Consider the following 57,671-nt stretch of genomic DNA (forward strand, 5'->3'; position numbering starts at 1 on the left):
GTATATCACCTGATCAAAAAGCTAGCTTTTAAACTGATCATCTTGTGTTTTTTTAAACGTTTTTTGATAGTATTTGTCAATTGAAAGAGTATTTTCAATAGATTTTATTACAACTATATAGCATTCTAAAAAATTAAGTAAGGATTTGAAATGAGCTGGAAATTGTTAACATTTTCTGTTTTTTTTACTGATATTTTTTTATTATTTTTAATGTTTTACCTTGGTTACGATTTTGAAACGTTTAGGAAAGTGGCTTTAGTTGAAACCTTACTTGTTATTGTGGCCATTATATTTGATGCAATGGAACAGAAAAAGAAACCTATTTTCCCCGGTTGTATCGTTTACCCTTTGCTAGGCATTTTATTTATTTTAGGTTTTACTCCCATTCTTGATTTTTTCGCAGAACGTCCTAAGGGGTTCCATACTTGGGATATCAAGAATATGTGGATGGTTAATGTGAGTGACGGAAATTATCAATTAGATCGGCTTGCTTGGTATGGCAAAGCATATGTTCAACTGGGCTTTGCGATGGTAGGTGGAATTTTAGGTTTCATTTTTCATTTAGTCTTTAGAAATACTTAAGCGACGTATTTTTCTTCTTTGCTGAAGGTAAGTCACTCTTACTATATAAAATTTAAGAAAAACTGTTCAATTTAAAGCTAACCACTTAGAATTCTTATTCATAGAATATTGCTTTCTTATTCATTTAAAATATATAGAACAAACAAAAGCTTAAATTTTGTTCTTCTAGTGGAAGCGAAATTTTAATAAATGATAAACTATAAAAAATGATGGTAAAATTTAACTAATGAAATTTTATCATTTTTTATTAAATCTAATAAAAAAGTGATTAAAATTACCGGAAATTTCTATAAAAAGTGGTATAGACCATACAAAAACACATAATTGAGAAATCCATCGAATTTTGAATTGTTAATAGATATTTAAAATGAAATTAATATCAGTATTTTTGTTGTTTTTTTGTATGATGCGCGGACAGTAGAGTAAAAAAATGACGCTTTGAAAAAACAGTCGAAAAAGCTAGTGATTGGATTGGGGAAGGCTAGTTTTTACATCTATTAATTCTTATTGGCGTAATGTAAAAAGGTTTTCAATCATGAAAAAATCTCTCATCGGTTTATCAGCAATTGCTATGGGTTTAATGTCTATCAATGCCGCAAATGCTGCAACGGCTACTGGTACATTAACTGTTAAGGCTACAATTACAAATAGTTGTGTACTCAATACTTCAGCTACAGGTACAACTGCTAATGCAGTTTTAGATTTTGGTACTTTAAGTTCTCTTGCTAGCAACGTAGATGCAGACACGACTACTACAGGTGGTACTGCAATTAAAGTTCTATGTAACAACACTGTGCCATGGACTTTGGCTTTTGATGCAGGCAAAAATGCTCAAACTACTCAACGCCGTATGATTGGCGGTGCAACAAGTAACGAATATATTCCTTATAACCTTTTCTCTGATACTAACCGTGCAACAGCAATCGGTATTTCAACAACAGCATATAGCGGTACAGGTACTGGTAATGTTCAAACAGTGAACGTGTATGGTCGTATTCCTGCTGGTTCAACTTTGCCGAGCGCGGGTAGTTATGTTGACACAGTAACTGTGACTGTAACTTATTAATTTAAAAATAAGTTCAATTCGCTGTTGTCGCTAGCTCTTGTTTGAAAGAGCTAGCTTAATTTGAGAAAAGTTGTTCTGGGCAAGTTATGAGAAAAAATATCTTTGTTGTTACAAGTTTATTATTATTTTTGCCTAGTATGCTAAATGCTGCCTCAATACGTCTTTCTCCCGTAAATGTGGAAATATTGAGTGATCAAACAGCATCCTCAATTAGTTTATATAATCAGTCAAATGAAAGTGCTGATTTACAAGTACGTATATTTGAATGGACCCAAAATGCTGGGCAAGATCAATTAATACCTACAGATGATATTGCAATTAGCCCACCTTTTTTAAAATTACAACCGAATGACTCTTATAATTTACGGGTAGTGAGAATTAAACCAGAGCCTATTTCTGGTGAAAAAACCTATCGTATTATTATTGATGAATTACCAAAGCCTATTGATAGCCGCAAAGCGTCTCAAGGTGTAAATGTATTGCTTCGCTCATCATTGCCTGTGTTTGTAGTCAATAAAGATGCAATTACGAAACTGAATTGGTCTATACAACAAGAACAAGATAATGCTTACCTTACGATAAGTAATGTTGGCAATCGCCATGCACTTTTAAATAATTTAATACTTGTCGATACGACTGCAAATAAAAGTTATCCGATTAAAGTAAATACTGTAAATGGTTATATTCTTTCCGGAAAATCAAGAAACTATAACATTAGCCCGGATTTTAAATTCCAAGCTAGTCATAAATATAATATTTCACTGAATATTAACGGTAAGCAAGCATCTCTATAAAGAGGCACGTATGAAATATCTCGTAAGTGCTTTATGTATTATGTACTTGCCGGTTCATGCTTTTGCTGAATCATTGCAAGATAGCACCAATGCCGCTTTACCAAGCATTCCGGAAGTTGCAAATTCTTCTTATCAGGGTTCTAGTTCTGATAAAGGATATGTACAGCTATTTTTAAATATTTCTGTTAACTCAAATACTTCTACGGACTTAATCTCGGTACGTCAAAATCAAGATAAAAAGTTATATGTTCGCGCCCGTGATTTAAAGGTTTTAAGGCTAAAAATGGATGAGCATGTTCCTGATAGCCAATGGGTGTGTATTAATGAACTTAAAGGAATCCAGTTTAAGTATCTGGAAAATGAACAGTCTCTAAACTTACAAGTTCCGTCAAACATGTTAATGGGTTACTCAGTTGACTTAACGGGTCAACAGACCACTAACTCCAGTCTGCTAAAAATGAAACCCTTAAATGCGGCACTCCTGAATTACAGCCTGTATCACACCATAACCAATGATGAGAGTATTTTCTCGGGTTCGGCTGAAGGGATTTTTAACAGCGCACTCGGTAACTTTTTATCAGGCGTTTTATACAACGGTAGTAATGAAAATAGTTATAGCCATGAAAAGTGGGTACGTCTGGAAAGTAAATGGCAATATGTAGACCCTGAAAAAGTCAGGATATATACCCTAGGTGACTTTATTTCTAATAGTTCTGACTGGGGTAGCAGTGTACGCCTTGCTGGTTTGCAGTGGTCGAGTGCCTATACTCAGCGTGGGGATATTGTTACCTCGGCATTACCGCAGTTTTCAGGTTCAGCGGCACTGCCTTCAACACTGGACTTATATGTTAACCAGCAAAAGATTTATTCAGGTCTCGTGCCTTCAGGCCCGTTTGACATTAAGCAGCTGCCGTTTATTTCTGGCAATGAAGTCACACTGGTGACTACCGATGCCACAGGTCAGCAAACTATTACTAAAAAGCCTTACTATTTTTCATCGAAGATTCTGGCAAAGGGCATCAATGAATTTTCAGTAGATGTTGGGGTTCCACGCTATAACTATGGGCTGTATTCAAACGATTATGATGATGCCACCTTTGCTTCGGGCGCGATTCGATACGGCTACAGTAACTCACTGACTTTAAGCGGTGGCGTAGAAGCCTCAACCGATGGTCTTTCCAACTTCGGAACAGGCTTTGCCAAGAATGTTTTTGGTGTTGGGGTGATTAATGCCGACATTGCAGCAAGCCAGTATAAGGATGAAAATGGTTATTCGGCTCTGGTCGGTTTAGAAGGGCGTGTTAGTAAGAGTATTTCGTTTAATACCAGTTACCGCAAAGTATTCGATAACTATTTTGACTTGGCCCGTGTGTCTCAAATTCGATATTTAAAAGAAAACCAGATTACTTCGGAGCCACAAAATTATTTGAGCTACAGTGCACTGGCGGATGAAGTATTTAGGGCAGGGATTAACTATAACTTTTATACAGGCTATGGTGTTTATGTCGGCTATAACCAGATCAAGTACAGTGATAACTCGTATAAGTTGCTATCTGCTAACTTAAGTGGAAGTCTGAACAAGAACTGGGGCTTTTATAGTTCAGCTTATAAAGATTATGAAAACCATAAGGACTATGGCATTTACTTTGCGCTTCGCTATACACCATCTACCAGAGTGAATGCGATTACAAGTTTCACTAATGACAGCGGTAAAACTACCTACAGACAAGAAATAAATGGATTTACCGATCCACAAATTGGTTCATTTGGATGGGGTGGATATGTTGAGCGAGATCAGGATGCACATAACAATAATGCATCGATCTATGGCTCTTATCGCGCCCGAGCTGCGTACCTAACAGGTCGTTATAACCGAATTGGAGACAATGACCAAGTTGCACTTTCAGCGACAGGATCATTGGTTGCGGCAGCAGGACGTATATTTGCAGCGAATGAAATTGGAGACGGCTATGCTGTTGTTACCAATGCCGGACCGCAAAGCCAGATTATCAATGGTGGAGTAAATTTAGGAGAGACTGATAAGTCTGGAAGATTCTTAATCGCGAATTTAAGACCGTATCAATCCCATCATATCTATCTAGATCCATCTTATTTACCATTGGAATGGGATGTGACAACGACCAACCGAACAGCACTTGTGGGCTATCGCCAAGGTACTCTTGTTGACTTTGGTGCTCATCGGGTTGTTTCAGGATTAGTCAAAGTTGTTGATAAAAATAACTCGCCATTATTACCGGGTTATACTGTTCGAATTAATGGGCAACAAGATGCTGTGGTGGGCTACGATGGCGAAGTATTTGTTCCCAACTTATTACAACAAAACAAACTTGAAGTAGATCTTCTCGATCATGGCACCTGTCAAGTTAATTTCACTTATGAAAGTCAGCAATACAGTGCTAAAAAATTGGGGCCTTATGTATGTCAATAAGTGTAGCAAGTCATAGATCTTGGATGGTAGCTAACAAGTTTTTATCAGCAATAAAGTATAGTTTAGCTGCCTTAACGTTATTTGTACTTTATGCATTTTTTAGTTCGGCACATGCTGCCTGCACGGTAACTGGAACTACAAATAGTACTTATAACTATACGGCGGCAAATATTAATAGCGATGCAACTATTAATTTCTCGGGAACGATTAGTTGTATTGGTGGGAAGACTACCCCAGAAATATCACCCTATTTGTGCATGAAAACAGTATTTACAGGGGCTACTACCGCGAATAGTAGTGTATCGTTACCTTATACGGTCACTGCAACTGTAGGCGGAGCAGGTTCGACTACCACTAGTCAAACGTCAAATGTTTGGTATGGGCCCGTGAGAACAGTCGCTACAAATAATATTGTTAGCTACTCTGTAAATATAAAAGTACCAGCCCGATCGGGAACGCTAGTCGCCTATCCTAAAGGAACATATACGGGTACAGTTCAGCTTTATTGGGATATGCAAGCAAGTTCAAGCACTGTATGTGAAGGTAATAGCGGTGGTGGTTGGGACTCAGGTAATACGTCTATCACGGCTAACTATGTTGTACCGAGTTTCTGTCAGTTAGATTCCACATCAAATGTTGATTTTGGCAATATTGACGATGTGAGTACGGCTAGTCGTGACTACACCGCTCAAGGTGCGATTAATGCAACTTGCAACAATGGAACACCTTATAGCATTTATTTGGGGGACGGCAATAATCGTATAAGCGGTGGATTTAGACGTATGACCAATGGAAGCAGCCAATACATTCCTTATCAGTTATACAAAGATGCTGCTTATAGCACAGTGTGGGATACTACAGGTGGCATAACAACGGTGGGTGGTTCTGGAGGAGTATCAAAGACAGGATCTGGTACTAGTCAAATTTCAAATGTATATGGAAAAATTCCGCAAGGAACCGCTATTTCAAGTACGCCTGGTAACTATTCAGATAGCATAGTTGTTACAGTGACTTATTAATTATTTGCCAACTCACTATTTACTTAAAGTAAGAGTGAGTTGGCAAGTATCATGGGTTTTTAGTTGGTTTGTAGAGAGCTTTGTTTTCGTATTAGCAATATAAATAGTGTGATCAATAAGCTAAATCCAAAGATGGGCAAACTAATTCCTAAAATAATAAGTGTAAGTGCTGTGATTATTTTTTGTTGATTGCTTGCACGCTTCCAGACCAATAAAGTTTGGCTAACAAAATGGCTAGTCGTAAGTTTTAAATTAGATGTTTTAAACCAAGCTTTATATGCATAAATAATCATGACGCATAGTCCAAGTGCATATAAAGCCAGTATAAGCTGATTGACCCAACCGAATAACACGCCAATATGAGCATCGACTCCCCAGCGTGTAAGCTTTGCAAATAATGAATAATCTTTAAAAGCTAATTTATCGATGACTTTTTGTTGGTGTATATCAATAGCCACACTATCTGCTTGTGTTGGCCATCTGCGCTGTAGTTCAGTAACAGTCCAAGCCTGATTTGCATCAACTGGTGGTTTGATTTGTATTTGTGCTGAATGAATTCCATTTGCTCTAGCAATTGCTAATGCAGAGTCAAATTCAGTTGGCATGATTTCTATATTCGAAGTTTCCATGACCATGCCATGATGTTCTTTATGCTCATCATGAGACATTTTTGGTAATGGCGCATTATTTAAAGTTGTGGCTAATGTTGGCGTTTGCCAATCTAACCATTGACGAGCAATACGAATATTATCACCGGCCCATTGGGACCATGTAAGACCCGTAATCGCAATGAACAATAAAAGTGGTAATAAGGTCAAGCCGATAGAACTATGCCACTTTAATAAACTATTTTTGTTTGATTGTCTGATTTTGAAGTTTTGACGACGCTTCCACCAACTATATAGGCCCGTTAGGGTTAAAATGCCCAGCCAGCTTGCAGCAAGTTCACTATAAAAACGTCCCCATTTTCCAAGTAATAAATTACTATGCAATTGATCTAAGAAGGTACGAAACGGTAGCACACCACTGGTTCCATATACAGCAAGTTGACCTTTTATAGAGAGTGTATAAGGGTCTACAAAAACAGCTTCATTATTTAAATGATGAGTTTTATCAGAAAAAATAACTCGTGTTGTTTGTATAGAACTTGGTGCTGGCCTAACTTCTGTAATTTGTGCAGACGCAGGCATAGCTTTTTTTGCTACTTCAACCTGTTGGCTTAGTGGGTAGGTATCTTTATTTAAAGGCTGAACATACAACGTATCTTTATAGATAGATTGTTCTATCTGAGGAGTAATTGCATATAGAAGGCCTGTAAACGCTGCAATAAATATAAATGGGGCAATAAAAATACCAGCATAAATATGTACAAGACGGAAAAGACTACGCCAAAAGCTAGGGGTACGAGGCATTTTGATGAGTATCAAACAAACTTTGGTGTGAAGTATATCTACTTTATTCTTAAATTTTAAAATAATTAAGGAATGAGGGTGTTTTGTATATCTAAGCAATTGTAAGAAAGGCTTTTTTAAATAAATAGATTAGAAGATAGAAGTAGGCTATTTTGACTACATTGAATTAGTGTCGAAAAATATATTCATTTATGGTTATGGGGCAAACTTAAGCCTTTGTTTGGGTGAGTATGAGAAATAATTTATAGATGATTAAATTTCTATTAAATTCATAGTTTATAATTGCATTTTATATAATTAAATAATTTATATAGCTATGAAAATTCATCATTTGCGAAGTGCAACTTTTATTATTGAAACTGGCCCTTATTTTATTTTAATTGATCCGATGTTGGGTGATAAAAGTTCGCTTCCTGCTTTTTCATACATCCGCTTTAAGGCTGAAAAGAATCCTTTAGTCGATTTACCTTTGAATGCCCAAGAATTATTAAACAAAGTTACCCATTGTTTAATTACCCATAGCCAAACTTTTGGAATAAAAGCATTTCAACATACTGATCATTTAGACCAAAAGGGTGAGGACTTTCTTGTTCAAAAGCAAATTCCTGTTTATTCCTTTCAAAATGATGTGTCGTATTTATCTAAATATGGGATAAATGTTCAGGGTGGTGTTGATTACTGGGAAGAAATCGAGTTTTTGGGAGGAAGATTAGTTGCCATACCAGCGCGTCATGGTCATGGCTGGATTAGTAAATTGATGGCGAATGGTTGTGGGTTTTATTTAGAATTGCCAAATGAACCTTCTTTATATATTAGTGGTGATACCGTACTGACCAATGATGTTAAAAATGCCTTGCTTAACTTTCAGCCTGATATTGCTGTAGTTGCTGCAGGACAAGCGCAAATGGATGCAGGGCAACCAATTCTTATGTCGACAGAAGAAGTGCGTGAATTTATAAAGCTTTCACCTAAACATGTGATTGCTAATCATCTTGAAGCCTTAAACCATTGTCCAGTAAAGCGGGAGGAGATAAAGCAAATTTCTATTGAAATGAATGCTATTCATCGTGTACAGATCCCTGAAGATGGACAAACACTTATTTATGAAAATTAAGACAAGATTTAATCAATATTTATTAAATGAAAATCTTGTATTTTCATATTTTCTATTATGAGTAGCGAATAACGCTATGAGTTTTTTATGTAAATGATAGAATTGCGACGGCCAGTAAGTAGTATCTATTTTGTCTAACTAATGAGCAGTCTACAAAATGTTTGAAATTAAATTTGTAGACTGTTGAACTACAAGTGAGGGTAAACGTAGATATACCTATGCAACCATTTAGAATTTCAGCCTATTGAAAATACAAAGGTTTATCACTTGTTCCCATCACTTACAATCCAAACCAGACTAGGTGGATTTTACTTTTTCTACTATTCCATCGTTGGCACATTCATGCCGTACTGGAATTTATATCTTCAAGACCAAGGGTTTAACTATCAGCAGATAGGTGTTTTATCATCTATTGCTATTGTGACACGTTTCTTTGCGCCTTTAGTTTGGGGTTGGATCGCAGATAAATCTGGTAAAAGAATGCTTCTGGTGCGGCTCGCAACTTGGATGGAAGCTTGCATATGGTTGGCTATATTTATAGTTCCTAATACCTTCCAATCTGTCGCTTTACTCATGCTTATTTTTAGCTTTTTCCAAAATGCAATTTTAGCTCAGTTTGAAGGGGTAACCTTATTTTGGTTGGGTGACCAAAGAGCAAAACTGTATGGCAAAATTCGAAAATGGGGATCGGTTGGGTTTATTGTAGGTGTGTTTACCATAGGTGCAATTTTAGAAATTATTCCAATTTCTATGTTGCCTATTTTATTGCTTATTATTGCTTCACTTGCATTTATTTGGGCTTTTACGATTCGTGAACCCGAGGAAGCTCCCACTTCGCAAAAGCATTTAGAGCCTTTATTACCCGTGTTGAAGCGTCCAGAAGTTGCTGCTTTTTTTACTATTGAATTTATTCTTCTTTTTTCACATGCACCTTTTTATAGCTTTTATAGCAATTTTTTAAAATCTTTAAATTACAGTACGACTGAAATTGGCTTTTTATGGGCAATGGGAGTGATGGCTGAAATTGTAATGTTTGCATTTGCTGCCACATTTTTTAAATATTTTTCTTGGCGAAGTCTTGTTGCCATATGTTTAGTTTTAACAAGTATGCGCTGGTTATTGGTTGCCGTTTTTTCTCATTATTTTATAGGCCAGCTATTTGCACAGTGCTTACATGCTTTTAGTTTTGGCTTGTTTCACCTTATTGCAATGCGGCTTATTTTCCAAAACTTTTCAATCGGGCAACAAGGGCGTGGTCAAGCTTTCTACAGTACCATGTGGGGGCTTGGAGTGGCATCTGGAAGTATTTTGGCTGGACATTATTGGAAAATTCTTACTGGTGAACATATTTTTATGATCGCTGCTTTAGTCGTGCTTTTAGGGTTGTGCTTTGTATTTTGGCTCCCTAAACAAATTGAAAAACCTGCTTCTTAATTGAGAACATTACTAAAATTGTTAGCTATAGGTAGTTAAAGATAAAATTGTTTGAAGAGAGGTATTGGTTCGTTACTGTTGAAAAATATTGTTTTTATATGGTTATGAAACAATGTTTTTCTAAAAAAATGTGCTAACTTAAACCCATGCGTTTAATGATTAATAAATCTATGAAAAATATTTATATTATGGGATTATTATTGGCTTTTTCTGGTTTTGCTATGGCTGAGACAGTGACTCAACAGCCAACAGAACAACCTGTTCGCACTGCAAGTAATCCTAACGCTATACGTATTGTTACTCGTCCTGAAATTATGGGATTGTGGGGAATGGAGATTCCAAATAATAAGAAATGTGTAGAGTACTATAACTTCCGTAGTAGTAATGATGTGGTGATTAAAAGCGGTGAAGAATGGTCATATGGTATTTATGAATACCAGCCATCGGATGACCCTAAAGAGCAGCTATCAGCTTTAGTGATGCAAATTAAATTTGATAATAATAAAGTCGATTGCTCTGGTCAGCAGCAAGATCAGACTGGTGATGTTTCCCAATATTTTGTGCAATGGAAAAATGACCATACCATCAATTTCTGTTCAACTGCTAAAGGTGAGCAATGTTTTGCAACACTACGTCGCATGTTGCCATAATTTGAAATGGATATAAAAAAGCCTCTTATGTAAGAGGCTTTTTTATTATGCATATTATGCAGTTTCAGCTTTCTTTTCTTCTTCCACTTTTTTCAACAAGTGTTTTTCAAGGTAATGGATGTCCATTGCTTGTTCACAGAAGTTTTTGTCTTGCAAGATAAGATCTTTATGTAAAGGAATATTAGTTTTAATTCCTGTAAGGATCATTTCGTCTAACGCTTGACGCATACGAGCAAGCGAAGTTTCACGATCTTTACCATGAGAGATCAATTTTGCAATCATTGAATCGTAATAAGGTGGAATGCTGTATCCAGGATAGATATGAGAATCTAAACGAATACCAGCACCGCCTGGTGCATAGAAACTTTCAATTTTACCTGGTGAAGGTAAGAATGTTGTTGGATCTTCAGCATTGATACGACATTCAATAGCATGGCCACGCACTTCAATATCTTCTTGTTGAAGTTCTAAGCCTAAACCAGCTGCAATACGTAATTGCTGCTCAATGATGTCAACACCAGTCACCATTTCAGTTACAGGGTGCTCAACCTGAACACGGGTGTTCATTTCGATGAAGAAGAATTCACCGTCTTCGAACAAGAATTCAAATGTACCAGCACCACGGTATTGCATGAGCTGACATGCGTGAACACAAGCTTCTAAAATATCAGCACGTGCTTGTTCTGGTAGATTTGGAGCAGGAGCTTCTTCTAACACTTTTTGGTGACGACGTTGTAATGAGCAGTCGCGATCATATAAATGAATCGCATGACCATTACCATCACCTAAAACTTGAACTTCGACATGGCGAGGTTTTTGTAAAAAGCGCTCCATGTATACGGTATCATCGCCGAACCACATTTCTGCATCACGTTGAGCTGCTTGAACTGACTCAAGTAATGTATCTACGCGTTCAACAATACGCATACCACGACCACCACCACCAGCTGCCGCTTTAACAATAAGCGGGAAGCCGATTTCTTTAGCTTCAGCTAAAGCGTTGTGGATGGTTACTGCATGGTCACAACCAGGTACTGTAGGTACACCAGCTTTTTTCATTGCAACAATTGCAGAAACTTTGTTACCCATTAAACGAATATGTTCTGGGCGAGGGCCAATAAATGTGAAGCCTGAGCTTTCTACAATTTCAGCAAACTCGGCATTTTCCGAAAGGAAGCCATAGCCTGGGTGAATTGCATCAGCACCAGTAATTTCTGCAGCAGTAATAATTGCTGGGATGTTTAAATAGCTGTCACTACTTGCACCCGGACCAATACATACTGCTTCATCAACGAAACGTAAATGCATCAAATCTTTATCAGCATCTGAATAGATACCGACAGTTTTGATTCCTAATGTTTTGCAAGCCCGGGTAATTCGTAAAGCGATTTCACCACGGTTTGCAATTAAAACTTTTTGCAACATAGTTGTCCCCGAGGTATTACGCGCGATAACGGAATAAAGGTTGACCGAATTGGATCACATCACCGTTTTTCACTAAAATTTCTTCAATCACGCCGCTTTGAGTTGCTTCAATCGGGTTCATGATTTTCATTGCTTCGATAATACCCAAAGTCTCACCAGCAGATACAGTTTGACCTACTTTAACAAATGGTGCTTCGCCTGGGCTTGGAGCAGCATAGAACACACCAACCATAGGAGAAGTTTCAACTGCTCCACGTGGAGTTTTTGCAGCAGGTGCTTCAGCAACAGGAGCTGCTGGAAGTGCTACACCAGCCGCAGCAACGACAGGATTGCGACGAGTTAAAGCGATCGATTGATCACCTTCTTTAACTTCAATCGCTTGCAAGTCAGACTCAATCATTAAATCGATGAGTTTTTTAATTTTGCGGATATCCATGGGCGACTATTCCTGAACTAGTTTGGGTTAGATGGTTGAATTTTTTCAATGGCGTAATCGAGTGCAAAGCTATAACCTTTTGCACCTAGACCACAAATCACGCCAATTGCTTTGTCTGATAAATAAGAGTGGTGTCTAAACGCTTCACGTGCGTGAACATTTGATAAATGTACTTCAATAAACGGAATGGCAACGCCAAGTAGGGCATCACGTAAAGCAACTGAAGTATGGGTAAGAGCAGCAGGGTTAATAATAATAAGTTTTACGCCTTCTGTTTGTGCCTGATGAATACGGTCAACAATGGCACCTTCCCAGTTGCTTTGAAAAGTATCTAGTGTAATAGAGGCTTGTTTAGCTTGAGCAATAAGTTGTTGGTTGATATTGTCTAGGGTAAGATGACCATATACTTCTGGTTCGCGTTTTCCCAGCAAATTCAAATTCGGTCCATGAATTACCAAAATGGTCGAACTCATTCAGATTGCTCCAGCTCTAAAGTTGCAAATAATCTTTGCAAGATGTCTGCAAAGTTTGCTTATTATGGCATATGTTTCTACAAGTTTTTTATAATTTCTTTTAATTGTCGCAGAAAGGGTACACCAAATTCGGCTTATATATTGTAAATTTTGCGACGAATTAGCAATGTTAAAAAATGACAAAATTTCAAGTAATTTAACGGAGCTTATTTTAAACCGAATTGACAAAAACAGTTCATGTATTTTGTGTAACGACGGTATGGGCATCTTCAATTGTTAACATTTCATTCCAGCGAGTTAGATAGTTTTTTGAGCGATGGCATTGTTTCATTTGCCAAGATGGATTACGCGAGTGATACCCCACTTGTAAATAATGACTACCAAAACGCTTACGGACCGTCCCCAAAGTTTCCATCAATTGTTGTCTTTGATGAATAAGTTCCAGAGGCTGCCATAAATCATCAATGTGTTGTTGACGCGCGTGTAGACCACAAAATAATACTCCAATTTTTATATAACTTTTATTTTCTTTATATAAAACATCAATTTGCTGCATTGCTGCTTTTGTTAGTATGCATAAATCATCTGTTGCATAGTGAAGACCAATGGCCTGAGAAGTGGCTTTTTTATAAGGAGGTCTATCTGTTTTCTCATAAAGCATGACCTGAATGCAGGCACAAAGTTGTTCTTGTTTCATTAAACGGCGATGCGCCCGATTAAGATGAAAAATAAGTGCTTGTTTAATAATCTCAATGCTGGATAAAGCTTGAGCAAAACTTCGTGATGCTAAAATCCGTTTAGTTGGAATGGCAGGATCGTCAAGTTCAATACATGATTGGCCTTTTAGCTCACGAATAGTGCGTGCCATGACCACAGAAAATGCCTTTGCCATATGATGTTCATTGGCAAAAGTTAAGTCTAGGCAAGAGTACACTTCATAACTTTGTAGCTGTTTGACCAATTGATAGCCAATTCCCCAGACTTCTTTGACCGATGTCTGTTGCATGAGGTCTTCCATAATTAATGGATCTAAGGTGATGAAATTACAGATTCCCTTAAAACTTTTAATTTTCTTAGCATAATGATTGGCTAGTTTTGCTTGTGTTTTTGAATATCCAATTCCAATACAACAAGGTAAACCTAACCATTGGAGGAGAGTCTTTCTCACCTCACTGCAGTAATCTGAGGTATCGATAGATTGAAGGTAAGGGGTGAGATGAATAAAGCATTCATCTATAGAGTAAGCTTCTATATCATCTGGAGAAAAAAATTGACCGAGGACAGCAAAAAAACGACGGGACATCTCGGCATATAAAGTGTAATTGCTTGAATAAACTTCAACACCAGCTTCTAAAGCATCTTTCTCAATTTGAAACCACGGTACTCCCATCTTAATACCTAAAATTTTTGCTTCTTCGCTACGTGAAACCACACAGCCATCGTTGTTAGATAAAACAACTACAGGTTTATCAATGAGTTTAGGGTTGAAAAGTCGTTCGCAGCTGACATAGCAATTATTGATATCAACCAGTGCATAAACTTCGCGGTGTGAGATTTCTCTCATTCTTTCATCCCCCAAATTCATCAGCTCAAAATACATATTTTGAATTTGTAACGTAATCAAGTTAACAAAATTATGGATAGATATCTAGGGGAGTTCTGGTTGTTCGTCGAAATTATGAAAAGGATGCAAAGGGAATGAATTGTCAGTTATTGATATGGAAATGTCTGAAAATGATAAGTTTTAGTTAGTTATGATCGAAACCATAAGAGCTATATTTAATGGATGGGTTGAGTCCTTTAAGTATAGTAATGCGTATAACGCATTTGTCTTATGGGTCTTTCAAGCTGTCTTTGTTATAAAAGACAGCTTTTTTTTTATGATGATTTAAGTATTTCTTAGCTTGGCTTGATTGTAGCAATCGAGATTAATGCATTGATCACTCAGCTCTATGATTTGAGCAGGGGGTAAATGAAGTTTCTCCCATTTTTGCATTTGTTCAAATAGCCAGTGGAAATCTTCAGGTTGTGGGGCAGCATTTTCTTTAACCAAGTGCTTTACAATATTTTGAATCATATAGTATTTATCGACATGTACTTCTTCAGAACAGTGAAAGCGGACAATTCCAAAATCGACCAACAACTTTAAGACAGGTACAAAATCTTTTAAATCACTCAATTCCTTTTGAGCTTTCATAATTGCTGTGGTGAGTGCGATTAAAGTTTGAGGATGTTGTTCAGCCCACTCTTGAGTTACCGCGAGAACTTTATCTGCCACATTGGGAATAATGTTCTGACTTGAGCATACGAGTTTACTTAAGCCTAAAAGTTCGCCTTGAGTATTCCACGGTTCTCCTACACAAAAACCATCAATGACATGGTTATCTAAAGCTTCGACCATATACGGTGGTGGAAGGGCTTTGAGCTTGAGTGTTTGAGCTATTTTTGAGTCTGCCAAAGCAAGCCATTCCCGTAAACAATAATGATGAATTGAATGTTTAAATACATGGGCTAATGACAGAGCATTATCTTCTTTAATGTAGCTCGTCACTTTTTGGGCTGTAGTTTGTGCATCCTCATTCTCATTAATAGCCAGTTGATGAACTAATTTCTGGCTTAAGCTTATAAAGGCACGGTTTTTACTTAAAATGAGAGGGGTTTGTAGTGCAATACCAATTTGGTCTGCACCCACGGCTGCTGCAGGCAGCATGGCTGATAAACAATGTGCGGCATCTAATAGCCCAAAAGCCAAACGGTCGCGTAGACTTGCCCATGATGCTTCTTTAACTAAAGTAACATCTAAACCGACTTCTTCGAAAAAACCTTGTTGTTTTGCCCAAAGCAATGCAAGACAATCAAGTAAAGGAATATAGCCGAGTTGCAATTGAGTCTTTTCTAATGTGCCCATTTATTCGTCCTTTAGTTGATCATTTAGTAGTTTTTGAGCGTCAAGTAAACGCCGTGCCATTTCCCCAATGGTTATACGGTGGCTCATGGCATTTTTTCTGAGAAGTTGAAAAGCTGTGTCTTCAGGTAAGCCATGCAGTTGCATGAGTAGTACTTTAGCCTTTTCAACATCTTTACGGTCTGCCAGTTTGGTTTGGGCTTCTTTTAAGTCACCTTCGAGCTTTTTATGTTTTTTATATTGCTCAATTGAAATTTCTAAAATGGTATGTAAGCGGGCAGGGTCTATGCCATCTACAATATAAGCGGTCACGCCTGCATCGATAGCTTGTTTGATGGTGTCTTTATCTGAATTTTTAGTGAACAGGACAGTCGGTAGATCATAGCTACTGACACAACTTTCAATAATGTCACGATGGGGATGATCCATATCGAGCAAGATTACATCGGCTTGTAAATCTTCAAGACGAAAGATATTCAAGTGATCCAAAGTAAGGCAAGCGACCACTTCAAAGTCATTTTCAAGCAGACTGTTTTTTATATAGTCGGCTCGCGCATGATCATCATCAATAAGGGCTATTTTGAGTTTTGGCATAAGTTCAGAAAATCAGGCTAAGAAAATGCGCCAATTCGACGCGTTTTTTGTTATTGAGTTTTAAGCAAGATTAGTGCCATCCAAAATTAAACCCAAAATTAGGATTAATTGACATTCTAGGAGGCCAAAAAGTTAGTTTGATCGATCTTGGTGCAGAAATACGATTCATTTTGTGGCAAAGCGTATTTTTATTTAAACCATTTAAGTGTAGAGCTTTGGTGCAAAGAGAATAGGTTATTATTTGGGGAAGAAAGATAGGAAAATCCTATCTTATTGAAAATAATTATAAAAAAATTGATTTTCGAATTTTATAACAATTGGCATGCAAAATGCTTAGTTAATTGCAGGTCGAAGACGACCATAAGTTTTAAAGACGGCCAACGATGTCCGTTCTGATCGATTTTGTGAGTGCAACCGTACACACAAAGAAGTTACGTTCAGTCGGAGTGAAGGCCATGTCTTTATTTTTATTGCATAAAAAAGTTACATCTGAATTAACTAATTTTTCAGTTTCAGCGATGCGAGCCTTCTCTATGAGGGGGCTCGCTTTTTTTATTTCTTTTTATGATTTTGCTGTGCATTGGGTGTCATTAACGAGTGGAAAAAATGGATTCCAAGCAGCTACATGCTTTGTGAGATTGATTCGCTTCTCGGTAGAACACAAAGCAAAAAAACAATGTCTATTTGAGAATGCAATAACACAGCTTAAAAGCAACGTGATTTGAGGAGAAACACTATGAAATTGGTAATGATTGGTCATGGTATGGTGGGCCACAAATTCATCGAAGCCATTTTGGAAAAAGCAGATGATGAACTGGAAATCACGATTCTCGCGGAAGAACCTCGTATCGCATATGACCGTGTACATTTAACAGAATACTTCTCAGGGAAATCAGCAAAAGATTTATCTTTAGCACGTTTTGACTTTGCCGATGCTCATGGCATTGACTTACGTCTTAATACAAAAGCAACTGCAATTGATACAACGGCACAAACAGTCACAACCAATCATGGTGATATCATCAGCTATGACAAATTGGTGTTGGCAACTGGTTCGTATGCATTTGTTCCGCCAATTCCGGGTAATGACCGCGAGAACTGTTTTGTTTACCGTACCATTGAAGATCTAGATGCCATTCGTGCAGCAAGTTTAAAGGCTAAAACAGGCGTAGTAATTGGCGGTGGTTTACTTGGACTTGAGGCAGCCAAAGCATTATGTGATTTAGATTTAGAAACACACGTTGTTGAGTTTGCACCACGTTTGATGGCAGTTCAAATTGATGACTTAGGGGGCAAGGTTTTACGCCGTAAAATTGAAGATTTAGGTGTAAAAGTCCATACACAAAAAGCGACTCAGTCTATTGAGTCTGGTGTAAATACCACTCATGTGATGAAGTTTGCCGACGGTAGTGAACTCGAAACAGATGTGATTTTATTCTCTGCGGGAATCCGCCCACGTGATGAGCTTGCGCGCAACAGTGGGCTTACGATTGGTGAGCGTGGCGGTATTGTGATTAATGATTATTGCCAAACGTCAGATCAAAACATTTATGCCATTGGTGAATGTGCGCTTTGGCAAAATAAAATTTATGGCTTGGTTGCACCGGGCTATGACATGGCGCGCATTGCAGCAAAACACATTTTAGATGAAGAGTGTCATTGCTTCGCTGGCGCAGACATGAGCACCAAGTTGAAGTTGATGGGCGTTGATGTTGCTTCTGTCGGTGATGCACATGCCATGACCCCAGGTGCATTAAGCTATTTCTATGCAGATGAACATGCACTGGTTTATAAAAAGATTGTTGTAAATGCTGACAAAACTAAATTGCTTGGCGCGGTTTTAGTGGGTGATGCCAAAGAATATAACGATCTTTTACAAATGATGTTGAATGGTTTGGCTTTACCGGAAGTGCCTGAAAGTTTAATCATGCCGGGCTTTGAGCAATCAGCAGCAAAATCTGGTGGTAGCGGAGTCGATTTGCTGCCAGACGGCGCGACCATTTGTTCATGTAACAACGTATCAAAAGCAGACATCTGCCAAGCAATTAGCGATGGTTCGACCTCTTTAGGTGCATTAAAGAAATGCACCAAAGCAGCAACAGCATGTGGTGGTTGTGCACCATTAGTGACTCAAGTATTGAAGTCAGAGTTACAGCGTCAAGGCGTGACTGTTAACAATCACATTTGCGAACACTTCCCGTACTCGCGTCAAGAGTTGTATCACTTGGTCCGTGTCAATGAAATCAAGACATTTGATGATTTGATTCATCAACATGGGCACGGTTTAGGTTGTGATATTTGTAAACCAGCCGCAGCAAATATTTTGGCATCTTGCTGGAATGATTTCGTACTTAAGCCAAGTCATGCAGGTCTGCAAGACAGTAACGACTACTACCTAGGTAACATTCAAAAAGATGGCTCTTACTCCATTGTACCGCGTATGGCAGGTGGGGAAGTCACTCCGGATGGCTTAATTGCGATTGGTCAAATTGCAAAGAAATATAACTTGTACACCAAAATTACTGGTGGTCAACGTGTTGATATGTTTGGTGCGCAAGTTCATGAGCTTCCATTTATTTGGGAAGAGTTAAATGCTGCGGGCTTTGAGTCTGGTCATGCGTATGGTAAGTCGTTACGTACAGTGAAATCTTGTGTGGGTAGCACTTGGTGTCGTTACGGAGTAGACAACTCGGTTGGTTTGGCGATTGAACTTGAAAACCGATACAAAGGTTTGCGTTCACCGCATAAATTGAAAATGGCAGTGTCTGGCTGTACACGTGAGTGTGCGGAAGCGCAAGGTAAAGATGTAGGCGTGATTGCCACTGAAAAGGGTTGGAACCTTTATGTGTGTGGTAACGGTGGTATGAAACCGCGTCATGCAGAATTACTCGCATCTGACCTCGATAAAGAAACACTTATTCGTTATATCGACCGTTTCTTTATGTTCTACATTCAAACGGCAGACCGTTTACAACGTACCAGTGTATGGCGTGACAACATGGAAGGCGGTCTAGACTACCTTAAATCTGTGATCGTTGATGACTCTCTTGGTTTAGCGGCCGAGCTTGAGCGCCGTATGGAACACATTATTGGTACATATCAAGATGAATGGCGTACAGCTGTCGAAAACCCTGAGGTGCGTAAACGCTTCCAGACTTATATCAATGCAGGAGCAAATGAACAGGCCGATCCGCACATTCAATTTACAACTGAACGTGGTCAAATCCGCCCATTAACTGAAGCTGAACGTTCAGAAGACCGTATTCCAATGGTTGAAGCATAAAGGAGAGTTTCTATGAATATTGTACAAGACAAAAATATGCTTCCTGATGATCAGTGGATTGACGTTTGTGCACTCGATGATTTAACCCCAAACACGGGTGCAGGAGCGCTAGTGGGCGGTCAAGCGGTTGCAATCTTCCGTGTGGGGCATGAAAAACGTGTTTATGTACTGAGCAATAAAGATCCGTTTAGCCAAGCGAATGTGATGAGCCGCGGGATTATTGGTGATTTACAAGGCGAACGAGTCGTTGCATCACCAATTTATAAACAACATTTCAGTTTAGCTACGGGCCGTTGTTTAGAAGATAAAGACCAAAAATTGGCAGTTTATCCGAGCAAAATTGTTGATGGCCGTGTTTGGGTCAACGCGGTGCCGCAAAAAACTTATATTACCAATACAGGTGTATCACAAGACAAACTTAGACTGGTGCTGATCGGGAATGGTTTGGCAGGGATGCGTTGTCTGGAAGATTTACTCGATATGGCACCAGATCGTTATGAAGTTACGGTGATTGGTGAAGAACCATGGGGTAACTATAACCGTATTATGTTGTCTCCGGTTTTATCGGGTGAAAAAACCATTGAAGACATTATGTTGCATCCACCGAAGTGGTACGACGATAAAGGCATTAAATTTATTGCTGGTGATAAAGCCGTAAAAATTGATCGTCCGCGTAAAGTGGTTTACACCGAAAAAGGCCAGACAGTTGATTATGACCGTTTGATTCTGGCAACAGGCTCGGCACCATTTATTCCACCAGTTCAAGGTGTTGACCTAAAAGGGGTGTTAACTTTCCGTGATATTTATGACGTTAACACCATGATTGAATACTGTGGTTCAAAAACTAATGCAGTCGTGATTGGTGGCGGTTTGCTGGGTTTAGAAGCTGCCTATGGTTTAAAGCAACGTGGTATGAATGTCACGGTATTGCATTTAATGGACCGTATTATGGAACGCCAACTTGATGGGCGTGCGAGTCAATTACTTCGTCATAGCATTGAGCAAAAAGGCATTCAAATCATTACCGAAGCCAATACCGAAGCGTTAATCGGTGATGAAAACGGTCATGTCAAACAAATCCGTTTGAAAGATGGCACAGTGTTAGATGCTGACCTTGTGGTGTTTGCTGTAGGTATCCGTCCGAATATTGCTTTGGCGCAAAGTGCAGGATTACGTTGTAACCGTGGTGTATTGGTGAATGACACCATGCAAACATTTGACCCAAGTATTTATGCCGTGGGTGAGTGTATCGAACACCGTGGTCAAACTTTCGGTTTGGTTGAACCACTGTGGGGCCAAGCTTTTATTTGCGCGACCCATTTAGCAGAGCACGGCAGCTTAACTTTTAAAGCGCCAACCGTACCGACTCAGTTAAAAGTCAGTGGTGTCGATGTATTCTCTGCGGGCAATTTTGAACCGAAAGATGATTATGAAGACATTATTTTAAACGATGAAAAACGCCAGATTTATAAACGCATTATTATTCAAAACGATCGGGTAATCGGTGCAGTACTGTTCGGTGATACTGAAGATGGCATGTGGTATGCAGAGTTAATTGCAGATCAAACTCCTGTTTCTTCATTTAGAAATAAGCTGCTATTTGGTCGAGATTTTGCATTAAAAAATGCAGGCTAAATAGGGAAAGGAGCAGTTATGAATAGTATTCCAAGCGTTGAAATCGATAGCTCCGACCATGTTGCAAAAACAACTAAAACAACATGTCCATATTGCGGTGTAGGTTGTGGTGTTAGTGTAAACGTTCAACAAAAACCGCAAGGACCTGTGGTGCAAGTTGAGGGGGATGCTGAGCATCCTTCCAACTTCGGGCGCTTATGTATTAAAGGTAGCCGACTTGCGGATACTTTGGGGTTAGAAACACGTCTACTTCAACCGATGTTTGGTCGTAAGCCACATCGGACTGTAACGACATGGGATGCAGCAATCAATAAAATTGCCGATAAATTCCAGTCTTTTATCGATCAATATGGTCGTGACAGCATTGCATTTTATGTTTCAGGTCAGCTTTTGACTGAAGATTATTATGTGGTGAACAAGTTTGTAAAAGGCTATTTGGGCACTGCAAATATCGATACCAACTCACGGCTTTGTATGTCATCTGCGGTGGCAGGTCATAAACGTAGCTTTGGTGAAGACCTTGTGCCAGCAAGTTATGAAGATTTTGAACATTCAGACATGGTGGTTTTGGTTGGTTCCAATACCGCATGGTGCCATCCTGTGCTGTATCAGCGGATTATGCAGGCTAAAAGCCACAATCCAAATATGTTTGTGGTGGTGATTGATCCACGTTTTACCAGTACTTGTGAACAAGCGGATTTACATTTACCGATTTTACCGGGCCAAGATGTCGCATTGTTTAACGGACTATTCCAATATCTATATCAAAATGGTCATGCCGATCAGGCCTTTGTAGAGGCTTATACCGAAGGTTTGCAAGAGGTTTTGGCAAGCAGCGAGCCAGAAGCTAATGTGGAATATGTGGCAAAGCGTACAGGAATTGCACTCGATAAATTACAGCAGTTCTTTGAGAAATTTGCGCAGACTGAAAAAGTAATCACGCTATTTTCAATGGGTGTGAATCAATCAAGTCAGGGCGTGAATAAAGCCAACAGCATTATTAACTGTCACTTACTAACAGGCAAAATTGGAAAGCTCGGCGCTGCACCATTTTCAATGACAGGCCAGCCCAATGCGATGGGTGGTCGAGAAGTGGGTGGCTTAGCCAATATGCTAGCGGCACACATGGACTTAGATAACCCATTACATCAAAAAGTAGTGCAAACCTTTTGGGATAGCCCATTTATTGCAACTCAAGCTGGTTTGAAAGCAGTTGATTTATTTAATGCGGTTGAGGCTGGAAAAATTAAAGCGATCTGGATTATGGCGACCAATCCAGTTGTGAGTCTGCCAGATGCCGATCAAGTTAAACGTGCTTTAGAGAAGTGCGAGTTAGTCATCGTGTCAGATATCTGTGCCGATACCGATACTACTGCCTATGCCGATGTTTTGCTTCCAGCTTTAGGTTGGGGTGAAAAAGATGGAACCGTTACTAACTCTGAGCGTCGTATTTCACGTCAACGTGCTTTTTTACCTGCGCCGGGTGAAGCAAAAGCGGATTGGTGGGCAATGAGTCAAGTTGCGAAAAAATTAGGCTTTAAAGGTTTTGACTTTAATAGTGCTGTTGATATTTTCAATGAACATGCTGCTTTGTCAGCACAAGATAATGCTGACATCAATACACGTGAGCAAACTGATACGTTCCGTTATTTCAACTTAAAAGGTTTAATGAACCTAAGTACTGCTGAGTACGACGCTCTACAACCAGTGCAATGGCCAGTATGGGATAAAAACCAAGACGCTAAAGCTGTTCAACAACTGTTTGGCAAGGGCCAGTTTAGCCACAAAAATACCAAGGCAAAATTGATTTCGACTGTTGCAATTAATCCGGTACATGCAGTTTCAGAAGATTATCCGCTCATTTTGAACACGGGACGTATTCGTGATCAATGGCACACCATGACGCGTACTGGTTTGTCACCAAATTTGACCAGTCACCGTGCCGAACCATTTTGCGAGATTCATCCGAGTGATGCCTTGAAATTTGGTGTACGTGATCAAGGCTTAGTAGAAGTTCGTTCGAAATGGGGCAGTTGTGTACTGCGTGTGACATTCTCATCAGGTGTCCGTCGTGGGCAAATTTTCGCACCGATTCACTGGACTGAACAGGTCGCATCCGACGCCCGTATTGGTAAAGTCGTTAATCCAGAAGTTGATGCAATTTCAGGTGAGCCCGAGTTCAAACATACGCCTGTAACCATTCAGCCGTTCTATACCACTTGGCAAGGCGTGCTCTATATTCGTGAAGGATACGATTCGCATATTCAAGAATCGCTACATCACTGTGCATGGTGGACCAAAGTCAAAATGGTCAAAACCAATCGTTATGAACTTGCAGACCGCCAAACTTTTCATGATACTCAAAAGAATCTGAAAAGCTTTTTGCCATTTGCCGATGAAACCTTTGAATGGTTAAGCATAGAAGATATTTCTTCACAACTGAGCCATAGTATTATTTTGAAAGATGGCATTGTAATTGCAAGTCTATATATTGCACCGCCAGATTTATTGCCAGACCGTGACTGGGTAGCAAGTCTGTTTAAACGAGAACGTTTGAGCGCCTTGCACCGTAAAGCTTTACTAGCAGGTATGCCAATGTCGGCTACCAATAATGATGGGCCTTTGGTGTGTAGTTGTTTTAAAGTAGGTAAGAATAAAATTATCGAAGCAATAAAAACACAAAACATTACCCATGAAAAACAGGTCACTGCTTGTTTAAAAGCTGGTGGCAATTGTGGATCATGTTTACCTGAAATCCGTGGCTTAATTAAAGCTTGCCAGCAAGAGGTAGAAGTGTGAATAAGGGATATCCCATAACTGATCTGGTCATTCTGGCGGGTGGACAAGCCCGCCGTATGAATGGTTTAAATAAGCTGTTGCAGCAATTCGATGGCGATACGCAACTTCTTAAGATTCACCAAAAGCTAAAATCTTCAGTATCTGAAATTTGGGTGAATAGTCATCGAGACTATTCAATCTATCAAAGTATTGTGCCCGATATTAAATGTTTTCAAGATGATGCTTCCGGTTTTTTCGGCCCGCTTATGGGGATGAAAAGTGCATGGTCACATGTAAAGGCAGATTATGTTTTGTTTACTCCTTGTGATGTGACCTACATACCTACGCAAGTCGTTGCGAAATTACACAGTGCTCTTCGCAAAAATAAACAGGCTCAGGCAGCTTATGTTTCAATTAATGGAGATGCCTTATACCCATTTTGTTTGTTAAAACGTGAGAGTCTAGAAGTTTTGCAGCAGCAAGTTGATAAGCAACAATTGAGTTTAAAAAATTGCTTTAAACTTTTACATGCACAAGTCGCCATTTTTCAAAAGCAAAACTTATTTTTCCATAGCATTAATTCTTTAGATGAACTTCAACAATACAAACAAATTAAAGCATTTAAAGAGATTTTTTCGACAAATTAAAGCACCAGCAATATCGTTTTAAAATTTACATTGATAGCCTGAAATCATTTTTTAAATTTTGAGTTATTGACTGTTTAGAATTTAAGTTCTATTTTGGAACTTGAGGTTTTCATTCTAGCCAGATGTATAAAAATAAACGGAGCCAGAAAAATGATGGACGCAGCTCAGCAAAGTAAAACAGATGTGACCGCATGTATTTTATGTTCAAGAAACTGCGGTTTGAGCGTAGAAATTAAAGATAACCAATTTGTCAAAATTAAAGGTAATCCTGAGCATCCATTTTCTCAAGGTTACATTTGCCAAAAAGCCGCAAGATTACAGCATTACCAGAAACATGCAGACCGTTTGACTACGCCTTTAAAACGCCAGCCAGATGGCTCATTTCAAGAAATTAGTTGGGATGTGGCTATACAAGAAATTGCAGATCAATTAGTTCAGATTAGAGATAAATTTGGAGGTATAGCTTTTGCCTCTGTTGGGGGCGGTGGTCAGGGTAACCACTTGGGTGCAGCGTATGGTCGACAGCTTTTGTTGGCCATGAAAAGTTATTATGCATACAACTCACTTGCCCAAGAAAAAACAGGTGATTTCTGGCTCAATGGTCGCCTATTCGGTAGTCAGGCCTGCCATACTACAGAAGATGTAGAATATGCCGATTATGTTCTTTTTATTGGGACGAATCCGTTTCAGGCACATGGTATTCCCAACGCACGAGACACGCTAAAACATATTAAGAAAGATCCGAATCGAACCATGGTGGTGTTCGATCCGCGTGTTACCGAAACGGCAAAACAAGCAGACATTCACGTGCAGTTAAAACCGGGAACAGATGCTTTTTTAATGTCGGCCATGATTGCGATCATTATTAAAGAAAAGCTTTATGATGCAGCATTTATTGAGCACCATACACATGGGTTTGAAGAAGTAAAAGCTGCATTTAATCATGTCCCGATTGAAGACTATATTGCTAAAGCTGATGTACCTGTCGATTTGATTTATCAGGTTGTTCAAGATTTTTCAAAGGCAAAAAGAGGCTGTGTACGTATCGATTTAGGTATTCAACATACTTTGAATACGACATTAAATGGTTATTTAGAAAAGCTTTTATACTTACTGACAGGGAACTTTGGAAAACAGGGTACCAATAATTTACATACCATGTTTATTCCAATTTTAAGTGATACAGATGAAAGAAAACCAAAATATCGACGTAGCGTTTATCATAAAATGTTCCCGATCTCTGGGTTTTTTCCGCCTAATATTTTACCCGATGAAATCCTAAAAGCAGGGGAAAAGCGAATTCGTGCTGTGTTTGTAGATAGTTGTAATCCACTATTAACTTACCCTGATACACCTGCCTATGAAAAAGCCTTTAAAGCATTAGATTTATTGGTTGTAGTCGATGTTGCGATGACAGAAACCGCGAGACTCGCCGACTATATTTTGCCTGCTCATACTCAGTTTGAAAAATGGGAATTTACTGGTTTTAACTTGGAATTTCCTAAGAATGGTTTTCATCTGCGTCATCCCGTATTGGCTGCTCAAGCAAACACTTTACCGGAAGCCGAAATTTATACTCGATTACTGGAAGCAATGAATGCTATTCCGAAGAATTTTCCAATTCTAGAAAAAATAGCTGCGGTCGACTCGAAAAAAACAGCCTATTTACCCTACTTGTCGGCGCTAGGACTTACCTTGGCACGCCATAAAAAATATATCCCTTTTGCTACCTCTATCATTTATCGAACTCTTGGCAAACGACTTGGCAATTCTGCAGATTCAGTTGCTTTTTTATTGCCGCTCTCTATTCAATATGCTGCTTTACATACCAAAGCAGTACGCCGCGCAGGTTATAAAGGTAATCCGTTAACACAAGGAGTCAAACTATTTGAGCAGATATTAAAGCAACGTTCAGGTATGGTTTTATCGCAACATGAATATGATGAAGTCTGGAAACTGGTAGCTTATAAAGATAAGAAAATACGTCTTGCAATTCCCGAGATGTTAAGTGAACTCGCAAGATTGAAAAGCCATAACGTTAATGTTGAAGAGTTTCCTTTCATCCTTTTGTCTGGTGAACGCCGTAGCTACAACGCTAACCAAATTTACCGTGACCCTGCTTGGCGAAAAGTAGATGCAGAAGGTGCACTGCGTATTCATCCTGAAGATGCAAGACACTTAAATGTAGATGCAGGAGGGCAGCTTAAATGTATCTCAGCGCATGGAGAAATTCAGGTAGTTATTGAGTTGGATGATGGGATGAGAAGAGGTGTCGTATCACTTCCACACGGCTATGGTATGCGATTTCAAAATGGTGAACCAATTGGGCCACAATTAAACTTACTTATTTCTGCTGAACATTGTGATCCATTGTCGAAAACGCCGTACCATAAATATGTACCCATCCGTTTAGAAAAGTGTTAGAAATAGAATCAAGTAAAACATAGATTTTACCGCGCTAACTCGAGATTTATTTTTTAATTGTTCTTAAGGTAGTGCCGTGAAAAGTCTATAAAAAATTTAAATATTATGGAAAATAAGTAGAGCTGGAATAAATTTTGCAATTAAAGATCAAAGCACTATTAAGATGCAATTTTTTGTATTTGATTGTTCATAATCGGTGCTCGCAAGATTTGAAATGTTCTCGATATGAGTGCAAATGATGAAACAATATCACTCTGAAAATGCGCCAAGCCTTCTGCAAGATCAATATGGGCGTATCAAGCGTAAGTTACGAATTTCTGTAACTGATCGCTGTAATTTTAAGTGTGTATATTGCATGCCTGAGCATCCAGAATGGTTAAATAAACAAGACTTGCTTAGTTTTGAAGCGCTCTTTCAATTTTGTCATTTTATGGTGCAGCAAGGTATCGAGAGTATTCGCATTACGGGTGGTGAACCATTAATGCGACAAGGTATTGTTCATTTCATTCGAGATCTACAGTCTTTAAAAAGTTTAGGTTTAAAACGTATATCGATGACTACCAATGGTCATTACCTTGCTAAACATGCCAAGCAGCTAAAAGACGCTGGATTAGATGATTTAAACATTAGTTTAGATAGTTTAGATCCTGTTCAGTTTAAAGAGTTGACCAAGAAAAAATTGGAGCCTGTTTTAGAGGGGATACAAGCTGCAAAAGAAGTAGGATTACCTTTTAAAATTAACTGCGTGTTAATGAAAGATAGAAATGATGATCAAATCTTACCTATGGTGAAATGGTCAATTGCTCATCATATTCCTTTGCGTTTTATCGAGTTTATGCCGCTTGATGGTGATGCACTTTGGGCAAATAAAGATGTGGTAAGTGAGGCTGAAATTTTACAGGTGTTGCAACCGTATTATTCGGTACAAGTCATCGAGCAGCAACATGAGCCAGCGCGTCAATATCTAATTAACGGTAGCTATCATTTAGGAATTATTTCCACAATTACGCATTCATTTTGCCACCAATGTGACCGTATACGGCTTACCGCAAAAGGCGAACTATATAACTGTTTATTTGCGCCGCAAGGCTTAAATATTAAGCCTCAGCTTCAAACGCTGGTAAGCAAACAACATACTCCGGAATATGGTGTGTATATCCAAAATTTAAAGAATTTGGTTGATCCTTATATCTGGCATAAAGCCAAAGGTTTCCATGCCTTACAACATCAACAAACCCGTAAAATCAGCATGCATATGCTTGGGGGATAAATGCAACAATCTATCCAAATTAAAGTCGAAGCATTTGGTGCAATTGAAAAATTGCTTCCTGAAAATCTTTTGCTAGTTTGCCCTAACCATAGTCTGGTTAAAGATGTATTAGATGAAATTGTTTTATTACATCCGGAATCTACAAAAGCCATGGAAAAATGTGCATGTGCGATTGGTGATAATGTCATAACCAGACAAACTGTCTTAAGTGAGCCATGCACTTTGGTTTTATTATCACCCGTTGCCGGAGGATGAGTCATGAAAGAGTTCGCAAGAATACAAGAACAGGCTTTAAGCTTGGATACTTTTGATCCGATTCAGTCTTTTCCTGAATGTGGTGGTATTGATATTTTTATGGGTACGGTTCGTAATCATCACGAAGGTAAAGCGGTAAAGGCGCTGAAATATACGTCGTATAAACCGCTTGCAGAAAAAATGATACGTGAAATTGAACAAGAAATTGAGAAAAAGTATCAGGTATCTTATGTGCGAGTGGTTCATCGGATTGGATATCTAGATGTGGGTGAAACAGCCATTATTGCGATTGCTTATGCAGCCCATCGCCGTGAAGCTTTTCAGGCATGTGAGGAAGCTGTTGAGCGGGTAAAACATGAAGTACCTGTCTTTAAAGAAGAGTTTTTTACAGATGGCACAAGTCATTATGTAGAGGGCTGTTGTATTCGTAAGGATGCACCACACGACCACAAACATCACCATCATCATGCTGGCCATGAGCACTCACACTGAAATAAGTAAGACTAGGATAAATAATGAAAAACGTTGGAATGAAGCCGGAAAGTTATCGTGTTGCCGAAGCACAAGCCATTTTATATGCACCCCCGCACTGTATTGAACTATTAAGACAAGGAAACACGGAAAAAGGTGATGCATTAAAAACAGCACGTGTTGCAGGAATTTTGGCAGCAAAACGAACTGATGAGCTGATTCCATTATGTCATCCGCTACCGATTTATCGGGCAGATGTTGAATATGAATTAGAACATGACTTTGTAAAAATTATTACGGTCGTTGAGACCATTGGACCAACTGGCGTAGAAATGGAAGCTTTAACCGCTGCCAGTCTCGCAGGTTTAACTATTTACGATATGTTAAAGCCTCATTGTGAACCAGAAGAACTCTGGATGGATCAATGTAAACTACTTAAGAAAAAAGGCGGAAAATCCCATTTTAAACGGGTATTGCGTCAGCCTGTTTCGGCTGCGGTTATTGTATTGTCAGATACCGTAGCAGCGGGTAGAAAGCCGGATACGGCCGGAAAATCTGTAGTTGAAACTTTAACTGAAGCTGGGTTTGATCCGATCCATTACCAAATTTTGCCCGATGAAGCAGATGATCTCAAAGAATTGGTTCTAGAACTCACCAAATCGTATGCTTGTATTATGACGGTGGGTGGAACAGGAATTGGTAAGCGTGATATTACGGTTGATACGCTGGAGCCTCTTTTAGAACGTAAATTAGATGGCTTAATGGAAGCTGCTCGCTCATTTGGACAAAAACGCACCCCATATGCTGCTATGTCACGCGGAGTAGCAGGGTTTATTGACCGTTCGTTAGTGGTGACGTTACCGGGAAGCCGTGGTGGAGCAAGCGAATCAATGGCTGCTATTTTACCTGCCTTAGTCCATATTTTTGATGTTTGCCGTGATTTACCGCATCCGGGAGGCTATGAATAATGTCAGGTTGTGGTGCTGAGCGTGGATTAATCAGTATAGATGAAGCGCTAGATTTAGTGATTAATAAGCCTAAAGACTTAAACTCTATTCAAAAGACTCTAACAAATAGCCTAAGTAGCTATCTTGCTAAAGATATTTACTCTGAAATTAATCTACCTAGCTTTTCTCAAAGTGCAGTAGACGGTTATGCACTTTGTAGCCATGCAGAAGACTTAAATAATCAAAAGTTCCAAGTCACAGGTGAGATTCGTGCCGGAAGCGAGAGCCATGACATCCTAAGTGAAGGTCAAGCGATTCGTATATTTACAGGTGGCAAAATTCCTGAAGGAACAACACATGTAGCTCGGCAAGAAATTGTATCGGTTATTTCGGCTCAAGAAATTTGTTTAACGGAGCATATACGCCCTCAAGCCGATATTCGTTTTACTGGTGAAGAAATTCAGCAAGGGCAGTTGCTCGCTCAAGTAGGACAGTTTCTAAATATTGGAAGCTTGGCTGCTTTAAGTATGGCGGGAGTGCAAGAGCTTACTGTTTATCGTAGACCAAAAGTTGCAGTACTAGTCACAGGTGATGAAGTTGCTCAAACGGCAGATGATTTAATCGATGGAAAAGTCTTTGATGCAAATGGTCCATTACTAAAAGCTTGGTTTGAAGATTATGGTTTAGATATCGAACTCATTCATGTTGCAGATAAAGCTGAACAGGTCACCCAATACTTTAACCAGCTAAAAGACAGCCATGATGTAGTTATAACGACTGGCGGAGTATCAGTAGGTGATTATGACTTTGTTCGACCATGTGCTTTCGAAGTTGGGTTTGAACAAATATTTTGGAAAGTTAAACAAAAACCGGGTAAACCTTTATTCTTTGCCGAATATCATAATTCACAAGCTAGCCATTCTTGCTATTTGCTAGGCTTACCGGGCAATCCGGCTGCGGTATATGTGGCAATGCAAGTTTACGGTAAATCTTTGCTTGATGCATTACAGGGTAATAGACACGGACCAGAATGGTTTACCGCAATTTTAGAGCATGATTTAAAAGAAGATGCACGTGAGCGTTTTTTACGAATGTATTCTTATTTTGATGCAGGACAACTTAGAGTAAAAAGTTTGGCTAAGCAGCAGTCTCATATGCTGAGTAACCTTATGCAAGCCAATTGTCTAGTTCGTATTCCTGCGAGTACAAAACTAGAGTCAGGTACTTTATTAAAAGGAATCTTTATTTCAAATTAGCCTATAAATAAATTGAATATGATTAATTTATACTTATAAGTTAATCATATTTTATAAGTATTTCTATTCATGGTTATTTAAAAAATAGGCGTCATAAGTACATTAAAAACTTATTTTTAAGCTGAATATTGCATATAACATATTAAGTGGTTTAGGGTATAAATAATAAGGCAAGTAGGCCAGTTCTATATTGAGGTAAGCATAAAGATGAAATGGGATGACATCGGTGATCAGCCTTGTTCTGTTGCCCGTATGCTATCAGTAATTGGTGATCGGTGGACGATGCTAATATTACGTAATGCTTTTATGGGAATTCGCCGTTTTGATGATTTTCAAAAATCACTAGGTGTCACTCGTCATGTGCTGTCGGATCGTTTAAAGCGTTTGGTTGAATACGAAATTTTAGTCAAAGCTCCTTATTTTGACCGTCAGGAACGTTTTGAATATCGTCTCACTGATAAAGGGTTTGAGCTTTATCCAATTATATTATCTATGGCGAATTGGGCAGATAAATGGATGGATCAAGGTTTAGGTAAACCTTTGGAATATCGTCATAAAGCTTGTGGTCATAAATTTGAACCAGTCATGGTATGTTCAGTCTGCCGTGAACCTTTACATGCAAAACAAGTTCAAGTTTCGGCTGGACCAGGCTACTTTGCTTATATGGAACAAAAGCAAAAACAGGCTTAAAGTTCTTTGTTTAAAGACTCTTGTTGAAGTGCTTCTGTAAGAGTCTTATAAATATAATCATGGTTTGACTGGGTAATATTAAAACGAATAAATTGGCCTGCCAATTTTGATCGGCTAAAGGCATTACCCGGAGCAAGAATCACTTCTCGATTCAGGCAAAACTGAGCAATCTTTGCTGCATCTATTCCTTCGGGTAAACGACACCACACAAAAATTCCAGCCTTTGGTTCAATCCACGGTTCTATTCCAATCGATTTAAGCTTTGCTATTGTTTCTTGCATGGCTTGAGCTAAACGAACTTTTAACACATCTAGATGCTTACGGTATGAACCATCGGTTAAAGCTGTATGTAATATTTTGGCTGAGAGTCCATTGTGAGAAAAGCTGGTAGCAATTTTTAAATCGGTAATTTGATCTATCCATTCTGGTTTCGCAATAATGTAGCCGCAGCGAATAGAGGCAGAGAGCGTTTTAGAGAAACTTCCAATAAAAATCACGCGTGAAAGGTTGTCTAGGGCCGCAAGCCGTGGCGCTGAAGTATGTTCAAAATCTGAAAATATATCGTCTTCAATCACAATCAAATTAGACTGCTCAATGAGTTTTAATAATTGATGAGCGATCGAAAGTGAGAGTGTTGCACCAGTTGGGTTGTGTATTCCAGAGTTTGTAATATAAAGCCGCGGATTATAGGTCTCAATTGCTTCTTTAAATGCCTCTAGGTCTGGTCCGTTTGGTGTATAGGGAATGCCAATAACTTTAACTTGATGAACTTTAAGTAGAGCATGAAAATTAAAGTAGCAGGGGTCATCAATCAGAACTACATCATCTGGTTTAAGTAAGAAACGACAAACCAGATCAATTGCTTGAGTACCAGAATCGGTTAAAAGAACTTGGTTCAAGTTTGCTTCTATACCTTTACTTTGTGCTCGTCTAGCGAGTAAATCTCTTAATGCTGGCAGTCCTAAAGGTGACGAATAGCCCATTAAGTTATCATCTTCGTTACGGATCGCAGATCTTAACGCTTTGCGGATACTTTCAAGCGGCATCCAGTCATTTGGTAACCAGCCACAACCGGGTTTAAAAGCATCAGGTTTTGCTTCCAATGACTGACGTGAAATCCATAATGGATCGATAGAGCGATCTAATTTAGGGCCTAATTCACTCAAAGCTAAAGGGGCAAGCGGCCCCACAACATAAAAACCGGAGCCACTACGAGATTCAATTTTACCTACAGCAATTAACCGTTCATAAGCTTCAACAATAGTAGAAACTGAAAAACCTAAATCGTTTGCTAGCTTGCGTACAGAAGGTAAACGGGAGCCTGGTGTTAAAGAACGATTTTTAATTTGTTGTTCAATCTGTGAAATAACAAACTCGATTTTTGTTTTTGACTGGTTCACGTTAATTATCTCTAACTGTACTGCTTATTTATACATAACAGTTTTTTAAAATTGTACTGCTTTGTATCTGGTTTTAACACCATATCACAGCTTAAATTCTTCGTATAGTTGCGGAGAATAATATGCAAAAGTTTATGAATGGTTGGGTGAACGGTTTTATAGGGGTTGCAATTTTTGCAGGTTCACTGCCTGCTACCCGTGTTGCGGTCACTGGTTTTGATCCTGGTTTTCTAACGGCGGCAAGAGCAGTTATTGCGGGCGTTTTAGGTTTAACTCTTATCTTTTTGCTTAAAGAAAAAAGACCAGCTAAGCAAGATTGGTGGCCACTCGCAATAGTTGCTTTAGGTGTTGTGGTGGGTTTTCCATTATTTACGGCGCTTGCTTTGCAATATATGAATGCAGCACATTCAATTGTCTTTGTGAGTCTTTTGCCGCTCGCTACTGCTATATTCGCTGTTGTAAGAGGTGGAGAAAAGCCAAATCTATTTTTTTGGATATTTGCAATTTTAGGCAGTTTGGTTGTCTTTACCTACATGTTCTTTTTGTCGGGTGAAGCATCTTTTGGCATCGGCGATTTATATATGTTGATTGCAATTATTCTATGTGGATTTGGCTATGCAGAAGGTGGAGTACTTTCGAAAAAAATAGGTGGATGGCAGGTGATCTGTTGGGCGCTTATTTTAGCTTTACCGATTATGCTGTTTGCTACTATTTTTTACATGCCTGTTTCTTTCCAAGATGTATCTATATCAGCAATAGCAGGACTGGTTTACGTATCTTTATTTAGTATGCTTATAGGGTTCTTTTTCTGGTACAAAGGTCTTGCTCAAGGCGGTATTGCTGCAATTAGCCAGCTACAACTTTTACAACCATTAATGGGACTCGCGATCGCCGCACTTTTATTACATGAACATGTAAGTTGGTCGATGTTAATGGTAACGGCAGTAACAATTTTATCTGTCGCTGCCGCTAAAAAGTTCGCATAAAAATTTATAAACAATTTGCTGGTTTAGGAATGCCTGCCAAACGACTGAGATGGCGTGCAACTAAACCAGTATTAAATTTTTGCTGTAAAACAGCATTATTGATATCAGGACTGACGGTTTTCATTAAAAACTTAATCAGAGGGCGTGTTGCAGGAGAGTGCCCAAATTGTTGATAAAATTGGCGAACCGCAGCTAAAACTTCAAAATGCCAATCTGTTAATTCAAGATCGAGAGATTTGGCGAGTTCCTGTGCGACTTCGGGATTCCAAATCGTATAGTCGACTAAATGACCATCTTGATCTAATTCTAAATTCATAAAAATGAGCCTAACACTATTATTTCAAAGAAATGCATCGATTAAATTGTAAAACCAGATCTGCAAACTGGTCATAGTTTAATACCTTAACGTGAGCCAAGGTTTCTGCATCAATTAAATCTTTTTCATGAGCCAAACAAGAAACTGAGCCAAACTGCTGACAAATGTCTACGGAAAGCTGTGCGGTTGAATCGCCCATAAAAACAATCTGATCGTCTTGATGAAAAAGCTTTTCAAGTTCTTCAATAATACGAGGGGTATGGTGATAAGAAGCTTGCACCAGATAAAGTGTTGATTGCGTCATTAAATTTACACCTTTATCTACCAATATAAGACATGATCGAAAGATTGAATGAGTTCAGTATCTAACTGAACAAACTCTAGCTCCTGCTCACTGTTTTGAACAAAAGGATGCTGTTTATTTTTGATCTCAACAAGAATTGGACTTAAGTCATAAAACTCAAAGCTATCCACCATGTTTGAAGCAATTTTAAAAGCATGCTGCAACTGGTCAAAGTTATGTTCATTTTGTAAGAGGCTAAGAGCTGCATCTTTCAATAATACTTTGACTGGTGAGCCAAAGGTTGCTAAAACCATAGTAGCGGCGAGGCTTTCATTGACTTGTAGGCTGGTTAGATTGGCTTGGGTCAAAATAACGAGTACAGTTTTCACACAATATACCTTTTAAAAGCAACAATCTAAGTTAACAAAGTAACTTAGAATTGAAGAAGACGAGAGGCTGACTGTACTGCATCAGCAAGTTCACCTAGTCCAACCAACTCAAAGTTGCTCGCTAGGTTGTGATGACTAAGTTGATGGCGACTCGCATTTTCTGCATCGGTAATCCCGCGTGCAAGAGCAGCGCTAACGCAAACAGGAAGTCGGATCGCGAGCTTTTGCCATTCATGCGTTAAATTACGCTGGTCGTCAGGAACCCACTGAAAGTCATTCGCAACTTGAACGCCATCTTGGTAAAAGAATACACGAAAGTCTTCATTTTTACTTTTGAGTGCCTGAGCAAGGCCCAGTGCATGCCAAGCATCGATTGAAGTAGGAGCAGAGGTTATTAGTAGTAATGTACTCATTGAGAATTCACTATGGTCATACGTCTAAATGGGCGTAGATACATTAAGAGAAAGGTAAGTATACAATGATTTTAGTGACAGGTGGTTTAGGCTTTATCGGTTCACACATTGCATTGAGTCTGTTGGCTCAAGGCCAAGAAGTGGTTATTGTCGATAATTTGGCTAACTCGACCTTGCAAACGCTTGAGCGGTTAGAATACATCTCTGGTATGTACGTTCCGTTTGTTAAACTTGATGTACGTAATACACCTGCATTGAACAAAGTATTTGAACAGTACTCAATCGATGCAGTCATTCACACAGCTGGTTTTAAATCTATTGAAGAGTCTAATTTAAAACCGCTCGAATATTACAACGATAATGTCAGTTGCATTATGAGCCTATTGCGTGCGATGCAACGTACAGGTGTTCGTCATTTCATTCATTTATCTAGCTTGGCAGTCTATGGAAAATCTGGTTTGCAGTTAAGCGAAACAGAAGATTTCAACTACGGTTATCCTAATCCATATATCAAATCTCAACAGATGATTGAAGAAATCATTAGAGATACTCATAAAATTGATCATGAATGGAAAATTGCGATCTTACGCCTATCAAATATTGTAGGTGCCTTTGAGCATGGTGTATTAGGTGAGTATGTTGCGCAGCTCCCTAAAAATATTGTACCGCTTGCACTGCAAGTGGCAGCGATGCAGCGTGATTTAATTGAATTACAAGATCAGGTTTCGACCGAAGACCATACCGTGGAACGTAGCTTTCTACATGTGTTAGATGTATGTGACGCGGTAAGTGCAACTCTACTATGGCTACGTGATCAAACCCATTGCTGTGAAGCATTTAATATTGCACATGACCAAGTACATTCAATTCGTCAGTTATTGGATGAAATTTCACAAGTGACCCAAGCTGAAATTCCGACACAATCGGCAATTTATAAGCATGAAGAGTTGGCTCAACTTGGTGCAAATATAGGAAAAGCAAAAACTTTATTACAGTGGGATCCAAAACGAACTTTAAAGCAAATGATTGAAGATGAGTGGAGATTCTATCAAAATACATTAAATGGAAGATGAGATAATGATTCTTATTTACAATAATGGAATGCTTGAGTACGATACTAAAATTAACTAGCCAAAGCAAAAATTGCTTCAGCCCGTGAGTTCTTTAACCAGATAACCGAGGTTTCTATGCAAACACGAATTGAACATGACACTATGGGTGAAATTGAAGTTCCAAATGAAGCACTGTGGGGAGCACAAACCCAACGTAGCTTACAGAACTTCAAAATCGGGCAGGAGCGTTTACCCCGTGCCATGATTCGAGCGATGGGATTGGTAAAAAAAGCAGCAGCAATGACCAATGCCGAGTTAGGACAGTTACCACAAGATTTAAGTCAATACATTGTGGGAGCTGCCGAAGAAGTGATTGCAGGAAAATGGGATTCACAGTTCCCACTCGTAGTTTGGCAAACAGGTTCTGGTACGCAAAGCAACATGAACTGTAATGAAGTGATTGCCAATATTGCCAACCAAAAATTAGGCGAAGCACTGGGTGCACAAAAACCAGTACATCCAAATGATCATGTCAATCGTGCACAATCTACTAATGACTCATTTCCAACGGCTATTCATGTTGCGGCAAGTTTGCAAATCAATGAATTACTGATTCCAGCTGTGGAACAGCTTAAAGCGACTTTGCAGAAGAAGTCCGATGAATTTCAAGATATTGTTAAAATTGGCCGTACTCATTTGCAAGATGCCACACCATTAACCTTAGGCCAAGAATTTAGCGGTTATGTTTCTCAGCTTGAGCATGGTTTAGTGCGCTTACAACAAGCCTTAACTGGTTTGTATGAGTTGCCATTGGGTGGTACAGCAGTAGGAACTGGGTTAAATGCTCATCCTGACTATGCTGTTAAGGCCGCAGCTCAGCTTGCAACTTTAACAGGTTTGCCATTTGTTACCGCTCCTAATAAATTTGAAGCACTTGCAGGGCGTGACGCTGCTGTTTTTGCATCAGGCGCATTAAAAACTTTAGCAGTAAGCTTAAATAAGATTGCTAACGATATTCGTTGGTTGGCAAGTGGCCCACGCTGTGGTTTTGGTGAAATTCGCATTCCTGAAAATGAACCAGGCTCAAGTATTATGCCGGGTAAAGTGAACCCAACTCAAAGTGAAGCAATGACTATGGTGGTTGCACAAGTGCTTGGCAACGATACCACTATTAATGTCGCTGGTGCTTCGGGTAACTTCGAGTTAAACGTATTTATGCCAGTGATTGCTTATAATTTATTGCAATCTATTCAGCTTCTTGGCGATGCATGCAATAGTTTTAATGATCACTGTGCGGTTGGAATTGAGCCTAATCGCGATAAAATTGATCACTTTTTGCATAACTCTCTCATGTTAGTTACTGCATTGAATCCAGTTATTGGTTATGAAAACTCTGCAAAAGTAGCGAAAACTGCTTATAAAGAGAATAAGACTTTAAAACAAGTGGCTGTTGAGCTAGGTTTAGTAACAGCAGAACAATTTGATGAAGTCGTTAAACCTGAAAAAATGGTTTCGCCAAATAGTAAATAAGCGGTCTATATAGCCATCAGCAGTATCATTTGTACTGAATGTACAGTACTACTGATGGCTATTATGTTTACACCTTAAATCTAGAGTTGTTCACATGTGCTCTAACGTATAGGTCGAAAATAAAAACTACGCTAGTAGATCTTCTATATATTCCCAACCATTTGCTTTCATTTCTTCAAATTTTCTTTTTAGTTCTTCTTTCGTATATTCGTGCGCGTCTTTTGCTAAAAGAACATGATATGAATTAGAGGCTGGATCTATGGTCACCTCTGTAATTTCTATAGGTGCGATTACACCATTTTCGGTCAAACCAAGGTCGGTAAAGCACATTCCTTTTAGTGGAATAACGCTGCATTCATATTCTTTCGAAATAAAGTAATGATTTGAATACGTTGAATAGGTACGTGAAGCGCGGATCTTCATTGATCTCTCCTTTATGTGTAGAGAAGATTTGAATAGTCTGGCTTCTTTTAGCAGTTAAAACTGTTTAATTTTTATTGCTTATTTACTATGAATCTTTGTTATTTAAAGATTTTTAACAATCTATATCAAAACTATTATAGAAGCCCTCGACTAAAAGAAGGCTTCAAAATATATAAAAGCTTATTTTAAAATTTTGTAAACTTTCTCTTTGTATTCATCATTGGAAATAACCCCTTTATCGTATTGTTGTTTTAATGATCTATATTGTTGAATACGAATATCCCTTTTAAGACCTATATCATCATGATTTCTAATATAGTAGAGACTTCGATCATGATTGCTCATATTTACTGTCGGGTCAGGAGAGTGGGAATAGGTATTTTTAGGTTTATCTTCTTGGTATTGCTTGGCAATTTCAAAAAAATCTACTTTTTGCTTGCGTGAATCGGAGTGAAAAGGATTGTGTTGTGATTCGCTAAACTTATGATTTGAATTATTATTTACTTCAAGCATACTTCTATGGCGATTCGATTCTTGTTCATAAAATTCTTGCTTAATTGGGGAAGTCATCGTTTCAGAAAATACAGAAGAAGAAAAAGTAGTAATACTTAAAATTAATAAAATTAACTGTGATCTATTCATTTCTTTGAGAGCCAGATGAAATTGAGTAAATCACTGTATTGTAACATTAAATCTTAATAAGAAGCTGAGTTTTAGTATATTTAATACTCACTCATTTTTTGAGCAATTGATTTATATAAGCGTTGTTTGCAAAGTTTCTTGAATTTAATTTTTCTTATATATCTTAATCAAACCAACTTAGAGTTGAATAAGCTGCCATAATTGTTAAAATGCCCACCTTATCCTGTTTTTGTATTGTTTTTAATTTGCATTTATTTTGCGATATTGAAATTAAATACATAATAAACAGTTGCTTAGCTAAGGATTTTTTGAATGCTCTCGATTTATTTAACAGATACTCAACAACATGTGCAGTTTAATGATTACCCAAGTGATCAGCCTGTTAAATTTCTGTTAAATCTTAAAAAGATTTTTCCAAGTACTGGTGATTTACTATTACCTGTTTTGCCAGAAGATAATGATCTGGAAAACGTAACTTGGGAATCAACAACAAAAGACTTTGAAATTTTCAAAAAATTGTTGGCGGGTTGGGGTGTTATTGAGCTTCGTTTAAATGCAATCACTACATATAAAGATAAAAATTTTGCAAATGAGCTCATTAAACAAGCTCAAGTGAAACGTAAAAAAGTAGCACAAAAAAATCATCAGCTTTCTTTAGTTGCGTTGGATTATATTTTTATGCACGAAATTCATGCATTGATTGATGCTGAATTGGTCACAATTGGTGAGAAGTTTTATTTACCAACATTGCGAGAGCAATGGAAAGGTCTAGTTTCTGACCAAGTGCTCGAAGGAAAGCTCTAATAAATTGCAAAAGGTGAATTTAAATAATTCACCTTTTTTTATAATTAAATCAAATACATTTCTATTTAATTAGATTGCTGTACAAAAGTTTACAAGAAAAGAATGCGTTTTTTTAAAAGTGGCAGATACATTGCTTATATAAATACAAAATTATTGCGGGAGAGAGGTTCTTAGGAACCCGCCGAAGGAGCAACAAGCCCGGAAACTCTCAGGCAAAAGGGACTGTAATAATTAAAAAATCTGGAGAGAAGCTTAAGATTTATAAGATGAAGAATAAAAACTTATAAGTCATAAACTCACCGAAGGGGAAGATCGAAATACTAAAAGGTAGTATTTAGGTCGAAACTCTCAGGTACAAATGACAGATGGGCTGTACTGATGAAATGTTTTTGCATTTCAGAGGAGTCTGTTATGCCACATGTTATTGTGATTGGTGCAGGAATCACCGGGGTTACTTCAGCCTATGAATTATCTCAATTAGGTTACCAAGTCACAGTGATTGATCGCCATCTTTATCCAGCTATGGAAACATCATTTGCAAATGGAGGGCAATTATCTGCTTGTAATGCAGAAGTCTGGAACCAGAAAGCGACCGTTATAAAAGGTTTTAAATGGATGAGGCAAAAAGATGCTCCTCTATTACTTAACCCTTCATTTAGTTTGCACAAATATAGCTGGTTAGTTGAGTTTCTATCTCATATTAAAAACTATGAGGCTAATACCATAGAAACCGTTCGCTTAGCATTGCTCGCGCGTAAGCGCCTGTTTGAAGTCGCTGAAAAAGAGCAGCTTCAATTTGATTTGGAGAAACGCGGTATTCTTCATATGTACCACAGCAAGGCTGATTATGACATTGCTAAACAAGTGAATGACGTCTTAAACAAAGGTACTTTGGAGCGTTATTCAGTTTCACCGGAAGAAATGAAGTCAATCGAGCCATCTTTAACTGGTGATTACTTTGGTGGTTATTACACCCCAAGTGATGCAACTGGAGACATTCATAAGTATTCAACTTCTTTAGCTGAAAAGACTAAACAATATGGGGTGCAGTATAAGTTTGGTTTAGAAGTTACTGATATTAAGTGTCATACAGATAAAATAGTGCTGAATTGTCAGCCAAGTGCTGAACATCCTCATCTTTCTCAATCAGATAGCTTTCAATTAGAAGGTGATGTTCTGGTTGTTTGTGGTGGTGTCGGAAGTTATCAGTTGGCTGATATGGTTGGTGAGCGTGTAAATGTTTATCCAGTTAAAGGCTATTCAATTACTGTCCAATTGAAAGACGAAAAAAGCATTAAAAATGCACCATGGGTGAGTTTACTTGATGAAAGCGCCAAAATTGTAACGTCTCGTTTGGGCCAAGATCGTTTACGTATCGCAGGTACAGCTGAGTTTAACGGCTATAATCGAGACATTCGAGCGGATCGTATTCAACCTCTAGTGAATTGGGTGAACCGTAATTTTGACATTTCAACTGAGCATGTTGTGCCTTGGGCAGGTTTAAGACCAATGATGCCTAATATGTTACCAGTCGTAAAACAGTCTAAGCAGCCACGAGTTTTTTATAATACTGGACATGGTCATTTAGGTTGGACTTTGTCAGCGGCGACAGCTGTTTTGGTGAGTCAAGATATTCTGCAAAAATATCCAACTTAAAAAAGAAAAGCCAGTGTAAATGCACTGGCTTTTTTGTTTTATATCAATTAATCATATAGGCGATAAACACCCGTAAATCGTTCGCAACCTTTCTGCTGGGTTTTCACAACAAGTAAAGCCTTTTGAAAATCAAACTTGTATTTACAGTGATGCTCATTATCTAAAATTTCACTTTTCTGCTCAGGAGAGCTGTAAGCCATCAATGAAATAGTTTGAGCATCTTTTCGGTTATTTGGATTGCGGTATGCTAAGCCTTCAATTTTGATTTTATCTTTAGCAAGTTGATGAATTTGTAAATGAACAGGTTGGGAAGCAATATGTCCGTTTTCAAATTTAAGATAATGCTGCGTTAGGGTTTGTTTAAGTGATGCATAGAAATTTAAGTCATCCCCACGTACATCAAACTGCTGTTGAAAGCATGAATTGGTTTTACATTGTTGTGTATGTCTAAACCACAAAGTCTGTGTATCTTGTAAAAGTTTTAATGGTGCATCTGTGACTAGGTATGCAGACAGATATTTATTGTTGAGTTGCTTACGTGCTTCACTAAAGGTTTTTGAACAGATTTTGAGCTCTGTTTTGGATTTAGAGCAGTCGATAGATTCCGCAAAAACAAGCGATGAGCATAAACAACTCAATGTCACGACAAAACTTAATCTTTTCAATTGATTCATATCAGTATTCGACGGCATGATCGCTTATACTTTCAGTCTACTTTGCTAAGTGTACTATAGCGAAACACAACAGCTGAATACAAGATTTCTTAAGTTTTTATAGAAGGGAAGAGTTGATATGGTTGCTCAAATTCGTATTGGACAAGGAATGGATGTGCATGCCTTTGAAGAGGGTAACTTCGTAACTTTAGCTGGCGTTCAGATTCCACATACGCATGGCTTGAAAGCACATTCTGATGGTGATGTCGTGTTACATGCGTTATGTGATGCTTTACTCGGTGCACTGGCGCTTGGCGATATTGGTCAGCATTTTCCAGATACCGATCCAGAGTTTAAAGGAGCGGATAGCCGTGTACTGCTAAAACACGTTTATCAGTTAATCTTAGATCGTGGTTATCGTTTGAATAATGCCGATATTACGGTAGCTTGTGAACGTCCTAAACTAGCGAAACATAATTTAGAGATGCGACAAAGCATTGCAGATGTTTTGAATGTAGATTTAAATCAAATTAGCATCAAAGCGACCACTACCGAAAAACTCGGGTTTACTGGTCGCCAAGAAGGAATTTTAGCAACAGCAACGGTATTAATCTCTAATTAAACTAAATCATCAGTTTGTTGCAAAGACTGCTGAAGTTCTAAGGTAGCCTTACGGCCTTGTAGCTGTAAGGTAATACTGTGGATCAATCCTGTCCAAGTTTCATTGGGTTCCCATATTTCGTGCAGTAAATCTTGAGAAGTTGGCATGTCCATATTCATATAAAATTGTCTGTAGACATACATAAGACAACTTACACGTTTATTTTTGGCACAATGTAGCCAAACAATTTCATTTTGAACTAAATGATCAATTAAATCTAAAACCAATAAGCATTGGTCAGAAGACGGTGTTTCCCAGTCAATTGGAATATGAATGTAATTTAAACCATGCTCAAGACAAACCTGATCTTCATTTTCAATACAATTCGGTGAGTTTGTCAAAGCTAAATTGATAACGGTACTACAGCCATACTCTTTAATAAGTTTGAGCTGTTCAACGGAAGGTTGTGCTGAACTAAATAAATGTTCATGAATAATTGAAAATGCAGGGATTTGAGATAGTGATTCTTCAAGGGTTGTCATAATCGCACTCTACAAGAGTAGGCTTGGCTTATTGTGTAGAATGTTATACACGATTCTAGAGTGTAGTTGAAATATAGACTGTTTATATATTCAGCAACATCGTGAAAAATTTTAAAAAATAAACAAGAAAAATAAGAGTTATATAGAAATAAAAAAAACAGCACCTTGAAGATGCTGTTTTTATATCGAGATTAAGCTTTTTTCAAATTTTCATTCAATAAAAATTCCATTAAAGCTTTTTGCGCATGGAGACGGTTTTCAGCTTCATCCCATACAACTGAGTTTTTATGATCAAGCATGGTTTCTGAAATTTCTTCACCGCGATGTGCTGGCAAACAATGCATAAACAAACAATCAGGATGTGCAAGGCTCATCAGTTTTTCATTGACTTGAAAAGCTGCAAATGCATTCTTACGTAATTTTTGTTCTTCTTCTTGTCCCATGCTTGCCCATACGTCTGTAACGATAAGGTCAGCATTTACAGCCGCATCTTCAGCATTATCAAAAAGCTCAACACAATGTCCAAACTCTGCTAAAAATTCAGGTTTAGGCTCAAAACCCTTTGGCGAAGCAATTTTTAATTTAAAACCCATTAAATGTGCAGCTTCAATATATGAGTTACACATATTATTGCCATCACCAATCCACGCTACGGTTTTACCTTCGATACTACCGCGATGTTCAATGTAAGTTTGTAAATCTGCGAGTAGCTGACAAGGGTGGTGGTCATCAGTTAGGCCATTAATCACAGGAACTTTTGAGTAAGATGCAAAACGTTCAACAATGTCATGACCAAAAGTACGAATCATCACAATATCAAGCATGCTTGAAATAACGCGTGCTGAGTCTTCAATTGGTTCACCACGGCCTAGCTGTGTATCACGAGGCGATAAAAAGATAGCACTACCACCAAATTGATTAATACCGGCTTCAAAAGAAATACGAGTACGTGTGCTCGATTTTTCAAAAATCATTCCTAATACTTTACCAACAAAAGGTTGATATACCTTATTGCTCTGTTGCATTTTTTTTAGTTCGCTTGCGCGCTGTAAGACGCGGTTGAGTTCTAATGTAGATAGATCACGTAAAGTCAGGAAATGTCTTAAAGCCATGTAGCTACTCCATAATAATTGTCTTTTAAATACAACAATTATCTGTTGTTGGCTGGGTGGATGTGGGAAAAAAGAAGTCTACTATACTATAAGCATTTCAAAATGCAAAAGAATTAGACTTTATGGTGGCCTTTTAAAAAAATATCTACACAATATTCAATATAATCAAAAGCTTCTTTCTCATTTGGTAGGGCAGGCATGCCCATAATCATACGCCATTCAATATCGCGTAAAATCCCAAAATACATGAGTGAAGAATGATAAGGAGAAGGACATGTAATTTCTCCTGATTTATCCGCAAATTCTAATGCTTGAGTAAGTGTGTTTTGTAGATTATGTACCCATTTGTCATATAGGTATTGTATGAGGACCGTATTACATTCGGTCTGTTCGATAATAAGTCTTAAAAACGCAATATGTTCAGGTTGAATAATATGAACATAAACACGATTAAGTGTTTGAACTAGGTACTCTCTTAAAGTACTTTTCTCTGGCTGAAATGGAATACAAACATCTTTAAAGAACATTTCACGTTTATAGTCACAAATAGCGGTAAAAAGTCCTTCTTTATTACCAAAATATTTATAAATAGAGGCCTTGGAGCCGCCTGCATGATTGACGATGTCATCTAAAGAAACAGCATCATATCCTTTTTCCAAAAACAGCTCGGTTGCGCTTAACAATAGTGCTAAACGACGTTCGATACCACGGCGTGTTTGAGGTTTATCACATATAGGATGATGTGACTCGAGGACTGGATCATGCATAAAATTTAATAACGACGATTAAGACTGCTTATCTAGTATAGCAAAACTATCTTTAACGATGGTCATCGCTATATTTTTAGGTCATTGGGTAAACAGTAAAGTAAATGTAAGAATGAAAAAATATATTAAAATATAAATGGTTATGTTTTATTTTTGAGATTTCTAATGATGTAACTGTATGTTCACATTTTAGTTTAACCATGTCTTTTCAATGTAAATCAAGATAAAGAAAAAGCGACTAATGGATTTAGTCGCTTTTTCTTTTACGAATGATTATTAAGCTTCAGACAAAGTTACTTTGTGTTCATCCTCATCATCGTCATCAGCAGAATCCATGCCTAGTTCTTTTAACTTTCGGGTTAGGGTGTTGCGACCCCAACCTAATAGCTCGGCTGCATGACGTTTGCGTCCACGAGTTTGCTGTAGTGCAGCATTAATTAAAGTGCGCTCAAACATTGGTGTAGCAATATCCAAAATCTTCATTTCACCATTTTTGAGTTTTTGAATTGCCCATTGACTTAGTAGCTCATCCCAATGATGTAAAGAAATACGCTCAAAAGATGGAGCAGGTTGGCTAGCTTCACTATTTTTTTGGAGTGGAACTTGTTTAAGTTCTGAAGGTAAATCTTCTGGGTAAACCTCACGGCCAGTAATCATGACGGTTAACCAGCGGCAGGTATTTTCAAGCTGACGAACATTACCGGGCCATGGTAATTGCTGCATATAGTCAGTTGTCTCGGTACGTAAAATCTTTGGACTTACGCCTAACTCTTTACCAGCACGAGCCAAGAAATGTTGAGCTAACATCGGAATATCTTCACTTCGATGTGCAAGCTTAGGAATATGAATACGAATTACATTTAGACGGTGGTATAAGTCTTCACGGAAGCGACCTTCATTTACCAATTTTTCTAAATCTTGATGTGTTGCCGCTACGATCCGCACATCAACTTTAACAGGGATATGCCCGCCAACGCGGTAAAACTCACCATCTGCGAGTACACGTAGTAATCGCGTCTGTGTTTCAAATGGCATGTCACCAATTTCATCAAGGAAGAGAGTGCCACCATTGGCTTGTTCAAAGCGACCTTGATGTTGAGTATTCGCGCCAGTAAAAGCACCTTTTTCATGGCCAAATAATTCTGTTTCGATTAAGTCTTTCGGAATTGCTGCCATGTTTAGAGCAATAAATGGTTTGGCTCTGCGTGGTGAATGCTTATGTAAAGCATGTGCAACTAATTCTTTACCTGTTCCTGACTCACCATTAATTAAAACGGTAATATGCGACTGAGATAGGCGGCCAATTGCTCGGAAAACCTCTTGCATAGCTGGAGATTCACCAATAATTTCTGTCGATTGTAGCGGAGAAGCAGTTTTTGTAGCCTCTTGTTGCTGCAATTTATTGATATGTAAAATTGCTCGATTGACTAAAGCTAAAGCTTCATCAATATCAAACGGTTTTGGTAAATACTCAAATGCACCAGTTTGATAGCTAGATACAGCAGACTCTAAGTCCGAATGCGCTGTCATAATGATCACAGGCAAATCGGGATGAGAATTTTTTACTTTAGATAAGAAAGTTAACCCATCAATGCCTGGCATACGGATGTCAGTTAAGATGACATCCGGCGCATCATGATGTAAACGTTCGAGTGCTGTTTGAGCTTCTTCAAAATTGGTGACGTCAAATCCTTCTTCTTTAAAGGTCTTTTCAAGTACCCATCGCATGGCGCGATCGTCATCAATAACCCATATTTTATTTCGCGACACGGTCTGACTCCCAAGGTAAATATAAGCTAAACATTGTTTTTCCAGGAACTGATTGGCATTCAATCATTCCGTTATGTTGATGCATGATGTTCTGTGCAATACTCAGGCCAAGGCCTGTGCCTTTTGCTCGTCCTGTAACCAAAGGATAAAACACAGACTCTAAAATGCTTTCAGGAATACCCGGTCCATTGTCCTCAATATCGACTCGTACCGCAGAGCGATTGAGTACACCATTAATAGTGACTAGACGTTGAATTCGGGTACGTAAAATTAATTCAGGCTCTTGATCTATAAAAAAAGATTTATTTTCTGTGATGGCTTGAATTGCATTCACACTAATATTGAGCATGACTTGGATAAGTTGATCTCGATCGGCTTTTACATCCGGTAAAGATAAATCATAGTCACGCGTAATTTTGATTTTTTTCTTGGTTTGATTTGCGATTAAAGAGCGTACACGTTCCAAAGGTTCATGCACATTTACGTTTTCATAACTCGGCAGTTGTCTTGAACCTAGCATAGTGTCTGCTAAATTGGTGAGACGGTCCACCTCATTAATAATGACATCTGTAAATTCAGCATAACTCTCATCATTTAAACTACGAGCAAGTAACTGAGTTGCACCCCTGATACCAGCCAGAGGATTTTTAATCTCATGAGCCACACCTCTAACCAATTGTCTAGCCACCTGATGTTGTTGAATTAGGTTTTCTTCTTTAGAAATTTTCAACATCCGATCAATTGGATTTAGCTCAATAAGTAAGAGCGGGTGGTAGCTTTTGCCTGCATTTAACTGTGAAACCGTATAATCAACATGTAAGTCTTTAAAGTTGACATTAATTACAGCTTCACGACGTGTATAAGGCTGTCCTGTTTTTAGAGTATTGAGTAACGCTTCATGTGTATTAAAAGTATCATCAGGGGCATGAAGTAAATTTAAAACCGGTTGTCCAGAAGCGCGAAGCAAACTAATGTCAAAAAGTGCTTCACAAGCAGAATTTAAATAAAAAATATTAAAGTTACTATCGATTAGTAAAATCGCAGTAGTTAAGTTGTCTACCAAGAGGCGATAGTCGATAGGTGTGTGTTGATCCATTAGCGAATCGTTCCTGTCTTAAAATGGCGCAATGGCATCTTCATTAGTTATCGGTTTTCACCGTTATAGAACATGCATGATGCAAAATGTACGCCAACTTTGTTTATGGATTATTTTAAGGTTTCAAGCGTAGTTAAAGCGCTCTAAAATCGTTCTTAATATCTTTTGGTCAAAAATATGGATGTATATACCAATAATATCATGATCCAACTTGGTGCAATATTGAGTTTTGGTGCAAATATTGGTTGTATTTTGGTGCATTACACAAAGAGTGGGGTTTCCACCTATGCTTGAGGCGAGAAAAGACATACAATACGCGCATTCAAGTGGAGCGCAGATTCATGAAGACCCCCAAAGTCGGTTTTGTTTCTTTAGGTTGTCCTAAGGCATTGGTAGATTCTGAACGAATTTTAACTCAGTTAAAGACTGAAGGTTATCAAGTTGCATCAGATTATGATGGTGCTGATTTAGTTGTTGTTAATACCTGTGGTTTTATTGAATCTGCAGTACAAGAATCGTTAGATGCAATTGGCGAAGCCATGAGTGAAAATGGCCGAGTTATTGTTACAGGTTGTTTGGGTAAAGACGAAGATAAAATTCGTCAATTGCACCCTAATGTTTTAAAAGTCACTGGTGCAGCAGCTTACCAGGACGTTATGGAAGCTGTACATGAATATGTGCCAGCACCGCCTAAACATAATCCGTTTATTGATCTTGTTCCTGAGCAAGGTATCCGTTTAACACCTAAACATTATGCTTATTTGAAAATATCTGAAGGCTGTAACCATCGTTGTACCTTCTGTATCATCCCAAGCATGCGCGGTGATTTAGTATCACGTCCGGTTGGTAGCGTATTAGAAGAAGCTGCCGCATTAAAACGCGCAGGTGTGAAAGAAATTTTGGTTATTTCACAAGATACTTCAGCTTATGGTGTAGATACTAAATATAAGCTGGACTTCTGGAATGGACAACCTGTAAAAACCAAATTCTTTGACATGTGTGAAGCACTTGGTCAGCTTGGAATCTGGGTTCGTCTACATTATGTATATCCATATCCACATGTTGATGCAGTAATCGATTTGATGGCTCAAGGTAAAATCTTGCCATACCTCGATATTCCTTTCCAACATGCAAGCCCACGTGTTCTTAAATTAATGAAACGTCCGGCGCATAGTGAAAATACTTTAGAAAAAATTAAATTATGGCGTGAAAAATGCCCTGATCTTGTAATCCGTTCTACTTTTGTGGTTGGTTTTCCAGGCGAAACTGAAGAAGACTTCCAGATTTTGCTCGATTGGTTGGTTGAAGCTCAACTTGATCGTGTAGGGTGCTTTACCTATTCACCAGTAGAAGGCGCTACGGCAAATGATTTACCAGATCATGTGCCAGAAGAAATTAAGCAAGAGCGTTACGAGCGCTTTATGCAAGTGCAGCAGCAAATATCTGCTGCCAAATTACAAAAACGTATTGGTCAAACAATGACTGTATTAGTCGATAGTTTGGAAGATGAATATCCTGTTGCTGTTGCACGTTCTTATGCCGATGCTCCGGAAATTGACGGTAATGTCTTTGTAGAAGATATCGATAAGAGCACGATTCAACCAGGCGATATGTTGGAAGTCGAAATTACCGATGCGGATGAATACGACTTATTTGCAAAGTTAATTAAAATTAAATCGGTCTAATCGAATCGCGATTCAAAAAGCATTCAGTTTAAGAGGTCTTGGAGCAAAATCATGGCGGAAACAATCAGCCCCCGTTATTCACGAATTTTATTAAAATTATCTGGTGAAGCTTTATCAGGTAATAAAGATATGGGTATTGATGCTCAAGTTTTAGATCAGATGTCACTTTCTATTGCGCATTTGGTAGGCTTGGGTGTGCAAGTAGGTATCGTTGTGGGTGGCGGTAACTTATATCGTGGTAGCCAGTTACAAAAAGATGGCTTGGTTGGCCGTGTAACAGGTGACCAGATGGGTATGCTTGCAACTGTCATGAATGGTTTGGCAATGCGTGATGCATTGGTGCGTCGAAACATTAGAACTCGTCTTATGTCTGCATTACCAATTGGTACTGTTGTAGAGTCATATTCAAGTCGTGATGCAATCCGTCATTTAAGCCAGGGCGAAGTTTGTGTTTTCGTTGCGGGAACAGGTAATCCATTCTTTACAACTGATACAGCAGCATGTCTACGTGGTATTGAAATTGAAGCAAATTTAATTTTGAAAGCAACCAAAGTAGACGGTGTTTATAATAAAGACCCTAGCAAATACGAAGATGCAGTGAAATACGATCATTTAACCTTTGATCAGGTGTTAGATGAGAAGTTAGGTGTTATGGATTTAACAGCAATTTGCTTATGTCGTGACCACAATGTGCCATTGCAAGTATTTGATATGAATAAATCTGGTGCGCTTTTATCAGTTGTAATGGGTGAAAAAGAGGGTACACGCGTTACTAAATAATGTACGTGTGCTGCAAAGCTCTTTATACTAGCGCTAAATTAAATTTGTTATATACATCCTTGAATAAATAAGTAAGGAAGATCATATGATTAACGATCTGAAAAAAGACAGCGAACAGCGTATGATGAAAACTCTTGAGTCTTTGGAACAAGGGTTTGCTAAAGTTCGTACCGGCCGTGCACACCCATCAATTTTAAATGGGGTAATGGTTCCTTACTATGGTTCTGATGTGCCTTTAAACCAAGTAGCGAACGTTGGTGTTGAAGATTCTCGTACGCTTATCGTTCAACCGTTTGAACGTACAATGGTATCTGCTATTGATAAAGCAATTCGTGAAAGTGATTTAGGTTTGAATCCAATTACTGCTGATTCAATCCGTGTACCTTTACCAGCTTTAACTGAAGAAACACGCCGTGATATGCAGAAAGTTGCACGCAGTGAAGCTGAAAATGCAAAAGTTGCTATTCGTAACATTCGTCGTGATGTTTTAGGTGATATCAAAGCATTATTGAAAGAGAAAGAAATCTCTGAAGATGATGAGCGTCGTGCAGGTGATGATATCCAAAAAATCACTGATAAATATGTTGCAGAAGTAGATAAGCGTCTTGCAGCGAAAGAAGCAGAATTGATGAAGGTCTAATTTTATGACCGAATCAGAAGAGTATCATCTTCCTAAGCATGTTGCCATCATTATGGATGGCAACAACCGCTTTGCAAAGAAAAATCAAATGCAAAAAGGTGATGGGCATCGAGAAGGTAAAAATATTCTTGATCCTATTGTTGAACATTGTATAAAAACTAGTGTCCGTGCTTTAACTGTTTTTGCATTTTCGAGTGAAAATTGGAATCGACCACAATATGAAGTCGATCTGCTTATGAAGCTTCTTGAAGAAACCATTCATGAGCAAATACCTCGCATGAAGAAATTCAATATTGCTTTGCGTTTTATAGGGGATCGTTCTAGATTACCTTCACATTTAGTTGCCTTAATGGAAGATGCAGAGCAACAAACAGTACATCATGACACCATGACATTAACCATTGCGATTAGCTATGGTGGTATGTGGGATATTGCAAATGCAGCTAAACAAGTTGCCCAAGCAGTTTCACGTGGTGAAATTGACGCTGATCAAATAAATGTTGATTTGTTCGAAAAATATGTCAGTCTAAACGATCTGCCAGCTGTGGACTTGTTGATCCGTACAGGTGGAGATTTCCGTATATCTAACTTCTTGTTATGGCAAGCAGCTTATGCGGAACTGTATTTTACGGATACTTTGTGGCCGGAATTTACAGTCGAGGAATTCGATCATGCATTGAATGTATTTTCAGGGCGTGAACGTCGTTTCGGTAAAACATCTGAACAAATTCAGCAAGAGAAAATCGAGAATTTATAATGTTAGAGCGGATTGTTACCGCATTGGTACTTGTTGCAGTTGTTTTAGGCTGTATGTTTGCTACGCAATCACATTATCCAATGTTGGTACTTATGATTGTAGCAGCAGCGGTGGCGGGGTATGAGTGGTATAAGTTAATGCCTCATGAAGCTGGCGCCGTAGTAAAGCCTAAAGCATGGGGTTATGGTCTACTAGTTGCCTTTGTTTCAGGCGTTGCCTTATTCTTTCATGACATTGCATTACTGCTATGGTCTGCTTCAATTTTAACTTGGCTCGTTAGTGTTTATTGGGTCAAGTCTTTTCCTGAATTTGATGGGTGGTATAACGCGACCCTTTATGTCATTGGTTTAATTCTTATCTGTGCAGCAGTGACTGCGATATTTGTAGTATGGCAAAGCTCACCATGGTGGTTGATGTATTTGTTCTTGCTTGTATGGGGTGCAGATAGTGGAGCTTACTTTGTAGGTCGTAAATTCGGTAAAAGAAAATTGGCACCTACAGTAAGTCCTAACAAATCAGTAGAAGGTTTATATGGTGGTATTCTCACTACAGTTATTGTCATGCTTGTAGTGCAATATCAATATTTAAATCTAACTTGGGTTCAACAACTTTTATTCCTGATCTTGTCTTTAATCACAGTATTTGGTTCAGTATTAGGTGATTTATTTGAATCAATGATTAAACGCCGTGCTGGTATTAAAGATTCTGGCCGTGTTTTGCCAGGTCATGGTGGTGTACTGGACCGTATTGATTCTTTACTCGCAGCAGCCCCGATTTTTGCAACGGGAATGTATATATTAAAGCTTATTGGTGTAGATTTATAGATGACACAATCTGTTTGCATATTGGGTGTAACCGGTTCTATTGGGCAAAGTACCTTAAAAATTTTAAGTCAACATCCAGATAAGTATTCAGTCTTTGCAGTTTCGGCGCATAGTCGAATTTCTGAACTTGTTGAAATCTGCAAACAGTTCCATCCTAAAGTTGTTGTTGTTCCTGAACACAAAATAGCTGAACTAAAAACATCATTTGTTCAACAAAATATACAGGGTATTGATATTTTAGTTGGACAAGATGGTTTGGTTGATATTGCATCACATGCAGATGTTGATGTTGTGATGGCTGCAATTGTAGGTGCGGCTGGTTTATTACCTACTTTGGCAGCTGTTAAAGCAGGTAAACGAGTATTGCTTGCAAATAAAGAAGCATTAGTTATGTCTGGTGAAATCATGATGCAAGCTGCTCTTGATCATCAGGCATTATTATTACCAGTAGATTCAGAACATAATGCTATTTTTCAGTCATTACCTCATAACTATTTACAAGTCGATAGAACTGGGCAACCGCAATTAGGCGTATCCAAAATACTGCTAACCGCATCTGGTGGTCCCTTTTTAAATCATTCTCTAGAACAGTTGGAACATGTAACCCCCCAACAGGCATGTAAACATCCAAACTGGTCAATGGGGCAAAAAATTTCAGTTGACTCAGCTACTCTTATGAATAAAGGGTTGGAGTTGATAGAAGCGTGTCATTTATTTTCAATATCTGAACATTTTGTTACAGTTGTTGTTCATCCACAAAGTATTATTCACTCTATGGTGCAATATGTTGATGGTTCAACATTAGCACAAATGGGTAATCCTGATATGTGTACGCCGATTGCACATGCATTAGCATGGCCTGAGCGTTTACAAACAAGCGTTCCTGCTTTAGATTTATTTGAGTATTCTCAACTTAATTTTCAGGCGCCAGATACCCAAAAATTTCCTGCATTGATTTTGGCAAGACAAGCAATGCGTGCAGGTGGTTTGGCACCTACCATTTTGAATGCGGCAAATGAAATTGCTGTTGAAGCATTCTTAAAGGAAAGGATTGGATTTACACATATTCCACAAGTGGTAGAGCATACTTTGCAAGATTTAGAGAATGCAGCAGCTGAGAGCATTGAGTGCATTTTAGATAAAGATAAAGTGGCTCGGTCTATAGCTCAGAAATATATATCAAGTATTGGAGGCTGAAATGAATGCGCTTTTTATGATTGCAGCAGCAGCTCTTTTACTTGGTCCTTTAATCGCAATTCATGAGTTTGGTCATTATTGGGTCGCTCGAAAACTTGGAGTTAAAGTTTTAATTTATTCAATTGGTTTTGGCCCAACCTTACTTAAATGGACATCTAAAAAGTCAGGTATTCAGTATCAGCTTTCTGCTCTACCTTTGGGTGGCTACGTTAAAATGTTAGACGAGCGAGAAGGTAATGTCGCAGAACAAGATCTACCATATGCTTTTAACCGTCAAAAACCATGGAAGCGTATATCTATTGTTGCTGCAGGGCCATTAATTAACTTAATTTTTGCTGTGCTTCTTTTTTGGGTTTTGTTTTTACCAGCACAACAGCAATTAAATACTAAAATTGGCAAAATTATTCCAAATTCTCCAGCTGCTGCTGCCCAGTTACATGTAGGCGATAAAATTATTGCAGTTGATGGAAAAGAGACTACAACTTGGGAAAAACTAAATTTTGCTTTAATTGATCGTGTGGGTGAAACAGGTACTGTAAATATCGATGTTGATCGTGCAGGTACCGAGAAAAATTTTGTATTACCAATTAAAGATTTTTTAAAAAACCAGAATGATTCTGCACTGGAATTATTAGGTTTCTTGCCTTATCGTCCTATCATTCCTGCTGTTGTAACAGACTTAACAGAAGATGGTGCAGCAATTCGTCAAGGCATGAAAGTAGGTGATCGTATTGTTGCGATTGATGGTCAACCTATGAAAGATTGGTTTGATGTAGTTGAAGTCGTTCAGCGTTCTCCAGAAAAACTACTTAATATTGATGTTTTACGTCATGAGCAGTTGGTACATTTACAGGTTATGCCGCAAGGAAAGCGGGATAATATGGGACAGGTCAATGGTGTCCTTGGTGTAAAAAGTGATGCTGGAAAAATTACAATTCCTGACGAATATAAGCAAACAATTCAATATACTCCAATACAAGCTTTTGAAATGGCACTTGATAAAACTGGCCAAATCTCTAGCATGATTTTGAATTCGATAGTGAAAATGGTTAAAGGATTAATTGGATTAGAAAACCTTTCTGGGCCAATTACCATTGCAAAAGTAGCTGGACAAAGTGCAGAAATGGGATGGGAAACTTTTATCTCCTTTATGGCTTTAATGAGTGTAAGTCTTGGAATTTTAAACTTATTACCAATTCCAATGTTAGATGGTGGCCATCTAGTGTATTACATTATTGAGGCTATTCGAGGGAAACCTGTTTCTGAACAAATACAAATGTTTGGTCTAAAAATTGGTATGGTACTGCTCGGTAGTATGATGCTTTTAGCTTTATTTAATGACTTTATGCGTTTGTAAACGTATATGGATTTATAACTTACTGGAAAAAACTGGCATGCGGCACACACATTTTTTAATGCCTTTGGCACTTGTTAGCGCTATGGCAGCGGTACAACAAGCATATGCAGCTGATGATTTCGTTGTTAGAGATATTCGTGTAAACGGGTTAGTCCGTCTTACTCCTGCAAATGTTTATACCATGTTGCCAATCAACAGTGGCGATCGCGTTAATGAACCGATGATCGCCGAAGCAATTCGAACATTGTATGCCACGGGTCTTTTTGATGATATTAAAGCATCAAAAGATAACGATACTTTGGTTTTTAATGTTATTGAACGCCCAATTATTTCAAAACTTGAATTTAAGGGTAATAAACTTATTCCTAAAGAGGCGTTGGAACAAGGCCTTAAAAAAATGGGTGTTGCAGAGGGTGAGGTTTTTAAGAAATCTGCTTTGCAAACCATTCAAACAGAGTTAGAGCAGCAATATACTCAACAAGGTCGTTATGATGCTAGCGTTACTGTTGATACCGTTGCACGACCAAATAACCGCGTTGAATTAAAACTTAATTTTAACGAAGGGACGCCAGCAAAAGTTTTTGATATCAATGTGATTGGTAATACTGTTTTTAAAGACAGTGAAATCAAACAAGCATTTGCTGTTAAAGAAAGTGGTTGGGCTTCAGTAGTCACACGTAATGACCGTTATGCGCGTGAAAAAATGGCTGCAAGCCTTGAAGCATTACGCGCAATGTACCTTAACAAGGGTTATATTAATTTCAATATTAATAATTCTCAGCTTAATATCAGTGAAGATAAAAAACATATCTTTATTGAAGTTGCTGTTGAGGAAGGTAACCAGTTTAAATTTGGTCAAACTAAATTCTTAGGTGATGCGCTTTATAAACCTGAAGAATTACAAGCCCTAAAAATTTATAAAGATGGCGATACCTATTCACAAGAAAAGGTAAATGCGGTTAAACAATTACTTTTACGTAAGTATGGTAACGCTGGTTATTACTTTGCTGATGTAAATATCGTTCCGCAAATTAATAATGAAACTGGTGTTGTTGACTTAAATTACTATGTAAACCCAGGTCAGCAAGTGACCGTGCGTCGTATTAACTTTACTGGTAATAGCAAAACTTCCGATGAAGTATTACGTCGTGAAATGCGCCAAATGGAAGGTGCTTTAGCAAGTAATGAAAAAATTGACTTGTCTAAAGTTCGTTTAGAGCGTACAGGCTTCTTTAAAACAGTTGATATTAAGCCTGCTCGTATCCCAAATTCACCAGACCAGGTCGATTTGAATGTGAATGTTGAAGAGCAACATTCAGGTACCACCACATTGGCGGTAGGTTACTCGCAAAATGGCGGTATTACCTTCCAAGCGGGACTTAGTCAAACCAACTTTATGGGTACTGGTAACCGAGTTGCAATTGATTTGTCTCGTTCAGAAACTCAAGACTACTACAACTTAAGTGTTACTGACCCGTACTTTACCATTGATGGAGTAAGCCGTGGTTATAACGTTTACTATCGTAAAACTAAGTTAAATGATAACTATAACGTTAACAACTATGTAACGGATAGTTTTGGTGGAAGTTTAAGTTTTGGTTATCCAATTGATGAAAACCAAAGTTTAAGTGCATCTGTAGGTATTGATAATACTAAGGTAACTACAGGACAGTTTGTATCTACTTATGTAAGAGATTATTTGTTAGCGAATGGTGGAAAAACTACTTCAACGAATACTTCTTGTTTAGTAGATGTCCCTACTGGAGAAACTTGTCCACCTGATAAAGTGTCAACTTATAGAAGTGCATTTGAAGGTGAGTTTTTTACTTATAACCTGAATTTAGGTTGGTCATACAATACGTTAAATAGACCGATTTTTCCAACATCAGGTATGTCTCACCGAGTAGGTCTTGAAATTGGTTTACCAGGCAGTGATGTTGACTATCAAAAACTAACTTATGATACGCAAGCATTCTTACCGATTGGT

General features: G+C 38.3%; 54 protein-coding genes, 1 pseudogene and 1 riboswitch (1 of these 56 running past the window's edge). Of the genes and pseudogenes, 35 read left to right on the top strand and 20 right to left on the bottom strand.

Features of this window, described 5'->3' with window-relative positions; all coding sequences use genetic code 11:
* The first annotated feature begins 150 nt into the window (after positions 1 to 150).
* From ACH8JV_RS12165 to ACH8JV_RS12185, 5 genes are all read left to right on the top strand, one after another.
* Positions 151 to 582 (top strand): hypothetical protein, encoded by a 432-nt coding sequence (locus ACH8JV_RS12165; protein WP_263613933.1) that lies wholly within the window; start codon positions 151 to 153, stop codon positions 580 to 582.
* Positions 583 to 1,117: 535 nt separating this feature from the next.
* On the top strand, positions 1,118 to 1,648 hold the full coding sequence (locus ACH8JV_RS12170; RefSeq protein WP_396521490.1) for a spore coat U domain-containing protein: 531 nt from the start codon (positions 1,118 to 1,120) through the stop codon (positions 1,646 to 1,648).
* An 86-nt stretch (positions 1,649 to 1,734) separates the two neighbouring features.
* Complete coding sequence (locus tag ACH8JV_RS12175) at positions 1,735 to 2,442, top strand: molecular chaperone (protein ID WP_396521492.1); 708 nt, start codon at positions 1,735 to 1,737, stop codon at positions 2,440 to 2,442.
* A gap of 40 nt (positions 2,443 to 2,482) precedes the next feature.
* Positions 2,483 to 4,891: a fimbria/pilus outer membrane usher protein gene (locus ACH8JV_RS12180; RefSeq protein ID WP_396521551.1), complete on the top strand. Its 2,409-nt coding sequence runs from the start codon at positions 2,483 to 2,485 to the stop codon at positions 4,889 to 4,891.
* On the top strand, positions 4,882 to 5,910 hold the full coding sequence (locus tag ACH8JV_RS12185) for a spore coat U domain-containing protein (protein ID WP_396521494.1): 1,029 nt from the start codon (positions 4,882 to 4,884) through the stop codon (positions 5,908 to 5,910). The genes ACH8JV_RS12180 and ACH8JV_RS12185 overlap by 10 nt, the downstream gene beginning before the upstream one ends.
* Before the next feature lie 59 nt (positions 5,911 to 5,969).
* Here ACH8JV_RS12185 and ACH8JV_RS12190 read toward each other — a convergent pair whose 3' ends face one another.
* Complete coding sequence (locus ACH8JV_RS12190) at positions 5,970 to 7,322, bottom strand: PepSY-associated TM helix domain-containing protein (protein ID WP_396521496.1); 1,353 nt, start codon at positions 7,320 to 7,322, stop codon at positions 5,970 to 5,972.
* A gap of 316 nt (positions 7,323 to 7,638) precedes the next feature.
* On the opposite strand from ACH8JV_RS12190, the gene ACH8JV_RS12195 reads away from it, so the two are divergent.
* The 3 genes from ACH8JV_RS12195 (at position 7,639) to ACH8JV_RS12205 (ending at position 10,520) form a co-directional block, all read left to right on the top strand.
* On the top strand, positions 7,639 to 8,436 hold the full coding sequence (locus ACH8JV_RS12195; protein ID WP_284084615.1) for an MBL fold metallo-hydrolase: 798 nt from the start codon (positions 7,639 to 7,641) through the stop codon (positions 8,434 to 8,436).
* A gap of 267 nt (positions 8,437 to 8,703) precedes the next feature.
* Entirely contained in the window at positions 8,704 to 9,870 is a 1,167-nt protein-coding gene (locus ACH8JV_RS12200; protein ID WP_396521498.1) for an MFS transporter, read from the top strand.
* 146 nt (positions 9,871 to 10,016) lie between these two features.
* A complete protein-coding gene (locus ACH8JV_RS12205; RefSeq protein ID WP_263613926.1) occupies positions 10,017 to 10,520 on the top strand; it encodes a hypothetical protein in 504 nt (167 codons plus the stop codon).
* 54 nt (positions 10,521 to 10,574) lie between these two features.
* Here ACH8JV_RS12205 and accC read toward each other — a convergent pair whose 3' ends face one another.
* The 4 genes from accC to ACH8JV_RS12225 all read right to left on the bottom strand — a co-directional run bounded on the left by accC (position 10,575) and on the right by ACH8JV_RS12225 (position 14,418).
* Complete coding sequence (gene accC, locus ACH8JV_RS12210) at positions 10,575 to 11,945, bottom strand: acetyl-CoA carboxylase biotin carboxylase subunit (protein WP_263613925.1); 1,371 nt, start codon at positions 11,943 to 11,945, stop codon at positions 10,575 to 10,577.
* 16 nt (positions 11,946 to 11,961) lie between these two features.
* On the bottom strand, positions 11,962 to 12,381 hold the full coding sequence (gene accB, locus ACH8JV_RS12215) for an acetyl-CoA carboxylase biotin carboxyl carrier protein (protein ID WP_263613924.1): 420 nt from the start codon (positions 12,379 to 12,381) through the stop codon (positions 11,962 to 11,964).
* A 17-nt stretch (positions 12,382 to 12,398) separates the two neighbouring features.
* The gene (gene aroQ / locus ACH8JV_RS12220; RefSeq protein ID WP_004701126.1) at positions 12,399 to 12,854 is read right to left on the bottom strand and encodes a type II 3-dehydroquinate dehydratase; all 456 of its coding nucleotides are present in this window, start codon (positions 12,852 to 12,854) and stop codon (positions 12,399 to 12,401) included.
* A gap of 235 nt (positions 12,855 to 13,089) precedes the next feature.
* Entirely contained in the window at positions 13,090 to 14,418 is a 1,329-nt protein-coding gene (locus ACH8JV_RS12225) for a Y-family DNA polymerase (protein ID WP_396521500.1), read from the bottom strand.
* Between the two features lie 218 nt (positions 14,419 to 14,636).
* On the opposite strand from ACH8JV_RS12225, the pseudogene ACH8JV_RS12230 reads away from it, so the two are divergent.
* Positions 14,637 to 14,746 (top strand): annotated as a pseudogene (locus ACH8JV_RS12230) (hypothetical protein).
* Here the strand turns inward: ACH8JV_RS12230 and ACH8JV_RS12235 are convergent.
* Positions 14,743 to 15,762, bottom strand: a complete 1,020-nt coding sequence (locus tag ACH8JV_RS12235) for an ABC transporter substrate-binding protein (RefSeq protein ID WP_311087443.1) — start codon at positions 15,760 to 15,762, stop codon at positions 14,743 to 14,745. The pseudogene ACH8JV_RS12230 and the gene ACH8JV_RS12235 overlap by 4 nt on opposite strands.
* A complete protein-coding gene (locus ACH8JV_RS12240; protein ID WP_001125253.1) occupies positions 15,763 to 16,353 on the bottom strand; it encodes an ANTAR domain-containing response regulator in 591 nt (196 codons plus the stop codon).
* A 455-nt stretch (positions 16,354 to 16,808) separates the two neighbouring features.
* On the opposite strand from ACH8JV_RS12240, the gene ACH8JV_RS12245 reads away from it, so the two are divergent.
* From ACH8JV_RS12245 to ACH8JV_RS12300, 12 genes are all read left to right on the top strand, one after another.
* Positions 16,809 to 17,078 (top strand): hypothetical protein, encoded by a 270-nt coding sequence (locus ACH8JV_RS12245; RefSeq protein WP_396521502.1) that lies wholly within the window; start codon positions 16,809 to 16,811, stop codon positions 17,076 to 17,078.
* Positions 17,079 to 17,089: 11 nt separating this feature from the next.
* On the top strand, positions 17,090 to 19,636 hold the full coding sequence (gene nirB, locus ACH8JV_RS12250; protein ID WP_396521504.1) for a nitrite reductase large subunit NirB: 2,547 nt from the start codon (positions 17,090 to 17,092) through the stop codon (positions 19,634 to 19,636).
* A gap of 12 nt (positions 19,637 to 19,648) precedes the next feature.
* Positions 19,649 to 21,271 carry a nitrite reductase small subunit NirD gene (gene nirD, locus ACH8JV_RS12255; RefSeq protein WP_001028494.1) on the top strand — a complete coding sequence of 541 codons (1,623 nt, stop codon included), beginning with the start codon at positions 19,649 to 19,651 and terminating at the stop codon, positions 21,269 to 21,271.
* A gap of 18 nt (positions 21,272 to 21,289) precedes the next feature.
* Positions 21,290 to 24,070 carry a molybdopterin-dependent oxidoreductase gene (locus ACH8JV_RS12260; protein WP_396521506.1) on the top strand — a complete coding sequence of 927 codons (2,781 nt, stop codon included), beginning with the start codon at positions 21,290 to 21,292 and terminating at the stop codon, positions 24,068 to 24,070.
* Complete coding sequence (locus ACH8JV_RS12265; protein WP_396521553.1) at positions 24,067 to 24,696, top strand: molybdenum cofactor guanylyltransferase; 630 nt, start codon at positions 24,067 to 24,069, stop codon at positions 24,694 to 24,696. The genes ACH8JV_RS12260 and ACH8JV_RS12265 overlap by 4 nt, the downstream gene beginning before the upstream one ends.
* 150 nt (positions 24,697 to 24,846) lie before the next feature.
* The gene (locus ACH8JV_RS12270; RefSeq protein ID WP_396521508.1) at positions 24,847 to 27,120 is read left to right on the top strand and encodes a molybdopterin-dependent oxidoreductase; all 2,274 of its coding nucleotides are present in this window, start codon (positions 24,847 to 24,849) and stop codon (positions 27,118 to 27,120) included.
* Positions 27,121 to 27,349: 229 nt separating this feature from the next.
* On the top strand, positions 27,350 to 28,390 hold the full coding sequence (gene moaA, locus ACH8JV_RS12275; RefSeq protein WP_396521510.1) for a GTP 3',8-cyclase MoaA: 1,041 nt from the start codon (positions 27,350 to 27,352) through the stop codon (positions 28,388 to 28,390).
* Complete coding sequence (locus tag ACH8JV_RS12280; protein WP_001187656.1) at positions 28,391 to 28,645, top strand: MoaD/ThiS family protein; 255 nt, start codon at positions 28,391 to 28,393, stop codon at positions 28,643 to 28,645.
* 3 nt (positions 28,646 to 28,648) lie between these two features.
* On the top strand, positions 28,649 to 29,137 hold the full coding sequence (locus ACH8JV_RS12285) for a molybdenum cofactor biosynthesis protein MoaE (protein WP_396521512.1): 489 nt from the start codon (positions 28,649 to 28,651) through the stop codon (positions 29,135 to 29,137).
* Between the two features lie 23 nt (positions 29,138 to 29,160).
* Entirely contained in the window at positions 29,161 to 30,084 is a 924-nt protein-coding gene (gene moaCB, locus ACH8JV_RS12290) for a bifunctional molybdenum cofactor biosynthesis protein MoaC/MoaB (protein ID WP_019458719.1), read from the top strand.
* Positions 30,084 to 31,319 carry a molybdopterin molybdotransferase MoeA gene (locus tag ACH8JV_RS12295; RefSeq protein ID WP_396521514.1) on the top strand — a complete coding sequence of 412 codons (1,236 nt, stop codon included), beginning with the start codon at positions 30,084 to 30,086 and terminating at the stop codon, positions 31,317 to 31,319. The genes moaCB and ACH8JV_RS12295 overlap by 1 nt, the downstream gene beginning before the upstream one ends.
* 207 nt (positions 31,320 to 31,526) lie before the next feature.
* A complete protein-coding gene (locus tag ACH8JV_RS12300; RefSeq protein ID WP_000870671.1) occupies positions 31,527 to 32,009 on the top strand; it encodes a helix-turn-helix domain-containing protein in 483 nt (160 codons plus the stop codon).
* Here the strand turns inward: ACH8JV_RS12300 and ACH8JV_RS12305 are convergent.
* A complete protein-coding gene (locus ACH8JV_RS12305) occupies positions 32,006 to 33,409 on the bottom strand; it encodes a PLP-dependent aminotransferase family protein (RefSeq protein ID WP_396521516.1) in 1,404 nt (467 codons plus the stop codon). The two genes, ACH8JV_RS12300 and ACH8JV_RS12305, sit on opposite strands and share 4 nt — an antisense overlap.
* A 122-nt stretch (positions 33,410 to 33,531) precedes the next feature.
* On the opposite strand from ACH8JV_RS12305, the gene ACH8JV_RS12310 reads away from it, so the two are divergent.
* Positions 33,532 to 34,395, top strand: coding sequence for a DMT family transporter (locus tag ACH8JV_RS12310; RefSeq protein WP_396521518.1), 864 nt, complete (start codon positions 33,532 to 33,534; stop codon positions 34,393 to 34,395).
* 4 nt (positions 34,396 to 34,399) lie between these two features.
* Here ACH8JV_RS12310 and ACH8JV_RS12315 read toward each other — a convergent pair whose 3' ends face one another.
* Genes ACH8JV_RS12315 through tusD form a run of 4 tightly spaced genes read right to left on the bottom strand, consistent with a single transcriptional unit; the run spans position 34,400 to position 35,796 of the window.
* Positions 34,400 to 34,711: a TusE/DsrC/DsvC family sulfur relay protein gene (locus ACH8JV_RS12315; RefSeq protein WP_001047539.1), complete on the bottom strand. Its 312-nt coding sequence runs from the start codon at positions 34,709 to 34,711 to the stop codon at positions 34,400 to 34,402.
* A 19-nt stretch (positions 34,712 to 34,730) separates the two neighbouring features.
* Complete coding sequence (locus ACH8JV_RS12320) at positions 34,731 to 35,015, bottom strand: DsrH like protein (protein ID WP_174744930.1); 285 nt, start codon at positions 35,013 to 35,015, stop codon at positions 34,731 to 34,733.
* A 17-nt stretch (positions 35,016 to 35,032) separates the two neighbouring features.
* Entirely contained in the window at positions 35,033 to 35,383 is a 351-nt protein-coding gene (locus tag ACH8JV_RS12325) for a hypothetical protein (protein ID WP_032048183.1), read from the bottom strand.
* Between the two features lie 44 nt (positions 35,384 to 35,427).
* Positions 35,428 to 35,796, bottom strand: a complete 369-nt coding sequence (tusD, locus tag ACH8JV_RS12330; protein WP_396521520.1) for a sulfurtransferase complex subunit TusD — start codon at positions 35,794 to 35,796, stop codon at positions 35,428 to 35,430.
* A gap of 65 nt (positions 35,797 to 35,861) precedes the next feature.
* On the opposite strand from tusD, the gene galE reads away from it, so the two are divergent.
* Entirely contained in the window at positions 35,862 to 36,869 is a 1,008-nt protein-coding gene (gene galE, locus ACH8JV_RS12335; RefSeq protein WP_022575597.1) for a UDP-glucose 4-epimerase GalE, read from the top strand.
* Between the two features lie 114 nt (positions 36,870 to 36,983).
* Positions 36,984 to 38,378, top strand: coding sequence for a class II fumarate hydratase (gene fumC, locus ACH8JV_RS12340; RefSeq protein WP_396521522.1), 1,395 nt, complete (start codon positions 36,984 to 36,986; stop codon positions 38,376 to 38,378).
* A gap of 126 nt (positions 38,379 to 38,504) precedes the next feature.
* Here fumC and ACH8JV_RS12345 read toward each other — a convergent pair whose 3' ends face one another.
* Together ACH8JV_RS12345 and ACH8JV_RS12350 are read right to left on the bottom strand one after the other, a co-directional pair.
* Positions 38,505 to 38,801 carry a hypothetical protein gene (locus tag ACH8JV_RS12345; RefSeq protein WP_396521524.1) on the bottom strand — a complete coding sequence of 99 codons (297 nt, stop codon included), beginning with the start codon at positions 38,799 to 38,801 and terminating at the stop codon, positions 38,505 to 38,507.
* Positions 38,802 to 38,981: 180 nt separating this feature from the next.
* Positions 38,982 to 39,443 (bottom strand): hypothetical protein, encoded by a 462-nt coding sequence (locus ACH8JV_RS12350; RefSeq protein WP_396521526.1) that lies wholly within the window; start codon positions 39,441 to 39,443, stop codon positions 38,982 to 38,984.
* A 312-nt stretch (positions 39,444 to 39,755) separates the two neighbouring features.
* Between ACH8JV_RS12350 and ACH8JV_RS12355 the strand changes: the two genes are divergently transcribed.
* Positions 39,756 to 40,247 (top strand): hypothetical protein, encoded by a 492-nt coding sequence (locus ACH8JV_RS12355; protein ID WP_263613905.1) that lies wholly within the window; start codon positions 39,756 to 39,758, stop codon positions 40,245 to 40,247.
* Positions 40,248 to 40,393: 146 nt separating this feature from the next.
* Positions 40,394 to 40,482: riboswitch (glycine riboswitch) on the top strand.
* A gap of 176 nt (positions 40,483 to 40,658) precedes the next feature.
* Complete coding sequence (locus ACH8JV_RS12360; protein ID WP_396521528.1) at positions 40,659 to 41,903, top strand: D-amino acid dehydrogenase; 1,245 nt, start codon at positions 40,659 to 40,661, stop codon at positions 41,901 to 41,903.
* A gap of 47 nt (positions 41,904 to 41,950) precedes the next feature.
* Here ACH8JV_RS12360 and ACH8JV_RS12365 read toward each other — a convergent pair whose 3' ends face one another.
* Entirely contained in the window at positions 41,951 to 42,595 is a 645-nt protein-coding gene (locus ACH8JV_RS12365) for a hypothetical protein (protein ID WP_396463118.1), read from the bottom strand.
* A 100-nt stretch (positions 42,596 to 42,695) separates the two neighbouring features.
* Between ACH8JV_RS12365 and ispF the strand changes: the two genes are divergently transcribed.
* Positions 42,696 to 43,178: a 2-C-methyl-D-erythritol 2,4-cyclodiphosphate synthase gene (gene ispF, locus ACH8JV_RS12370; RefSeq protein WP_004701182.1), complete on the top strand. Its 483-nt coding sequence runs from the start codon at positions 42,696 to 42,698 to the stop codon at positions 43,176 to 43,178.
* Here ispF and ACH8JV_RS12375 read toward each other — a convergent pair.
* From ACH8JV_RS12375 to glnL, 5 genes are all read right to left on the bottom strand, one after another.
* Positions 43,175 to 43,699, bottom strand: coding sequence for a protein tyrosine phosphatase family protein (locus ACH8JV_RS12375; RefSeq protein ID WP_396521530.1), 525 nt, complete (start codon positions 43,697 to 43,699; stop codon positions 43,175 to 43,177). The two genes, ispF and ACH8JV_RS12375, sit on opposite strands and share 4 nt — an antisense overlap.
* A 191-nt stretch (positions 43,700 to 43,890) precedes the next feature.
* Positions 43,891 to 44,811, bottom strand: coding sequence for an ornithine carbamoyltransferase (gene argF, locus ACH8JV_RS12380; protein ID WP_002049620.1), 921 nt, complete (start codon positions 44,809 to 44,811; stop codon positions 43,891 to 43,893).
* A gap of 113 nt (positions 44,812 to 44,924) precedes the next feature.
* Positions 44,925 to 45,578 (bottom strand): TetR/AcrR family transcriptional regulator, encoded by a 654-nt coding sequence (locus ACH8JV_RS12385; protein ID WP_174735374.1) that lies wholly within the window; start codon positions 45,576 to 45,578, stop codon positions 44,925 to 44,927.
* A 276-nt stretch (positions 45,579 to 45,854) separates the two neighbouring features.
* Complete coding sequence (gene glnG / locus ACH8JV_RS12390) at positions 45,855 to 47,348, bottom strand: nitrogen regulation protein NR(I) (protein WP_004708399.1); 1,494 nt, start codon at positions 47,346 to 47,348, stop codon at positions 45,855 to 45,857.
* Complete coding sequence (gene glnL / locus ACH8JV_RS12395; RefSeq protein ID WP_002049598.1) at positions 47,335 to 48,444, bottom strand: nitrogen regulation protein NR(II); 1,110 nt, start codon at positions 48,442 to 48,444, stop codon at positions 47,335 to 47,337. Before glnL ends, glnG begins: the two co-directional genes overlap by 14 nt.
* A gap of 341 nt (positions 48,445 to 48,785) precedes the next feature.
* Between glnL and rimO the strand changes: the two genes are divergently transcribed.
* From rimO to bamA, 8 genes are all read left to right on the top strand, one after another.
* A complete protein-coding gene (gene rimO, locus ACH8JV_RS12400; protein ID WP_396521533.1) occupies positions 48,786 to 50,129 on the top strand; it encodes a 30S ribosomal protein S12 methylthiotransferase RimO in 1,344 nt (447 codons plus the stop codon).
* A 51-nt stretch (positions 50,130 to 50,180) separates the two neighbouring features.
* Positions 50,181 to 50,909, top strand: a complete 729-nt coding sequence (gene pyrH, locus ACH8JV_RS12405) for a UMP kinase (RefSeq protein ID WP_000852257.1) — start codon at positions 50,181 to 50,183, stop codon at positions 50,907 to 50,909.
* Between the two features lie 85 nt (positions 50,910 to 50,994).
* Positions 50,995 to 51,549 carry a ribosome recycling factor gene (frr, locus tag ACH8JV_RS12410; protein ID WP_002049637.1) on the top strand — a complete coding sequence of 185 codons (555 nt, stop codon included), beginning with the start codon at positions 50,995 to 50,997 and terminating at the stop codon, positions 51,547 to 51,549.
* A 4-nt stretch (positions 51,550 to 51,553) separates the two neighbouring features.
* On the top strand, positions 51,554 to 52,306 hold the full coding sequence (gene uppS, locus ACH8JV_RS12415) for a polyprenyl diphosphate synthase (RefSeq protein WP_396521535.1): 753 nt from the start codon (positions 51,554 to 51,556) through the stop codon (positions 52,304 to 52,306).
* Entirely contained in the window at positions 52,306 to 53,130 is an 825-nt protein-coding gene (locus ACH8JV_RS12420; RefSeq protein WP_304400411.1) for a phosphatidate cytidylyltransferase, read from the top strand. The genes uppS and ACH8JV_RS12420 overlap by 1 nt, the downstream gene beginning before the upstream one ends.
* Positions 53,131 to 54,327: a 1-deoxy-D-xylulose-5-phosphate reductoisomerase gene (gene ispC / locus ACH8JV_RS12425; protein ID WP_396521537.1), complete on the top strand. Its 1,197-nt coding sequence runs from the start codon at positions 53,131 to 53,133 to the stop codon at positions 54,325 to 54,327.
* Between the two features lies 1 nt (position 54,328).
* Entirely contained in the window at positions 54,329 to 55,684 is a 1,356-nt protein-coding gene (gene rseP, locus ACH8JV_RS12430; protein ID WP_396521539.1) for an RIP metalloprotease RseP, read from the top strand.
* Positions 55,685 to 55,721: 37 nt separating this feature from the next.
* Positions 55,722 to 57,671: the 5' portion of an outer membrane protein assembly factor BamA gene (bamA, locus tag ACH8JV_RS12435; RefSeq protein ID WP_396521541.1), read on the top strand. 558 nt of this gene lie beyond the right edge of the window; the window shows 1,950 of its 2,508 coding nt (coding positions 1-1,950); the start codon lies at positions 55,722 to 55,724; its stop codon lies beyond the right edge, outside the window.

The sequence above is a fragment of the Acinetobacter sp. ABJ_C5_2 genome (assembly GCF_044538485.1).
In the GTDB taxonomy this organism is placed as follows: domain Bacteria; phylum Pseudomonadota; class Gammaproteobacteria; order Pseudomonadales; family Moraxellaceae; genus Acinetobacter; species Acinetobacter nosocomialis_A.

Excerpts from the sequence above, each read along its gene's own strand:
- ACH8JV_RS12165 (WP_263613933.1), top strand. The coding sequence starts at position 151 with ATGAGCTGGAAATTGTTAACATTTTCTGTTTTTTTTACTGATATTTTT.
- ACH8JV_RS12170 (WP_396521490.1), top strand. The coding sequence starts at position 1,118 with ATGAAAAAATCTCTCATCGGTTTATCAGCAATTGCTATGGGTTTAATG.
- ACH8JV_RS12175 (WP_396521492.1), top strand. The coding sequence starts at position 1,735 with ATGAGAAAAAATATCTTTGTTGTTACAAGTTTATTATTATTTTTGCCT.
- ACH8JV_RS12180 (WP_396521551.1), top strand. The coding sequence starts at position 2,483 with ATGTACTTGCCGGTTCATGCTTTTGCTGAATCATTGCAAGATAGCACC.
- ACH8JV_RS12185 (WP_396521494.1), top strand. The coding sequence starts at position 4,882 with ATGTCAATAAGTGTAGCAAGTCATAGATCTTGGATGGTAGCTAACAAG.
- ACH8JV_RS12190 (WP_396521496.1), bottom strand. The coding sequence starts at position 7,322 with ATGCCTCGTACCCCTAGCTTTTGGCGTAGTCTTTTCCGTCTTGTACAT.
- ACH8JV_RS12195 (WP_284084615.1), top strand. The coding sequence starts at position 7,639 with ATGAAAATTCATCATTTGCGAAGTGCAACTTTTATTATTGAAACTGGC.
- ACH8JV_RS12205 (WP_263613926.1), top strand. The coding sequence starts at position 10,017 with ATGCGTTTAATGATTAATAAATCTATGAAAAATATTTATATTATGGGA.
- accC (WP_263613925.1), bottom strand. The coding sequence starts at position 11,945 with ATGTTGCAAAAAGTTTTAATTGCAAACCGTGGTGAAATCGCTTTACGA.
- accB (WP_263613924.1), bottom strand. The coding sequence starts at position 12,381 with ATGGATATCCGCAAAATTAAAAAACTCATCGATTTAATGATTGAGTCT.
- aroQ (WP_004701126.1), bottom strand. The coding sequence starts at position 12,854 with ATGAGTTCGACCATTTTGGTAATTCATGGACCGAATTTGAATTTGCTG.
- ACH8JV_RS12225 (WP_396521500.1), bottom strand. The coding sequence starts at position 14,418 with ATGAGAGAAATCTCACACCGCGAAGTTTATGCACTGGTTGATATCAAT.
- ACH8JV_RS12235 (WP_311087443.1), bottom strand. The coding sequence starts at position 15,762 with ATGGGCACATTAGAAAAGACTCAATTGCAACTCGGCTATATTCCTTTA.
- ACH8JV_RS12240 (WP_001125253.1), bottom strand. The coding sequence starts at position 16,353 with ATGCCAAAACTCAAAATAGCCCTTATTGATGATGATCATGCGCGAGCC.
- ACH8JV_RS12245 (WP_396521502.1), top strand. The coding sequence starts at position 16,809 with ATGTCTTTATTTTTATTGCATAAAAAAGTTACATCTGAATTAACTAAT.
- nirB (WP_396521504.1), top strand. The coding sequence starts at position 17,090 with ATGAAATTGGTAATGATTGGTCATGGTATGGTGGGCCACAAATTCATC.
- nirD (WP_001028494.1), top strand. The coding sequence starts at position 19,649 with ATGAATATTGTACAAGACAAAAATATGCTTCCTGATGATCAGTGGATT.
- ACH8JV_RS12260 (WP_396521506.1), top strand. The coding sequence starts at position 21,290 with ATGAATAGTATTCCAAGCGTTGAAATCGATAGCTCCGACCATGTTGCA.
- ACH8JV_RS12270 (WP_396521508.1), top strand. The coding sequence starts at position 24,847 with ATGATGGACGCAGCTCAGCAAAGTAAAACAGATGTGACCGCATGTATT.
- ACH8JV_RS12280 (WP_001187656.1), top strand. The coding sequence starts at position 28,391 with ATGCAACAATCTATCCAAATTAAAGTCGAAGCATTTGGTGCAATTGAA.
- ACH8JV_RS12285 (WP_396521512.1), top strand. The coding sequence starts at position 28,649 with ATGAAAGAGTTCGCAAGAATACAAGAACAGGCTTTAAGCTTGGATACT.
- moaCB (WP_019458719.1), top strand. The coding sequence starts at position 29,161 with ATGAAAAACGTTGGAATGAAGCCGGAAAGTTATCGTGTTGCCGAAGCA.
- ACH8JV_RS12295 (WP_396521514.1), top strand. The coding sequence starts at position 30,084 with ATGTCAGGTTGTGGTGCTGAGCGTGGATTAATCAGTATAGATGAAGCG.
- ACH8JV_RS12300 (WP_000870671.1), top strand. The coding sequence starts at position 31,527 with ATGAAATGGGATGACATCGGTGATCAGCCTTGTTCTGTTGCCCGTATG.
- ACH8JV_RS12310 (WP_396521518.1), top strand. The coding sequence starts at position 33,532 with ATGCAAAAGTTTATGAATGGTTGGGTGAACGGTTTTATAGGGGTTGCA.
- ACH8JV_RS12315 (WP_001047539.1), bottom strand. The coding sequence starts at position 34,711 with ATGAATTTAGAATTAGATCAAGATGGTCATTTAGTCGACTATACGATT.
- ACH8JV_RS12320 (WP_174744930.1), bottom strand. The coding sequence starts at position 35,015 with ATGACGCAATCAACACTTTATCTGGTGCAAGCTTCTTATCACCATACC.
- tusD (WP_396521520.1), bottom strand. The coding sequence starts at position 35,796 with ATGAGTACATTACTACTAATAACCTCTGCTCCTACTTCAATCGATGCT.
- galE (WP_022575597.1), top strand. The coding sequence starts at position 35,862 with ATGATTTTAGTGACAGGTGGTTTAGGCTTTATCGGTTCACACATTGCA.
- fumC (WP_396521522.1), top strand. The coding sequence starts at position 36,984 with ATGCAAACACGAATTGAACATGACACTATGGGTGAAATTGAAGTTCCA.
- ACH8JV_RS12345 (WP_396521524.1), bottom strand. The coding sequence starts at position 38,801 with ATGAAGATCCGCGCTTCACGTACCTATTCAACGTATTCAAATCATTAC.
- ACH8JV_RS12350 (WP_396521526.1), bottom strand. The coding sequence starts at position 39,443 with ATGAATAGATCACAGTTAATTTTATTAATTTTAAGTATTACTACTTTT.
- ACH8JV_RS12355 (WP_263613905.1), top strand. The coding sequence starts at position 39,756 with ATGCTCTCGATTTATTTAACAGATACTCAACAACATGTGCAGTTTAAT.
- ACH8JV_RS12360 (WP_396521528.1), top strand. The coding sequence starts at position 40,659 with ATGCCACATGTTATTGTGATTGGTGCAGGAATCACCGGGGTTACTTCA.
- ACH8JV_RS12365 (WP_396463118.1), bottom strand. The coding sequence starts at position 42,595 with ATGCCGTCGAATACTGATATGAATCAATTGAAAAGATTAAGTTTTGTC.
- ispF (WP_004701182.1), top strand. The coding sequence starts at position 42,696 with ATGGTTGCTCAAATTCGTATTGGACAAGGAATGGATGTGCATGCCTTT.
- ACH8JV_RS12375 (WP_396521530.1), bottom strand. The coding sequence starts at position 43,699 with ATGACAACCCTTGAAGAATCACTATCTCAAATCCCTGCATTTTCAATT.
- argF (WP_002049620.1), bottom strand. The coding sequence starts at position 44,811 with ATGGCTTTAAGACATTTCCTGACTTTACGTGATCTATCTACATTAGAA.
- ACH8JV_RS12385 (WP_174735374.1), bottom strand. The coding sequence starts at position 45,578 with ATGCATGATCCAGTCCTCGAGTCACATCATCCTATATGTGATAAACCT.
- glnL (WP_002049598.1), bottom strand. The coding sequence starts at position 48,444 with ATGGATCAACACACACCTATCGACTATCGCCTCTTGGTAGACAACTTA.
- rimO (WP_396521533.1), top strand. The coding sequence starts at position 48,786 with ATGAAGACCCCCAAAGTCGGTTTTGTTTCTTTAGGTTGTCCTAAGGCA.
- pyrH (WP_000852257.1), top strand. The coding sequence starts at position 50,181 with ATGGCGGAAACAATCAGCCCCCGTTATTCACGAATTTTATTAAAATTA.
- frr (WP_002049637.1), top strand. The coding sequence starts at position 50,995 with ATGATTAACGATCTGAAAAAAGACAGCGAACAGCGTATGATGAAAACT.
- uppS (WP_396521535.1), top strand. The coding sequence starts at position 51,554 with ATGACCGAATCAGAAGAGTATCATCTTCCTAAGCATGTTGCCATCATT.
- ACH8JV_RS12420 (WP_304400411.1), top strand. The coding sequence starts at position 52,306 with ATGTTAGAGCGGATTGTTACCGCATTGGTACTTGTTGCAGTTGTTTTA.
- ispC (WP_396521537.1), top strand. The coding sequence starts at position 53,131 with ATGACACAATCTGTTTGCATATTGGGTGTAACCGGTTCTATTGGGCAA.
- rseP (WP_396521539.1), top strand. The coding sequence starts at position 54,329 with ATGAATGCGCTTTTTATGATTGCAGCAGCAGCTCTTTTACTTGGTCCT.